The sequence below is a fragment of the Pseudoalteromonas sp. J2K-J031 genome (assembly GCF_058197095.2).
In genome coordinates this window covers 230,686-288,356 of record NZ_CM200280.1, presented here as the reverse complement: position 1 = coordinate 288,356, position 57,671 = coordinate 230,686, and the positions used below count along the sequence as shown (strand labels likewise).

The following is a 57,671-nucleotide window of genomic DNA, read 5'->3' as shown; positions in this document are numbered from 1 at the left end:
TTGGCAAAAGAAAATATCGTAGAGGCCTTTATGGCGGAGTCGACTTATAACTATCAGGCTGTATTAGGTTACCCAAGTTACACGGCGTTTTTTATCTCTTTAAAAGAAAAACCCCGCCTAGATAAAGCCTATTTTTTAGATAAAACGTTAGGGCTTATAGAATATCCGACTAGCCGCTCGGGACATATTTTACCAAAAGCGCAATTAAAAAAACTCGACCTCAATACCGACAGCTTAACGATCCGTTATGCTAATTCTCACAGTGACTTACGAGACCTTTTAGCCCGTGGTGAAGTAGATATTATTGCATCCTATTGGAAAGAAGATGATGTACAGCGCTTTTCACACAACTATATTACCTCAATTAGTGATGGGATCAGTGGCAGTAAATGGTATTTAAAAATGAATCTAGAAAATACCGATTTATACTGTGCGGTTCAAGCAAGCTTGGTCAGTTTAGCCCAAGAGCAAATGTCGACTTATTTTCATCAAGCTGAAAAATACCAGCATTGTGGCGAAAATGGCCTAATTATGGAACTCAAAGATGAACAATAAAATTAAATTTGGCTGTGCGCTTGTATTATTCTTGTTACCTTTGCAATTGTGCTTTTCACTCACGACTTATTTTCAGCATCAAACATTAACCGAGCAATCGGTAGCGAGTGTAAAAACACGCATTGCATTAGATTTACCTCGCTTATCACTGCCTAATGAAAAGCTTAATATAGTGGGTAACCCATTTGCGGTTACCACATACTTAGAACAAATAAATCAACAGCTCGTTAATCAATACTTACCTGTTCAAATTCTGTCATTACAAGCAATAGCGATTAAACAAGTAAATCAAGGTGACGACATTGAGAGTAAGCACTATCGATTATTGACCCCCGACAACCAAGTTGAAATTCAATTAATTGAACAACCCTTGCCAATCTATGCGTTATTTTCAGTATGGCCGTGGTTGTTTAGCTTTATTTTGCTCTATTTGAGTAAAAGTCACATTGTGGCATGGCGTAATCCTGAACAATTAATGCCTCAGGCTACCGTAGAGCAAGAGCCGCTTAAGCTATTAATTAATCTACAGAATAAAACCGTCATTAATAGCATCTCGCAACATGAGGTTGCGCTTGCGAACAAGCCGTTATGTTTTTACATCGCGTTAATGGAATTTTGCCAAAATAATAAAGAGATAACGCTTAACCAAAATAAAGATGTGCCTGAAGAGCTAGTTGAAATCGCAAATAAGTATTTTTACCGCTTAATCGATCTGGGGCACATTGTGCGTAAACGCCCTAATTTTACCAATAGCCTTGAAAAAACCCTCAGTGAAATACGTGCAGCTCTTGATGAAGTGTTTGCTGAGCATCCTGAACAAAAGGAAATTTACTATCCGCCAAAAGCACATGGTGAAGGCTCTCGTTCAAAATTGCATCATTATGGGTTGAATAAAATAGATAAAATCCACTTTGAAGTGATTGGAAAGTAAAGCTGTTTATTAAAAAGAGGTGTTGGCGCTAAAGCTTTATGATTAGCGCCAAAGAAAAGGTTACTGAATAACCTTTATTTCAGACTTTGAATTAAAATCAGCAGCATTGATGTTGTTATGTTTTAAGAAAAACTCTTTTAACACTTCAGCATCGGTTGCATCTGTTGCTACAAAACCTGGGTGGTTTTTAAGTACTGGGTAACCATCACCGCCTGCGGCGTTATAGCTATTGATACTAAAACGATAGGTTTTAGTGGTGTCTAATGGCTTACCTTGAATTTTTATACTGTGCGCAACACCCTTTTCGAGGGTGAGCTCAACACCATAAAACTGGCAGTATGCGCCAGAATCAGGCGGGAAACTGGCAATAGTAGAAAGATAACCAACCAGCTCGTCGCCTTTCATATCGACGTAGCTTATACGGTTTTTAAAAGGGTGCACCGATAAAATATCTTTATAACTTACATCGCCGCCTTCAATAGAGCTGCGGATGCCACCGCCACTGATAATACCAAAATCGCCTTTTACACGTTCCATTTGAGCTGCCGCAATTAAACGACCTAAATTAGTTTGTTCAAAACGCGCAAATTGACGGTCGCCTTCTAAACGCCCAGTCAAGGTAGCGATAGAAACCGATAACTTTTCATCACCTTTGGCTTGAAATGGCTGTAAAAAAGCAAGCATTGCAGGGTCTTGTGAAATTTCAGTTTGGGCTAATCGGCTGGTTTTTTTACCTGAAGCATCAATCTCAACACGTTGCATATTAACAGGGATAAGCTCATAGCTCACTAGACGTAGCTGCTGGTTTTTATACTCAAACTCTGCTTTTCCAACATATTTACCCCATTCATGGGCTTGCACAATCCACGTGCCATTTTGTTGATCGGGTTGGCAGGCATCACCTGGTTTAAAGTCTGTGTTGGCTACATTGGTCGCTCGCATACAAATAGGTTCTTGCGAGTGCCCGCCAACAATAATATCAAGTAATCCAGGCGCTAAACCACGCGCCAAAGTAACATCACCGGGTGCGTTAATACCGTGGTTAGCATCAATATAATGACCCATATGAGTTACCGCTATGGTGATATCTGGTTTTTCCGTTGCGTCTAGTTCAGTAATTAGGGTATTTGTTACGCTGACAGGCTCGGCAAATGTAAGATGACCAATGTATTCGGGATTGCCAATTTTTGCCGTGTCTGTGGTTGTAAGGCCAATAACGGCTATTTTTAAGCCATTTTTATTAAATATCTTATAAGGTTGATAGGCCGTTTTGCCGGTCTTGGTATCAATGATATTGGCTGATAAAAATGGAAAGTTCGCCCAGCTTTGCTGCTTTTCTAAAATATGTAGTGGGTTATCAAATTCATGATTACCCAGCGCCATCGCATCGTAACCCAGTAACGACATCCCTTTAAAGTCAGGTTCGGCATATTGCATATCGGATTCTGGCACGCCGGTATTAATATCACCGCCAGATAACAATAATACGGTGCTATTTTTTGCTTCTGCTTGCGCCCTTAAACGATCAATTAATGTTTTACGGGCTGCCATGCCGTATTCGCCATGTTCATTTTGCCAAAAACGACCATGATTGTCGTTTGTATGTAAGAGTGTGAAGTGTTGCACCTCAGGTGTAATCGTTTGGTTAGAAGGCGTAATTAAGGCGCAAGCGCTAAGAGTGGTGATCCCCAGCAGAGTTAAAATGAAGCGTGAACGATGCATGACAAAGCCTTTGAATGTAATTATTAACTGATAGAGCAATTGCTTATCAATCAAAACAAGTCGTTAAACGATCATACTGCACAAAGTGGGTAAAATAGATGACAAAGCACAAAATTAGCTTTACTCAAAGAAAGTAAATTTACTTAACCTTACTCTTATCGATTTAATACGGCCTGACGTCTGCGATTGAGCTCGTGTTGTGCTAAACAAGCGTGTTGATGTTTGTTCATTACCATCCAATTTAAAAAGGAGGCCGGCAGTTGTCGGTAAGATTGCCCTTTATGTAAACCAAAATCGCAAATTGCACTTGAAGTTGTTGAATGTTGCATGGAAAACCTTATTTTTATTTTTGTTAAAAAATAGTAATAAAATTTAGCGTGTAATTAAAGCCGTATTTATTGAAAGATTTACTGAGATGTAAAACTCACGTTACATAGCTCAGTGAACAAAAAAGATTGTAACTGAGTGTAATCTTGCTAGTCACATGAATTTCAAGTCGTTATGCTGCACTTATTAGAGATAAAAACAACAAAGGAATTAATCATGCGTCATCGCACTTCTCATTTACTCGCTATGTCATTTTTAGCAACGGGACTTTTATCAACAACGGCACAGGCAACTATAGTTGAACTACACACCAATCAAGGTAACATCAAAATCAACTTGTTTGACCAAACGACCCCAGCCACCGTGGCCAACTTTTTAAATTATGTAAATAAAGATGCATATAATGAAACGGTTTTTCACCGTGCTGTTAAAGGCTTTGTCTTACAAGGTGGTGGTTTTTTTTATGACAATACACTGCCTTTAAAAGCGGTTGTAAGTGATGCGGCGGTGATTAACGAACCAAAGCATTCAAATTTGAAAGGCACCATTGCGATGGCAAAAGTGGGTGGAAACCCAAACAGTGCGACGAACCAATGGTTTATCAATTTAACCAATAATGCAGCTAATCTTGATGTGCAAAATGGTGGTTTTACCGTATTTGGCCAAGTGGTCGCGGGCGATATGGCCATTGTTGAAGGCATTATGAACTTAACAAACTGTAAAGAATTCCCTTTAGTTAATTACACGGCAACACAATGCACAGAAAACGCAACAATTGCTGGTGAAAACTTTGTTAAAGTGATGAGTATTTCAATTTTAGATACCGATCCTGCAAGTGCTACCAATGCGGGTATTGTGCCGGTAGAAAATACTTTAATAAAAGCGGTAAAGCCTAAAACGTCGGAATCAAGTTCAGGGAGTTTATCAGCGCTGTTACTGGGTCTCATTGGCTTGGTTGGCGTACGCAGATTTAAATAAAGCAAATGAAAACAGAGCGCTCAGCGCTCTGTTTTTTGTTAATGCATATTATAAAACAAAGAGTTGAACAAGCATTCCAAGCCACCAGATTAATAAAATCCCCGCCCCGAAAACAAAGCTTTTATAACGTTTCAATACATCATTATTGCTTAGATGTATGGCGCTATGAATAACTCGGCTCAATACAAATAGCCCCGCGCAAGCAACTGAAAACCAACCCGTTAAATTCAACTGCAAACATAATAATACCGCCACATAAAATAAAACCGGTAATTCAAATTGGGTTAAAAAATTACGCCCAGCAGCAATAACATGCTCAGGTGCGTTGTCCAGTGCCATCGTTTTAAACGCCGCCATGGGAATTTGTTTGCTTTTTGCCGCAGCAAAGCGGCGTTTACCCATAATAACCATCACCACTAAAGTGAGAATGACTTGTACAAACACTGCTAAAAATAACCATTTATCCATTATATTGCTCTTTTTTGTTGGTAAAGTGCGGCTATCTTAGCGTAATTGTGCATATTTGAGTATTAGTTAGGCTAACTTTCACAAACTGTTACAAAGCACTGTAAATAGCGGTAGGCAAAGAAGAAATACTTTTTTATTATTTGGCTATTCAAACTGCATAATAACAAGTGATAGGAACAACGATGAAAAAAATTTTGGCACTCAGTGCAATTGCGCTGGCAGTATTAGCGGGCTGTAATAGTACTCCCGCACCTTCTTCGGTTTCATTTGTCCCAGATAATTTAGTTGTGAGCCCCAACGATCAACGAGCTTATAAAACCTTAAAACTAAGCAATGACATCGAAGTGGTTTTAGTTTCCGATCCTTTAGTTGAAAAATCAGCAGCAGCACTGAGTGTCGGTGTGGGTTTATTGCACGACCCGATGACACAGCAAGGCATGGCGCATTACCTAGAACACATGTTGTTTTTAGGCACCGAGCGTTACCCTGATACAAAAGAATATTCAGAGTTTATGACTAAAAATGGTGGTGCTCATAATGCGTACACTTGGTTAGACATTACTAACTACATGTTTAAAGTAAATAACGATGCTTATGATAACGCATTAGACCGTTTTGCAGACTTTTTTAAAGCCCCCAAGCTGTACCCTGAATACACAGATAAAGAAAAAAACGCCGTTAACGCAGAATGGTCAATGCGCCGCGAAATGGACTTTTTTGGCCAGTTTAAACTTAGCCGTAACTTAATGGGTGACCACCCAGCCAATCGTTTTTTAATTGGTAACTTAGAAACCTTAGGTGATAAAGAAAACAGCAATCTACATAAAGAAACGGTTGATTTTTATAATAAATATTATTCATCAAACATTATGAAAGTCGCCATGATCTCAAACTTACCCTTGAGTGAAATGGAGCGCTTAGCCAATGTGCATTTTTCGACGATTAAAAATAAAGACATCGAAAAACCAACCGTTACGCAATCACTTGATTTAGCAAAAGTGGCCGCTAAAAAAATCTATTACAAACCAAATGAAGATGTAAAACAGCTTAAACTTGATTTCACCATTAAAAATAACCTCAGTGATTATGCTGTAAAACCAAATCGCTTTATTTCGTATTTATTGAGCTCAGAAATGCCTGGCACACCCGCACAAGTATTGCGTGATAAAGGTTGGGTATCACAACTGACGTCAAGTGCCTCACCAGACATGTATGGTAATTACGGGAGTTTATCAATTGATGCAGAGCTGACTGATTTAGGCATGCAGCATCGCGACGAAATTGTTGCCCTTGTGATGCAATACATTGATTTAATCAAAAAAGAAGGCGTTAACGATAAGTACTTTAATGAAATCCGCACCTCATTAAACAATCAATTTCAATTTTTAGAAAAAGGCGACGAGTTTGGTTATGTCTCAAACCTAGCCGACAGCATGCAAAAATACCCGCTTAATAATGTGATTAATGCTGGGTTCTATTATGCGCAATTTGATAAACAGGCGATTAACGCGGTACTTGATCAACTGACCCCAGCGTCTTTAAAAGTGTGGTATATCAGCCAACAAGAACAAACCGATAGCAAGCTGCATTTTTATGATGGCGAATATCGCTTAGCTGATTTTAGTAAAGAAGAGCTTGCAGCATGGCAGCAAACACCGACTACAGCGTTAAACTTACCAGCGGTGAATCGTTTACTTCCTGAAAATTTTACAATCAAAACAAAAGGTAAAGTATCTGCATTACCACAATTAGTCGTTGACCAAACCGATTTGAAAATTTGGCAAGTGGCCAGCACTAATTTTGCCCATCAGCCTAAAGGGTTACTCAAAGTGTATCTCAACAGTGATTTGTCTGAGCGCGATGCCAAAGCACAAGTGCTATACAGCGTGTGGGCCGATTTATATAACTTACAACAAAGTGCCTTAAGTACAGAGGCAAGTATTGCAGGTATGAATTTAGGTGTTGCAGCAGCGAATGGCTTAACCTTCACCCTCAATGGTTTTACTGATAAACAAGCCTTGTTATTAGAGCAAGGTCTAAAAGCGCTTCAAGTTGCGGTGGATGAGCAAGGGTTTGCTCAAGCAATCGATCGCTTTAGCCGTGATATAGCTAATGAAGGTAAACAATTCCCTTACTATCAAGCCTTTGGTGAGTTCAGTAAGGTTATTTCAAATGGCAGTTATTCAGATGATGCCTTGTTAGAAGCGGCAAAATCATTAACGGCTGCTGATTTAACAACCTTTATGGCGCAAACACTTGAGCAAAACCAAATCCGCGGTTTTGTTTTTGGTAATTATGATCAAAACGACATAACGCATATTGCTGCGCAGCTAAAAGCAATTTTGCCAACTAATCATAAAACCACAGCATACAGCCGCGATAAAAGTTGGTTGCCAAAACCAGGTGAAGTGTATGTCGTAAAAAAAGACATTGATGTTGCCGATGTGGCGATTGTCGATGTCTTGGTACACCCAGAGCCGGGTTATAAGCAAAAAGCCCGCGCCAGTATTTTACAAAACCATTTCCGTACCGTGGCCTTTGATAAGCTGCGTACCGAAGAGCAACTTGCGTATGCAGTGGGTGGCTTTGCTAATCCAATTGATGACTATGCCAGCATTGGTTTATTCATTCAAACGCCGGTAAAAGGGCCACAAGAAATGCAAGCGCGTTTTGATTTATTCAAAAAAGAATACGTTAGCGAGCTCGATAAAGTAACGGAAGAAACATTCCAACAGTTAAAAAATTCGACCTTAGTGGGCTTAAAAGAGCAGCCTAAAAACCTAAGTGATGAATTGTCGCCATTATTGGGTGATTGGTATCGCGAAAACTTTGCCTTTGATAGCCGTGCAAAATTGATTGCTGAAGTAGAAAAAGTGACGCTTGCAGATATCAAAGCATTTTATGCGCAAACCATGGGTAACAAAGAGGCAGCGCGCATTAATGTGCAACTACGCGGCACTAAGTTTAAAAACACTGAATTTGCAAAGCTTGCAGGTGAAGTAGAATTAACCAACCTAGCCCAAGCAAAACAAAAAATGCAATACCAATAATCGGTTAGCATTGTTTTAGCCTAATACGGGCAGCCAATGTGCTGCCCGTTTTTATTTAAATTTCAGTTATGTTAAATAGCAGGTTTTTGACAGGTCACTCTTAACTTTCCTCCTGTTTTAATCGGTTAGATGTATTGATCATTTATCTTGAATTGCACAATTGATGTTTAGTATGCTGATGTGCCATCGCGATGATTTTGTTTAGGTATGTTATGTCGGCCTATTTAATGACCACCCTACGTTTAAAGATGCGTTTGATCCAACTTGATGACGATGCCTTTATATTGCGCTTAGTGAATCAAACGTCGTTTATTACTAACATTGGCGATAAAGGGGTGCGTGATTTATTTTCTGCTCGAGAGCATATTCATAGTAGTTACCTAAACCAGTATGTAAAACTTGGCTTTGGTCTATGGGTTGTGGAGCTTAAAGCAACCAATACGCCGATTGGTGTGTGCGGGTTAGTAAAACGCGATGCGTTATCAAGCCCAGATTTAGGGTATGCATTGTTAGATGAAGCTGCAGGGTACGGGTATGCCAGTGAAGCAGGACAAGCGGTGATGGACTATGCAAAAACTCAGTTAGGGATTGAAAAAATTGTCGCGATTACTGCTCCAGATAATACAGCCTCGCAACGGGTACTCACCAAACTTGGTTTTGAGTTTAAAAAACAGGTCTATTTACCTGGTTATCATGGCGCTAGCTGTTATTTTGAATAATAAACGCTCAGCAGTGCTGAGCATTGAGTTACAGCTTTAAAAATTTGTTCATTTATTGTGTAATCGTTACTTTTTCAACGATGATCGGTTCAAATGGTACATCTTCATGGCCTGCAACACGTGTGGTTCGCACCTTTTCAATTTGTTTGATGATGTCCATGCCCGCAATAACTTCACCAAAAACACAGTAACCCCAACCTGCATTGGTGGTTTTAGTGTGATCTAAAAAGTCGTTATCCGCTACATTAATAAAAAATTGTGCTGTTGCTGAATGGGGTGCGTCTGTACGAGCCATGGCAATCGTGCCAAGTTTATTTTTGAGGCCTTTATTGGCTTCATTGACGATAGCATCGTTTGTTGGCTTTTCTTTCATTTTGGCCGTAAAGCCACCACCTTGGATCATAAACCCTTTGATCACACGGTGAAAAATCGTGCCTTCATAAAAGCCATTTTGGCAATAGTCTAAAAAGTTTTTGGCAGTAACAGGGGTGGTTTCAAAATCGAGTTTGAATTCGATATCACCTAAGTTTGTGGTAAAAATAATCATTGGTTTACTCTGTTCAAGATTGACTGGCGCCAAGTATACAGCGACTACATTAGACAACCAGTTTTATTTTAAAAACTGGGTTTTTGCTTGGCGTTGTCGTATGGTCGCTTCAAGTTGTTGCTTATTCTGCGTGGCATTGATTAATAGCCCTTCGTGTTGTAATAACCATAATTTTCGTTCAATCCCACCGGCATAACCGGTTAATTGACCATTGGCACCAATAATACGATGGCACGGTACAATGATGGTAAGGGGATTGCGACCATTGGCACCACCGACGGCGCGCACCGCTTTGGGGTTGTTGAGTTTGCGTGCCAGTTCACCATAACTGCAACTTTCACCAAAGCCAATTTGGCTTAGTTGTTGCCATACACTACGTTGAAACACAGTGCCAATAGGCGCAAGCGGTAAATCAAACACGGTACGCTTTAGCGAAAAGTAGTCACTTAATTGGCTTTTACAGGCTTGTGTTAGGTCATTGGCGCTGAGAGTTTGGCGCTCTGGGCCGCAAAAAATAACATGTTGTAGGCCTTCTTGGTTAGTAACAATTTCCATTAAGCCTAAAGGGCTTTCAAAGTAATCACCCGCAAGTGTGGTTGTCATTATAAGCGGCTCCAAAGTTGAAAGGTTAAATAGCTTTGCCACGGTGATGCAGCGTTTGGCGTGATGTGGCTATCTGATTGAATAAGCGCTTTTTTTACCCCTAAATCACCGCCTAAAAAAATATCAGGATCGCTTAGCCCGCGCATTTTGGCATAATCTGTGGTCCAGGGGCCAATGCCTTTGAGGGCCAGCCAAAACTCGCCATCATCTGGCGTTGGGTGCGTTAAATAGTGCGTAGCTAAATTGCGCAATGTTTGTTTACGTGAGCTGGGTATTTTTAAAAAAGCGAGTTCACTGCTTGCAATGGCCGAAGGGCTTGGAAACAAGCGTTTATCCCCTTGAGACTCGCCCAGAGTTTGTACTAATTGTTGTACTAAGTTTTTTGCCGCAGCCACAGAGATTTGTTGGCCAAGCACCGCGCGAATACCCGCTTCAAACATCGACCAAATGCCGGGCAGTCGAATGCCTGACTCAATGGCAATTTGGCCTTGCAGCGCAGTCGTTAAATCGGCTTCAATTGCGACTAAATCCGCATCTAAGTCGAACAATCGGCGAATATTATCAACTACGGCACTTAAATATGTCAGATCATCAATTTCAATCTCAACAGCAAACAGGTGTTTTTGAGGAATATGGGTGAGGGTAAAGTGACCTTTGGCACCTTGCCACTCAAAGGTGCGACCGTAACTGTGTTCGTCAGCCCATTCAAGCCCTGTAATTAAACGGGCTCGATAAAAATTGAGCATTTTAGCGACATCAAAAGGTGGGCGGTACGCCAAGTTAAGTTGCAATCCACTTTTATTATTTGATTGTTTCGTTCTCATTTCGCTCGGTGTTAATTTTAGTTCGTTGATAAAACAATCGTTAAAGCGCCGAATACTATTAAAACCACTGGCAAGCGCAATATGAGTGATACTGAGCTGCGTTTGATGCAGTAATTGTTTGGCGAATAAACACTGTTGATATAGCGCATATTTTTTTGGTGATAAACCAAAATGCTGCTCAAACAACAGCCGTAAATACCGATCGCTAATGCCCAAGCGCTCAGCAAGTTGTACGATTGACCCTTGTTGTAATGCCCCTTGGTTGATTAATTTTATAGCGCGATCAAGCGTGGTATTGACGCCTCGCCACGCACTTGAACCCGGTGCACTATCGGGTCTGCAGCGTAAACAAGGCCGAAAACCCGCTTGTGCGGCTTGCACCGCACTTTGAAAATAGCGCACATTGTCTTCTTTTGGCGGTGCAACAGGGCAAATGGGCCGACAATAAATTTTTGTGGTGGTGACGGCGATAAAAAATTGCCCATCAAAACGCGGATCACGAGCAAAACGGGCTTTTTGGCAGATGTGGGTATCGAGTGCACAAACAGACATAACACAATTCAAGATGACAATATGGCATCACTATAACCGAGTTGGCGCTAAACACTAGCCATAAACGGCAGTGAAGCTTGTTTGTAATAGCATGCTTGTGACTATAGCGCGGGCGTTAATTAACCTCATAAAAAATGCAGTTGAAGCAAACCAAAGTGCCAATCGGCAAGACTTAGATATTGAGATTATCTGTCAGTTACATGATAAAAACCTACAGTTCAGCATTTATGATCACGGTCCGGGTATTGATAATCCAGATAATTTATTTGTGCCATTTTACAGCACCAAACCACACGGTTTAGGCATTGACGGATGCTGAGTCGGCAAATTATTACCAATCACTTTGGTCGCTTAAGCCTAAAAAACGGCCCAAATGGTGGGGCAGTGGCAACCGTAACGCTGCCAAGCCAGTAAGAGTCGGGGTGTTTGGCTAAGCTTTATGGAACACTAAAAATATATTGAATTTAGTTGATAACAGCTTGCCAAGTTCACAGGTTTATAGGACTAACCACAACACTTTTTGTATTTTTTACCACTGCCGCATGAGCAAGGATCGTTACGCTCAGGGGTTTTAGCGAAGACTTGTGGAGCTGGTTTGTTTAATGCGACATCAAGCGCTTGAATGTCTTCAGCAGCATCACTGTTAATGTGAAACTCAGCAACTAACTGATGTTCAAATAAAATTTTCTCAAGTTCCAACTGACGTGCAGTCGATTGAACATGTAATTGTAATGGATCGCTTAGGCTGCCTAATTTTACATTCGGCTTTGGCTTATAGGTGCCGAGGTTGTGTTTACCCATCACAATTGGGCGACCACGGTAGAAACATTTAGACATTGCTGATCCTAATCAGGGCACAGGTCATTCGCTGCGCTTAAAAATGAGCACGCATGCTAACAGCTAAAGCACTTTTTGGCTAAAAACAATCACACTTATTTGCATTGTCGCTGCAAGATTCAATCATTAGGTAGGATTTATTATCTAGCGTACAGGCTATTTATTACATACAGGGAGTTTAATCGATATTTTTAACCCACCTAATGGACTTGCCGTTGCGCGAATTTGCCCTTGGTGTGCGTGGATTAAATTTTTGCAAATGGCTAATCCTAAGCCGGAACCGCCTAATTGACGCGAGCGAGATTTTTCTACGCGGTATAAGCGTTCAAATATTTGTTCAAATTGGTCGCTTGGTACACCAGGTGCAGTGTCGTTGATTGAAACAATAATAAAGTGGTTTTTTGCGTAAACCGACAGTGTAATGGTGCCGGGTTTATCGGTATACAGGCAGCTGTTGGCTATGAGGTTGGTCAGTACTTGTTTGATACGGTCGCAATCCCATAACACAGTTTGCTGTTGTAAATTGATTTCACATTGCCAATTAAAGTTATGATCTTTGACGTAATTGGCAAATTCATGTTGCCAGCTTTCAAATAAAGCAGCTGCAACATGGCTTTGTTGGTTTAAAACCAAATGGCCACTATCGGATTGCGCTAATTCATAAATATCTGAAATTAAGCGATTAATATCAATCACCTTTTGATTCATTTGCGAATAGCTCGATTGCACGTCACTAATTAAGTTATGTTGCAAAGCATTCACTTGTAATTTCATCGACGTAAGCGGCGTTCGCAGCTCATGGGAAATATCTGCTAGGAGCTGATCTTTTTGTTTTAGAAGCTGTTCATTCAGCTCATTGCGTAGTAATGCCATTTTACGGCGTTGCCAAATATTGAAAATAATGGCACTAAATAACAGCAAGCTTAAACAGAACAGCGTAACTAACCATTTTTTAGTGGTTTGTTCGGTTGCAATAATTTGCTGTTGTGCTTTTTCATTTTGCTGTAACTGACTGACCTTGAGCTGTTCTTGTAATAAATTAACGTCCTTTTTGCTTTTTTCTTGTTCTTTAATACGCTCGCTTGAAATATCTTCTTGGTATTGTTGGTAAGCAAGTTTTAGATGGGAATAAGCGGCTGAAAAATCTTGTTTTAGCGCCAGTACATCCGCGAACTTTTCGTGAGCAGGGCGAACTAAGGAACTGTTATTTAATGATTGAGTCATGGCTAAATATTGCTCTGCATGACTAAGTGCTTGGTTAAGCTCATTAATTTCAAGGTAATAATCGATAAAATGACTGTGAACCCGACTTTGCGCAAAGGTATCATTGGTCAGTCTTGTGGCATTTTGGGCATGATTTAGATGAGTTAGTCGTGCGTTGGGATTATCTAACTCTTTATATAAATCAGCGAGTTGTAAATGAGTTTGCGTGGTTGCAGCTGGAGCATCGGCTTTTAAAAATAGCTCAATGGCTTTTTCATTATATTCGATGGCTACGCTCAGCTGTGTTTTTTTATGGGCCAATTTAGCAAGTTGGCTGTAATCAAACGCGCTATCTTTACTGTTGTTACGGGCTAAATCGATTTTTAATGCTTTTTGGTAAAACTGTTCAGCTTGAGTCAAATCATTGGTTTTCATGTATAAATTACCAAGATTATAAAAATTAGCTGAAACGGTCATTAAATCCTTACTGTTTGATAGAGCCTGCATGGCATTGAGTTGATAGATGAGCGCTTGCTCATAATCGAGTTCTGTTTCAGCAAGTACACCGAGTGCATTATAAATCCGTGCCATCCCCGAGGGACGATTACTCTGGCTATAAAGTTCAAGCGCAATTTGATAGTTTTGTTTCGCTAAACTGTATTTGTTGAGGTTGCGTTGATAGATACCCGTCATACAATAGAAGTTTGCTTGTTCATTAGTATTAAAGAGCGCCAAGTTAAGGTTTACAAGCGGGTGCACATGCTCAAGCATAATACGTTCAGCTTCGGCATAATGGTTTCTATTTTGTGCAATTAAGCTTTCTTCAAACCAAGCCATTATGGTTATTTTTGGCCATTGACTTTGTTTTAGAGGCGCTAAAATAGCAAGCGCTTCGTCATAGCGTCCCCGGTGCCAATGCAAGGTGGCCACACTGATAGTGACATCAGCCTGTTGCTCGCCGCTCGTATTGTTTTGCATTTTAGTAAGCTGTGCTAAGGCATCTGTGGCGGCGAAATTAAAATTGTTGAGGTCAATGGATTGCGCGTGAGCATGGGTCAAATAACACAGTAATAAAAAAACAGCGATATAACGACGAAAATAATGCAAAAGAAACACCTTTTAATTAGGAGTATTGCCAAAAAGAGCCATATTGATGCGGTAACCTGCGCCATAAACAGATTCAATAGGGGCAACTGCGTTGAGAGACACCTTGAACTTTTTTCGGATGTTTTTGATATGACTGTCGATAGTGCGATCGTTAATATCGTGTAGTTCGGGGTAGGCTAGTTCGATAATTTTGTCCCGTGAAAAAATGCGCTCGTGATTAATAAAAAGTAACTCAAATAAGCTAAATTCCGAATGGGACAGTGATACTACCCCAAGCGGGGTTTTTATTTCAAGCGCATCTGCATTAAGGGTTAAGGTATTATATTGTACTTGGCCAATACTGCGTTTTAATATTGCTTTAGCACGTAATACCACTTCCATGGCATCAAAGGGTTTACAGATATAATCATCAATGCCGAGTTGTAATCCTTGCAGTTTTTTTTGCTGTTCAACAATGGCGGTGAGCATCACAATTGGCACATCGGAAAATAAGCGAATTGCTTGGCAACACGCCATACCATCTTTATTTGGTAACATTAAATCAAGTAAAATAAGGTCGGGTTGATAGCGTTTTACTGCATTTACCACCAAATCTCCGTCGTCAATGTGCAAGGTATCAAACTGATTCGCTCGGAAAAAAAGCTCAATTCCTTGCGCTATGCTGAGATCATCATCAACAATTAAAATTTTCTGCATAGTGATTTCCCTAAAATTTGAACGCGGTATTTTAGCTATTTATAGAATAGATGGAATCATTTTTTCTCGCTTTAAGTTGCTGTCGGATCAAAATACCATTATTTGATGTCGCCAGTGCAATTTCGATTTTATGTTTAATTGAGTTATCAAGGCTTTGATCAAATAACATCATTTCTAATAAGTTGAATAAGCTTTCTAATTGCTCCAACTCATTGTTTTTATAAAGCTCATTACAAAGGATTGGGAATCCTAAAGCATCTAAAGTGGAAATGATTTTTTGATTAATAGCTAATCCTACTGATCCCATCGCGGTTTTCTCCTAAAAAACAATAGCGTAATTAGATGCCATAATTGTGCATCAAATATGGATCAGGATTAAAAATGAGTTATTAATTGCGGTGGGCTGATATGCAAGGGAGAGTCTGTTTTTTGCAGCAATATGATTGCAGTTTTTAAAATCGCAATTTGAGCTATGGGCAAACAAAATTATCTTGTTAACCTGAGCTTTGGTTAAGTGATTTACTAACGTATTTATATTGAATTGGTCAATGTTTTTTCAAGTCTGTAGCCGCTGGAGATAAATTTATTATCCAGAGCTCAGGTTTGTTATTATCGGTTTCCCTGTATGTGTTTTAAGACAATATAAATGAAAGACTTAACGCAAGGATCTATTCCTAAATTACTCATTAATATGGCTGTGCCTATGATGATTGGAATGCTGATCCAAACTTTGTATTTTTTAGTTGATTTGTATTTTGTGGGTCAACTTGGTGATACCGCTTTAGCTGGCCTCAGCCTTGCGGGCAATGCGATGTTTTTAATTTTTGCATTAACTCAAATTCTTAATGTCGGTACCACGGCACTGATTTCTCATGCTGTTGGGCGCAAAGATGAAGCGGATGCAAATGCCGTGTTTAACCAAAGTATGTTACTTGCTTGCCTAATGGCGCTAGTTGTAGTGATTATTGGCTATTTTGGTGCGCCAAGCTATTTAGCCAGTATTTCATCGGATGCGGCAACCATAGCTGCAGGGCGCGATTATTTATATTGGTTTTTGCCCGGTATGGCGCTGCAATTTCCATTGGTGGCGGTGAGTGCTGGTTTGCGTGGCACAGGAATTGTAAAACCCACCATGCTGGTACAAACCCTGTCGATTATTGTTAATATTATTTTATCGCCAATTTTAATTGCTGGTTGGGGCACGTCTGTTGCGATGGGGGTTGCAGGAGCAGGGTTAGCAAGTTCGATTTCGGTATTTGCTGCGGTATTATTGCTTTGTGTTTATTTTGTTAAAGCTGAAAAATATATTTCGCTTAACCCAAGTTTATGGCGCTTTGATACCCAGATTATAAAGCGTTTGCTTGGTATTGGATTGCCAGCAGGGGGGGAATTCTTTTTAATGTTTGCCTATATGGCACTGATCTATTGGTTAATTCAACATTTTGGCCCTGATGCTCAAGCAGGTTTTGGTCTAGGCTCTCGTATTATGCAGTCATTGTTTTTGCCAGCGATGGCGATAGCCTTTGCAGCACCTGCTGTGGCGGGGCAAAACTTTGGCGCAAAGCGGTTCGATCGGGTACGTGAAACCTTCTTTTGGTCGGCGTTATTGACATGTAGTTTAATGGCGGTATTAACGCTGGTGAGTTTTTTAATTCCCTCAGTGCTGGTCGGTGGTTTTTCTGGTGATCCTGAAGTTGTGTTAATTGCAGCTACCTTTTTACAAATAATTTGTATTAATTTTATTCCATCTGGTGTGGTGTTTACCTGCTCTGGGCTTTTTCAGTCTTTGGGAAATACCCTACCAGGCCTGTATAGCACAGCGACACGGGTTCTGATTTTTACTGTGGTAGCCGTTTGGTTAAGCCATCAGCCTGACTTTACCCTTACGCAAGTGTGGTATTTGTCTGTAATAAGTGTGTTTATTCAATCGGTTGTCAGTTTCTTGTTGCTCAAACGAGAGTTTAAACTGCGTTTACCTCGCGGTGATGTTGATGAACCTGTGGCGGTGAAGCTTGAAGTGAGCCAATAAAGTAGAGCATGTTTACCTTAGATACACATTCGTTGTGTAAATCAATTATTACAGTAAAGACGTGGTGTTTGCCGCGTTTTACTTCCCTTTTAACTGCTTTACGTTTACGTTAACTGACTTTGTAGTTTCTACCATCATAAGGCGTGTTGTGTGAGTAAAAATAAAACCTTTGGCAGTATGTTAATTATTGCAGGAACCACGATTGGTGCCGGAATGCTGGCGTTACCTATCGCCTCTGCGGGATTAGGGTTCTCGACCTCAATAGTGGTGATTTTAGCGACTTGGTTATTAATGACTTATACCGCTTTACTGATGCTTGAAGTTCACCAACATGCGGATGTTGATGCAACACTTAATACATTAGCTAAAAAATTGTTGGGCAGAAGAGGGCAGGTGATCGCTAATTTTTCAATGATTTTTCTATTTTATGCCTTATGTGCGGCTTACATTACCGGTGGTGGTTCGCAGTTACAAATTAACCTTAATAATTGGTTTGATTGGCAATTAGCCCCCCAAGTCGGCGCCATTATTTTTGCAGTATTATTTGGGTTTATTATTACCCTAGGTACTGGCACGGTCGATAAAGTAAATCGTGTTTTATTTATCACAAAAATAGTGGTGTTAGGGGTAATGTTTTACATGTTAACGCCCTATGTACAAATGCAGCATTTACTTGAAATGCCATTACAGCAAGGCCTTATTTTATCGGCTATTCCTGTGGTTTTCACCTCGTTTGGTTTTCATGGTTCGATCCCTTCTATTGTTAAATACGTCGGCAAAGATATTAAAGTGCTACGAAAAGTGATGATTGTGGGGGCATCGTTGCCGTTAGTGATTTATCTGTTTTGGCAAGTGATAAGTCAAGGCATGATGAGCCAGCAAAGTTTACTGCAAAGTGAAGGGTTACCTGGTTTTATCGCATCGATTGCCACCTTGTTAAATAATCCTGCAATTAGTAAAGCCGTTACCATTTTTGCAGATTTAGCGCTCGCCACCTCTTTTTTAGGCGTGAGTTTAGGTTTGTTTGATTTTTTCAGCGATACCTTAAAAAAGTCCAATACTAAACAAGACCGTTTAATCACCGCGATTGTAACCTTTACGCCTCCCCTTGGTTTTGCACTTTTTTATCCGCAAGGGTTTATTATGGCGCTGGGCTATGCGGCCATCGCACTAGTGGTATTGGCGATATTTTTACCTGTAGCGATGGTATGGCAGCAACGACGTAAGCAAGATAGTTTACCAGCAGGCTATCAAGTGGCGGGTGGCCGATTTGCCTTGGTTTTTGTTGCGCTATTAGGTGTGCTGATCATCAGTGCGCAGGGCTTACAAATGTTTGGGGTTATTCCTGCTGTCGGTTAGTAATCCGTTCAAATATGATATTTTGGCTTAAAAAGCAAAAAGGCGATGAGGGATCATCGCCTTTTTTACGCAAATGAGTTAACTGCTTTTATTTAGTGTTTGTTTGGTTGCATTAACTCAATTAATGCAGCGCTGCTTTGTTGATTCACTTGTTGCCAAGCGGTTTCAAGTGCATTGACTAAAGCAGGGTATCCATCTTGAGTTAAATCCACTGAGAACGTAAAGTAGCGGCTCACTTTAACCGATTGCGCTAGGCCTGCTTGATATTCAACTATTCGCCATAACCCACTTATTTCAGCATTATTGTTGAGTCCACCATTAAATTCAGTAATTTCCCACTGTAGTTCGTAGTAACTTTGTGTATGACTAAAAGGCAGTGCTGCGCGTTTTTTACTCACAAACATGGAGGGCAGTGCGAGGGTGAGGTATTGCTCTGCACTATTGAGTAGCATGCTGTCAATCGGTTGATCCCATAGATGGTGGCTAGCATTGCGCATTTGAGTTGTATCACTTTTCATGGCAATGCCTCTATTATTAATGGCACCGTACAATACTGGTTCAGCTAATACTAATGCGACGGTATTTGCGTTGGTAGCAATGATTTTATTGGGATTTTCGGTAGCAAAATGATAATAGCTAATAGTTGCAGGAGCTGATGAGCAACCGGCTAATACGATGAAAACCCAAAATGAAATGAGTGGTTTAATCATTTTGTTTGCTCCTAGGTTGTAAATCTTCGATTGGTTGTTTATCAAAAATAAGCATGTTCGGTTGTTCATTCAGAGATTGACCGATAGGTTGTAGCTGTTCGGCCAATTTTTTCATCTCTTCTACAGTACGATTAATATCATGATAAACAGGCGAACCTTGCTGATAATCGGCCATGGTTTTGGCAAATTGCTTCATGGTTTGATCAAATTGCCCCATTGATGAGGTGATTTTATCTAAGCTTTGTGTGAGCTCTGCTGGAATTTCTCGTGTATTACTTTGATTTATAAAACTACGTAAATCCCCCGCTAATTTTTCATACTCTTCGACAGCTGTGTTGAGCTGCGTTAAAGTATTTTCGATATCGAGTTTATTTATTTTAGCCATTACTTCAGATAATTGATTTGTTAACACTGAAAAGCCACTGGATATACTTGGGAAAACACGATGATTAGCTAATGTTTTTGGCATATAAGGTTCAGGATCAGGGTAAAAATCAAGGTCAACATATACTGCGCCTGTGATTAAGTTGCCTGGTTTAAGTGATGCTCTTAGGCCATTGCTAATCCACTTTTGGCTATTTTCTTGCCAAAACTCTTTTGCAATCTTAGCTTCATGATAGATGCGGCGGTATTCGATTTTTATCATCACGGGTACAGCCGTTGAATCAGACATAAAATGAGCGGGTTTACCATCAATGACTAAAATCGCGGGTGCCTCAACAACAGTACCTACTCGTGTTCCTCTATATTCAACTGGCGCACCTACACGCAATCCACGGATAGATTGCTCAAATTCAATCACGTAATAATCGTGTTCGTAATAACGCTGCTCGAGCGCGGTTTTATAATCATCACTGAGTGAGAAGGTATGGCCATTTTGCACTATCTCGCCTGGGTTTTCACGCTCAGGGACCATAAATGAAATCCCGCCTTTGAGTATTTTACTCAGCGAGCCTGTTTTGATACTCAGGCCATCTGCATTAAGATCGACTTCGATACCAGAGTGAACCCAAAATACACTGTTGAGCGTGATAAGGTTTTGATAAGGAGCTTGAATAAATAGACCATAACGCATGGTTTGTTCTTGCCAATCAAACGTTGCCGTTTCGACCTGACCGACTTTAAAGCCTTTGTAAAATACACCTGTTCCAACATCAATCACTTCGGCATCGCGGCTTAATAATTTAACGCGGCCCCCTTCGATATCGTTAGCGATAAGCGGCGGATCGGTGAGTAATTGAAATTGATGTATTTTATTTTTATCTTCACCCGGTAAAAACTCAATGTAAACGCCTGATAACAGCGTCGTCATGCCTGTAATGCCAGTTTCATCAATCCGTGGTTTGACTACCCATAATTTGGCGTCTTGGGTTAATAAATGGGTGTAGTGATTGTCGATTTCTGCTCGCGCGATAACGCTTTTTTGATCGTCCGAAAGACGGGTATGGCTTATCACCCCAATTTTAACACTGCGCACTTTAATTTCGGTTTTACCATTAATGATCCCTTCAGCCGAAGGCATTTTGATATAGATGATTTCACCTTGCTCCATTTGATACTTATAAAGCATCCAGCAAGCTACAAATAGGCTAATAACAGGCAAAAACCATACTAATGAAAGGGATTTTTTTTGTTTTATTTCAGCGGGTGACGACATTACTTTCCTTAGGTTTTTTATCCCAGATTAAACGAGGGTCAAAGGCATGAGCAGCAAGCATCGAGGCAATGACCATTGCAGCAAAAAAGAGCGCCCCTTTTCCGGGTAATACAGACATAATATTTCCCAGTTGGACTAAGGCGACTAGTATAATAACAACAAAAACATCTAGCATAGACCACTTACCAATAAACTCTGTAACTTTATAAAGTTGTGTGGCTTGTTGTTGATTAAAGTTACGTGTTGAACTGACATTGATACAGAGGGTAGCTAGCACAAGAATTTTTGCAATTGGGACTACCACACTGGCAACAAAAATAATCAGTGCTATTGGATAAGAACCCATTTTCCACAAGATCAAAATCCCCCCCATGATAGTAGATGGTTCATCTTGCGATAATACGACGGTGTGCATAATAGGGTATAAATTCGCGGGAATATATAAAATTAATGCGGTTATTAAAAATGCCCAGACGCGTTGAGTTGATTGAGGGTTGCGTAAATGTAATGGGCTGTGGCATCTAGGGCAGTAGTCATCTTGACTTAAGCAATCACAGACGTGGCATGCTTTTAATTCACTTTCTATTGCTCGAGTACTGATCTGCTGAATATCAGAAGAAGGAGTACTATCAATTTGCAGCCATAATTGCGAGTAATTGATGCGGTATAGGCAGCCAATATACAGTAAAACAAACAAGCAAAAAGACCAAAAACTTAAACCAAATGCAATATCGGCCATCGACATAATTTTGACCATGCTAATTAAAACACCGATTAAAAATATCTCAGACATGACCCAAGGTGTCAGTGACAGTGTAAATTTTAATAATCCACGAGCTAAGTGGTTAGGCAGAGCTGATAGTGCACCCAATTGCATAACAATGTGTGATACTAATAAAATAAACGGGAGTAATATGATACATAAATCGAGTAATGCTCCCAAAATAGGTGTTTGATAATTAAATAGAATTTTAGCAGCATCAAGTAGTGTAATTGTTTGGGTCATGCCTTGATTACTAAAAGAAATAAAAGGATAAAAAAGTGAACTCAGCAGCATGATTAATGCACTGAGCGCCATTGAAATAACCGTTGCTTGATTATGAAAGTTGCCCCTTGAAAGCTGGTGACCACAATTTGGGCAAAGTGCCCGTTGATTGCTATTCAAAGCGGGTAAATTAACGAGGAAATCACATTGGGGACATGCAACTAAGTCTGGCATTAACTATCTTCGTTTATTTTAAAACAATAATTTTGCGTTAGTTTTCTGATTTTATCAATCGAAGTTCAGTCGATCACCGCAATATTTGACTAATCTTTTGCCATAAACGTTGAGAAGTCGATTTCACATCATGATCACTCTTTTTTGCATAAGGAGCTGTTAACAAAACCGTCATATTTTTTAATTGTATGATGTTATTTTCGCGTCTGCAGGTTTGCTGTATTACATATTCATCTGAAGGGCCGTGGCCTTTTAATTCAATTTCGATATGACCTAGGGCTAAGTCAGCAATGGTAATTTTTTTTTCACCACTGTATTCACATGCTCTGTGATTAACAGCCCCAGCACTCATGCTTACCAAATCGCCCAATTGCACTTCTTCACTTAAACAAAATGGAAAAGTAAAGCAGTGGTTATGAGTCACATTAAATGATTTACGTTGGTAATCGAGAGTTAACAAAAATGGGTCATCGGTTTGATAATCAAATGTTTTGCCTTGAATAGGCGCTAAACTAGCTAAAGTTTGTTTCGACAAACCATCAACGTGGATCACGATAACTCCTTATGTTATGAATCAATTAAGGTAAGATGATTATTGTGATTTATACATGTTACAGATGTATGACAATGTGGTCGAAATTGTTTTTATTTTACACATTTTTAATTTCTTTATTTTATCTATAAAGACCAATCTGTTAGGTTAAAGAACTTAATTACTGCCCTATGTGTGCCTCACTTATGTTTTTTTTGTATCGAGTTTATCAGTTTACTTTAAAAGCGTTCGTCGCTTTATACCCTTTCCCTAAACCCGACTTATATATCGGTGAACAAGGTCTTAGTGATTTTGTGTGTGCGTTATCTGCTGCTAAACATAAAAAAATACTCGTAGTCACTGATAAAGTACTTAAACAATTATGTATTATTGAGCCTATAACGGATGCACTTAATGGCAATAAACACCAATATATTGTATTTGCGGATGTTGAACCGAATCCAACGATTGACAACGTTGAGAGTGGGGTAGAGTGCTATTTAGACTACCAATGTGATGCCATAATTGCCATTGGTGGAGGGTCTGTGATTGATTGTGCGAAGTTAATTGGTGCACGTGTTGTCAGACCACATAAATCGTTAAAGCAACTCAAGGGGCTATTTAAAATAGTAAAAAAGCTGCCGCCACTTTACGCTGTGCCAACGACAGCGGGCACGGGTTCTGAAACAACCGTCGCGGCGGTAGTATCAGATCCTACGAGCCATAAAAAATATGCTGTGAGTGATTTAGTGCTAATGCCCAAAGCGGCTTTATTGTACCCTGCTTTAACTGTGAATTTACCTACTCCTTTAACTGTAACCACCGCCATGGATGCGCTCACTCATGCGATAGAGGCATTTATTGGGATTAACGGACTTGCCTTTAGTGACCAAAAAGCCTTACTTAGTGCCAAGTTAATTTTAACTTATCTTCCAAAGTGTATTGCCGACCCAACTAATTTACATTATCGAGAACAGCTACAGTTGGCTTCATTTTATGCTGGTGAAGCATTTACCAGAACATCAGTAGGCTATGTTCATGCCATTGCCCATAATCTTGGGGCTAAATATGGCATTGCTCATGGACTTGCCAACGCCATTGCTTTACCTCATGTGCTTAATTGGTATGGAGCCATTATCGAAAACAAAATGGCTGTTATGTATGATTTTTGCCAATTAGACTTAGGTGCTAAGTCTAACGAAGAGAAATCTCGGGCATTTATAACATTAATTGAACACCTCAATGCCTCATTTGATATACCTACATATTATGCGCAATTACAATCGTCCGATTTTCCTGGATTGGTAAAAGCTATTTTAGCCGAGGCCCATCCTGATTACCCTGTACCTCGATTTATGAATAGTCAAGAGTGTGAGCAGTTGTTAATACAATTGGCTACGTGATTATTTAATATCCGCTATTGATAAAGAAGATGATCAGAATTGTAGTTATTTACTTGTGTGGGTAAAAGAGCCATCCCAAGGCTGGGTTGGCGGTGTGGTTGTGTAAAGCATGCAGCGCTCTATATAAGTTTTAAATAATAAACAGGGGGTTTTATCATTTAAAACTTTAAACTCCAATAGCGCAGCAGCAAATTCACTATGCCAATAAAGCTCTAATGCTGCTTCATAAGTGACAAGTTCAGCTAAAGTTGTTTCATTGAGCTGCTCTAATAATCCTAACGGTTCAAAAATGGTTACTGGTAACTCTTTTCCTTTTACTTTTACTTTATCAACTGTACGGTAGATAAACTCAGGTGCCAATATTTTAGTATTTTCACTGACAATAATATCGACACCGTACATTTTAGTGATCCCCTCAAGACGCGACCCTAAATTAACCGTGTCACCCATCACAGTGTAAGCAATGCGAAACTCGCTACCCATGTTACCGACACTCATGTTGCCGCTTGCAATCCCAATTCCTACTTTTATTGCTGGCCAATTTTTGGCTTGGAATACTTCGGTGAGTTTTTCCATTTGAATAATAATATTTAACGCTGCTTTAATTGCATGATTAGCATGGTGCTGATCATTAATCGGTGCCCCCCAAAATGCCATTACTGCATCGCCCATATATTTATCGATAGTGCCTTGCTGTTGGTGAATACACTCAGTGATAGGGGTTAAGAATTCATTCATCAGTACAGTTAGCTCTGTAGGCGTCATTTTTTCTGACATAGTGGTAAAATTTCGTACATCGGTAAAGAGGACACTCATAATGCGGTTTTCGCCTGCCAATGACATTTCAGCTTGGTTCGAATCGAAGTCAGTAACTAGTTCATGGGGAATGTATTGGCTAAACACCTTTGATAAGCGGCGCTTTTTCTTTTGTTCTACAAAAAAGTTGTAATTGAGGTGCAAAAAACCACTGATGAAAATAAAAAATAACGGTGTGGCTAAGGTAAAAATCATATTTTGCCAATGCCAAAAATACAAATTAAGTGCGCAATAAAATGCAGTCAGACCAATGATAAACAGGGCTGCGCCTATTGATTGCAAAAAAGGAAAAATAAAACTCATCAGCATCGCTAAAATAAATAAACTAAATAACTCAATGCCTAAACGGTATCCTGGTGCATGCTTAAATCGTTGCTCTAAAATTGCAGACACTATGTTGGCATGAACTTCTACTCCAATGTAACTTTTGCCAACAGGGGTTGATCTCAAATCAAGAAGCCCCGATGCACTCGTACCTAGCAATGCTATTTTTCCACTGAGGGTTTCTATCGGGAGTGTTTGGTTTAACACTTCGGTTGCTGAAATATAGTTAAAACTACCTTGTCGGCCTCTAAAGGGCACGTAAACAGAGCCACTTAGGTCGACTGGAATTTTATAATTGCCCAGTTTTATAAATTCTAGTGAACGCAACGCACTTTGTTCATTTCCTGAAAGTTGAAATTCGATAGCGGGTTGGTTGAGGCTTATTCGTGCAAGTTCGAATGCAAGTGAAGGGTATATTTGATTGTTGTAATATTGAATGAGTGGCACTTTTCGCAGCGTTTCATCATCCCGAATATAGTCAAAAAATCCGCCAAAACCAGAGGCTTGTTGCAAAATGGGTAAATTGGCTGCATATCCTGTACCGTAGTGCAAATCGTTTTTAATTTCGTTGAGTATATCAAGGGAGGCAAGGGGTGTAGGTAATTCCCCATTGGTTTGTTGGTCATAAATACTGTGTTTAAACACAATACCCATGACCGCATCACGGGCAATAAGCGATTCGGCAAACCGTTGGTCGTGGTCGAACTCTTGCCGTAATAGTTGATATTGGGCTGCATCGAACAGCCCTTTATTGAATAAAAGTTGTAAAGTATTGAGTGAGTTATTCGCTTGAGCTTCAGCAAATACAGCATCAAATCCAATGCTTCTGATTTGGTAATCATCAAATAAGCGATTAACTAACAGTGCTAATTTATCCCTTGGCCACGGCCATTGTCCTTCATCAGCAAGACTTTTTTCATCAATATCAATAATGATGATTTTATCATCGATACTTTGTTGCATGGTCATGAGTAAACGTAGGTCGTAGAGGTAGTTTTCAACTTTAGTGATGATAGACCAATTGACATGCCCACTTGTATGAATTGCAAGCATAAAAAATACCCCACTAGATATAAGTAATCGAAAGAGGTATTTTTTTACTGTTTCAAATTGCACTTATTGACCAGCTTGCGAAACAGAATAAACATTAGCTTGATGTTTTGGATCGCGCCTAAACATTGGCCAAGCAGATGTTGCTAATGTTTGATTTGTCACTGCAATTGAATAGAGCTTTCCATCGGTAGAGGTGATGTAGATATTTCCATTGTAAAAGACAGGGGATGATTTAATGGCTGCGCCTGTTTTGAATTTCCATAGTAAAGTGCCATCGGTACTTTTTAATGCATATAAATAACCATCGGAGGAACCAAATATGACAGTTTGATTATTGCTACTGTCAACTAATAACATTGCGGAACCAAAAATTTGGTTTAAAGTGGTATAACTCCAGATCACAGAACCTGAACTGCCAATGGCATAAAATTTATTATTATTCGAACCAACATACACTTCTTTGTTGGTGCCTAATATAGCTGGGCTGATCGCACTTCCTGAAATTGTAGTGAACGGTTGATAGTTAAAATTTAAGCCATCTGCATAACTTACTGATTGAATTCCTGAATCATTTGTTCCAATAAAAAGATTGGAGTTAGCATCTAACATCACAGATGTACTGCTGGCCTCAGGAAGGATTAAAGATGCACTTGAACCAGAACTACCATTTGTTTCTGAAAATTCATACACATATTTATCGGCGCCCACCACATAAATATTACTGTTTGACCCGGTCGCAGCGGCGCTAAAAGCATCGGTATGGGTATATGACCAAGTGGTTGTATCCGATGCGTTAACAGCATAAAGCACATTACTAGCTGAAAATAAAATATCATCGGTAGTGAGTAATGTGGCTTCATTTAAAATGGCACTGGCAGTAACATGCTCCCACTGTTTAGTTCCTGTACTATTGAGTTTATAGAATTTCTGATCTTGAGAGCCGATATAGATATTATCAGAGGCATCAATCAGGGGTGATGCAGAGACTTTATTACCTGTGGTAAATTCCCAATTTTTGCTGCCTGAACTTGAGATTGAATAAATTCTGTTATCGTCACTGCCAAAAATAATATTGCCTGAACTATCCACCGCAGGGGAAGAGATAACAGCGGCATCGCTCGCAAAACTCCAATTTAAATTTGGCGAGTAAACAATAACATCCACCGAATCTTCAGCGAAAGCAGAGTCATCATCTGTTGCTTTTAATTTGAAGGTGAGTGTTTCACCAGAGCCGCCATTTTGTGGGGTTGTAAAAGTTAAATTAGCTGTTGTCGCATTCACCAATGAAACTGTGGTGCCTGCGGCTTGAGTCCACTCATAGCTACTAATGGTGCCGTCATTATCAGATACAGTACTGGTAATTGTAAGTGTTTCTTGCCCAATTGCTGTTAAGTCACTTCCTGCATTCACAGATGGAGCAACATTGGGTAACTGCAGGGTGATTGAGACGGTATCAGACCCTGTTAAACCGCTGTTGTCAGTCGCTTTAAGCTGAAATACTAAGGTCTCTTGTACTTCAAGGCTTGGTGCAGAAAAGGTTGCGATATTACTATTAGCATTGTTGAGCGAAACAGAGATATTGCCAGAAAGTTGCGTCCACAGGTAGCTTACAACCGAGCCATCGTCAGAAGCACTCCCAGAAAGCGTCACCACTCGACCTGTATGTAATGTTTGATCAGCCCCTGCGTTAACGGTCGGAGCGGTGTTTGGCACAAATACCAGTACTGACGTTGTGGCACTGTTACTTGCGTTATCATCATCTGTGACTGTTAAGCGAAATATAAGTGTGGTATCCGAACTAATATTTGGAGCAATAAAGCTAATTGTGGATGTTGTTTTACCAGAAACCGATACTGTAGGGCCGCTAGTTTGTTCCCACGCAAAGCTTTTAATTGTGCCATCAGGGTCAGTTACTGAAGCAGAGATAGAAACCGATTGATTTCGTTGAACGCTTTGTGAGCTATTTAAGGTAATTACGGGAGCAATATTGGGCGGTTGCACGGTGACTTGCACTGTGTCTGTGGCCGCTTCGCCATCATCATCGGTCACGGTCAGCATAAAGGTCAGTGGCGTGTCGCCCGAGACTGTTGGGGCCGTAAAGGTGGTGCTGGCTGCATTGGGTGATGAAAGGGTGACCAACTGGCCCGCAGTTTGTGACCATGCATAGCTTACAATGGTGCCATCGGGATCGGAGGCTGTACCACTGAGCGTCACTAATAACGCAGAATGAAGGGTTTGGTCGGTACCGGCATTCACGTTGGCTGCTTTATTGGGCGGTTGCACGGTGATTTGTACTGTGTCTGTGGCCGCTTCGCCATCATCATCGGTCACGGTCAGCATAAAGGTCAGTGGCGTGTCGCCCGAGACTGTCGGGGCCGTAAAGGTGGTGCTGGCTGCATTGGGCGCTGAAAGGGTGACCAACTGACCCGCAGTTTGTGACCATGCATAGCTTACAATGGTGCCATCGGGATCGGAGGCTGTACCACTGAGCGTGACTAATAACGCAGAATGAAGGGTTTGGTCGGTGCCGGCATTCACGTTGGCTGCTTTATTGGGCGGTTGCACGGTGATTTGCACTGTGTCTGTGGCCGCTTCGCCATCATCATCGGTCACGGTCAGCATAAAGGTCAGTGGCGTGTCGCCCGAGACTGTTGGGGCCGTAAAGGTGGTGCTGGCTGCATTGGGCGCTGAAAGGGTGACCAACTGACCCGCAGTTTGTGACCATGCATAGCTTACAATGGTGCCATCGGGATCGGAGGCTGTGCCACTGAGCGTGACTAATAACGCAGAATGAAGGGTTTGGTCGGTGCCGGCATTCACGTTGGCTGCTTTATTGGGCGGTTGCACGGTGATTTGCACTGTGTCTGTGGCCGCCTCGCCATCATCATCGGTCACGGTCAGCATAAAGGTCAGTGGCGTGTCGCCCGAGACTGTCGGGGCCGTAAAGGTGGTGCTGGCTGCATTGGGCGCTGAAAGGGTGACCAACTGGCCCGCAGTTTGTGACCATGCATAGCTTACAATGGTGCCATCGGGATCGGAGGCTGTGCCACTGAGCGTCACTAATAACGCAGAATGAAGGGTTTGGTCGGTGCCGGCATTCACGTTGGCTGCTTTATTGGGCGGTTGCACGGTGATTTGCACTGTGTCTGTGGCCGCTTCGCCATCATCATCGGTTACGGTCAGCATAAAGGTCAATGGCGTGTCGCCCGAGACTGTCGGGGCCGTAAAGGTGGTGCTGGCTGCATTGGGCGCTGAAAGGGTCACCTGTGGGCCCGCAGTTTGTGACCATGCATAGCTTACAATGGTGCCATCGGGATCGGAGGCTGTGCCACTGAGCGTCACTAATAACGCAGAATGAAGGGTTTGGTCGGTACCGGCATTCACGTTGGCTGCTTTATTGGGCGGTTGCACGGTGATTTGCACTGTGTCTGTGGCCGCCTCGCCATCATCATCGGTCACGGTCAGCATAAAGGTTAATGGCGTGTCGCCCGAGACTGTTGGGGCCGTAAAGGTGGTGCTGGCTGCATTGGGTGATGAAAGGGTGACCAACTGGCCCGCAGTTTGTGACCATGCATAGCTTACAATGGTGCCATCGGGATCGGAGGCTGTACCACTGAGCGTCACTAATAACGCAGAATGAAGGGTTTGGTCGGTGCCGGCATTCACGTTGGCTGCTTTATTGGGCGGTTGCACGGTGATTTGCACTGTGTCTGTGGCCGCCTCGCCATCATCATCGGTCACGGTCAGCATAAAGGTTAATGGCGTGTCGCCCGAGACTGTTGGGGCCGTAAAGGTGGTGCTGGCTGCATTGGGCGCTGAAAGGGTGACCAACTGGCCCGCAGTTTGTGACCATGCATAGCTTACAATGGTGCCATCGGGATCGGAGGCTGTACCACTGAGCGTGACTAATAACGCAGAATGAAGGGTTTGGTCGGTACCGGCATTCACGTTGGCTGCTTTATTGGGCGGTTGCACGGTGATTTGCACTGTGTCTGTGGCCGCCTCGCCATCATCATCGGTTACGGTCAGCATAAAGGTCAGTGGCGTGTCGCCCGAGACTGTTGGGGCCGTAAAGGTGGTGCTGGCTGCATTGGGGGATGAAAGGGTGACCAACTGGCCCGCAGTTTGTGACCATGCATAGCTTACAATGGTGCCATCGGGATCGGAGGCTGTGCCACTGAGCGTGACTAATAACGCAGAATGAAGGGTTTGGTCGGTACCGGCATTCACGTTGGCTGCTTTATTGGGCGGTTGCACGGTGATTTGCACTGTGTCTGTGGCCGCCTCGCCATCATCATCGGTTACGGTCAGCATAAAGGTCAGTGGCGTGTCGCCCGAGACTGTTGGGGCCGTAAAGGTGGTGCTGGCTGCATTGGGCGCTGAAAGGGTGACCAACTGGCCCGCAGTTTGTGACCATGCATAGCTTACAATGGTGCCATCGGGATCGGAGGCTGTACCACTGAGCGTGACTAATAACGCAGAATGAAGGGTTTGATCTGTGCCCGCATCAACTGAGGGTTTTAAATTGGGTGGCTCAACAGTAATTAGGAGTGAATCTGATGAACTTGCACCCGAATCATCAATAACAGTAAGTGAAAAGAGTAGTGGCTGGTTTTGTGTCACAGTTGGAGCAATAAACGATGTGTTTGGTGTATTGGAGCTTGATAATATCACTGAGGTGCCACTTAATTGAGCCCATTGATAACTCGTTATTATGCCATCACTATCAGAGGCAACCCCTGATAGTGATACTAAGGAATTGGAAACAACGATTTGGTCATCCCCAGCAAACACAGTTGGAGGAACAAGTGGTTTGACGATTATGGCCACTTGAGCTGTGCTTGTAGCATCTTCGTTGTCTGTTACTGACAGTGAAAAAAGCAAATCGCTAATGACGGTTACTTTAGGGGCTGTGATTGTAGTCACTAAGCTAGCAGCATTACTTATTTGAGCTGTTGGCCCGCTTATTTGTTGCCAAGTTATAGTTGTAATTGTGCCATCGATATCATTCGCCATGCCGCTTAAAGTGGCTGATGATTCAGAGAAAATCACTTGAGGATCACCAGCAGATACGCTAGGTACACTATTAACTGGCAGGACTGTTATTGTGGTACTCGCCGTTGTTATTTCGCCATCATCATCAGTGGCTTGAACTTGCATCGAAATGCTTGTTTTGATTGCAACAATAGGAGCAGTAAAGTTAATTGAAGGCGTTGTTGCGCCATTGATAGTGACCTCAGGCCCACTTGTTTGAGTCCAAGCAATGTCGGCGATACTGCCATCTGTATCTGAAATCGATGCATCAACAGTGATATTTTGCTGCTCGTTTACCTCGAAGTTCTGTGTTAATAGAATTTGCGGAGCTCGGTTTCGAGCAATAATGCTGATAGTTATTGATTTAGTTGTAACAGCACCAAGATTATCAGTAGCACTGATGGCTAAGGTTGCTGTGTTATTAGCTAATACATCAGGAGCCGTTATAAGTAAATTAACCGTGTTTTGTGCACTTAAATTTAAAGTCGGACCACTGGTTTGCTGCCAAAAAACATCTGCGATTGATCCATCTGGATCTGATATTTGAGCTGACAAGGTGGTACTTTGTGTACCAATCATTTCAATAGCATTTGAAACCGAAATAACAGGCGATAAATTAGTAACATGTTTTTCTTTGAGTACGGCTTCATCTACTGTGAAGGGCGGTGTTGAAGCAAAGTTATCCATGTTATTGTTTTTGAATCGATTAATTTGTTCATTAAAATTAATATCTTGGGGTAAAGCTTGTTGCTCGCCATATTTGTTTATATAGACAAGAGGATTTCCTTGAAATTGGCCATCAATCACGCCATCGGATAAATCATCAATAATAGCCAAAATGGTATTAAAATTAGGTTCAGCAAATCCGAGCTCTAACGCTACACGATTAACTAAATTAGCTAAACCTCCTAATACTAATGCGTATTGAAGTTGTTCTGCAGAGGATGATACCGCAGGAGATAGGGTATCGGCAGGCACAGTATTAATCACATCAAACCCAAATGCTTTAGCCGCATTTTGTTGGTTCAACGATAACGTTTGAAAAAAATTATTGCTTGTACTTTCTGCTTTGGTTTTTTTTATAATCGCTGTCGAAGCAATCGTTAATGCCACGGCAGTTTGATTTGGGAAAATAATCGAACTTAAGCCTTGGTCTTGTGTAAAGTTGATCCGACGTTTGAGCGCAATATCAGGTTCTTGATCAGCTTCATCAATGTAGCTGCCACCAAACGATTGAATCAGTCGAGGATTTTCACTAATGGGTATTTCAGCAACAAATTGGCCTAGTGCATTAGTTTGAGTCGTGAAAACAGGAGTTAAATCACTAATACTACCTCCCTCATCTAAAAGAAATACTTTGATGGTGGCATTGATTAAAGCACCTTTAGAGGCTGCGCCTACCAATGTTTGAATTTGCGTTTGAGCGGTTTCTACTTGTATTGCTGATTGCTCTTTATCATTACCACAGCCAGTGAGTTGTAATAACCAACAAATAAAACACAGTTTCAAGATAAGAATAAGGCGCATTTTAAATTACCTGTTTTGGTATTTTGGGTGTGAAAAAACCACCGTGCCAGAGACAATGTCGTCGCCGACAATATTACTTAAACTATAGACTAACCCCGCAGCACTGGGCAGAAAAAACTCATTTTGTTTACTACTGAAAAAGCCAGTAAAATTGCCTGTTCCACCGCTTTTAGCATCAATATTTATGTTGTCGTAAATGCCGGAAAAAGAATTCAATCCATTTGCGATTGAGCCAGTACCTGACGCTCGCCACACTAATCCGCTTATCCCAATTAAGAGCTTACTTTCAACTTGTTGATTGGTGAAATCAGCGCTGAAGGTGGCATCGCCTAATATGCCTCTTTCCCCATGATTGTTGGTCGGATCGGTGTTACCCATTAAGCTGTAACTCACTACCCCTGATTTAGGTAATGCAATGCTAGGGTCATAATCAGAGTTATGAAGCCAGTGGATACTCTGTTGATTGAGATTTAATGGATTATTGTCAATCAGGGCTGTGCCATTACTCCAGCGACCCCAACGAAACCCTGACTCCAGATCAAAGCCAATATTTTTATGTGTTGCAGTCCCGATAGCAATTTGTTGAATAGCACCATCAATAAGCGCGCTGAAACTAATCAAATTATTATCGGTATTGAGCCTATTTTTATTCGTATCTTTAACTTGTTGAGTAATAGATGATGCGGAGTTTACATTCGCGATGCTAAAAACAGTTTGGCTTGAAGGTGGAATTATCGGTGGCTTGCCATCAGTAATTACTATGTCGGTCCCATCATTACCTTGAATTACTTTAGGGATACTTATTTGCGGTGGTGTGATGTTAATACCGGTCTCTTTTAATGCTATCTCAATTGTTACTTTAGGGTTCGTTTCAGGTTGTAGGGTGGTCACTTGATCTATTTGGCTGTTAAGCGAATTATTGACTATGGTCTCGATAGTTTCGCTATCGATTATTTCTGAATTATCTTCATCTTGTTCAGTTGATTTTTTTGTTGCGGTTGTTTCACCAAACAATGAGCTTGGAGGGCCGAAAAGTTTTACTGGAAATGTGCTGATATTTTTAACAAACCCAGATTCTGCTGGGTTCAAAAGCATTTCCCCAGCATTATTTTTAAGTACAATTGCTCCTTTACTCACTCCGGCATAAAGACCATTGTTTATTTTTTCATTTGAATCAATCGCTAAACTAACACAATCATCATTACACAATAAAACAGTGTAATCCGTGCCTCTGATCCCGATGGTGGCAACCGCCGTTTTTACTTCATAGCCAGATTTATCCTGTCCGGAAGTAATTGCTCCTGTGATGGTTCTAAAGCCTCCTTTTAGTAAATTCATACTACTTTTGGCCTGTGTGGTGGATACTTGACTAGTATCATTGGCGCTGTAAGTGTATTGCTCAATGAATAATTCTGAATTTGCACGAATCGAAATGCGGGCACCATCAGTCATAATCAGTTGTGCACGAGACTTTTCACCTGTAATAACGGTATCACCAACGTTGACCTCATCTCCTTTTTTTGCGGGTATTCGGTCTTGATTTTGGATCAGTACTTCACCTATCGCAAAAATAACTTTACCTGCTTGAGCGTAGCTAAAAGAATGAAAAGTCAAGAATAATAACAATAAGGACCACTTTAAAATATGAATAGCCATGTCCATGCTCCTTTAATTAAATGTTTTACGTAAATGAAGACCAACTTCAGCACGGTCGAACTGGTAAATGGAAATATTAGACTGGTGTTTAGTGAAGATAAAACGGCCAGATAATTGCCAGTTTTTGGCGAGGAAATCACTATAAGTCAGGCTTGTAATTAAGTTATACCGGTTGTCTTTTCGTTGTTCGCCAAAAAAAAGCTGCTCTTTTGAATAAGTTGATTTATAAGCCCCTAATTGCATATTAAAAGTAATATGGTCAGTTAAGGGGGCAAATGAGAATATTTTTCCACTAATTTTATTATTTGAATATGGGCTTTGAATGTCACTCGCATCATCTTTTGCGACACCCAATGAAGTACCAAACAGCCAATTATTCTTAAGTTGCGTCGTTGAAGTGATCCAAGCTGCATAAGTGGTTGCGTCTTGAATACTGAGTTGGTTGTTAAAACGTTGTTTTGTAGCACTAACATCAATGTTAAAAAAAGCACGCTCATTCTGGTTAAAGTCTAAACCTAGGTGTGCTTCTAGGGCATTTTGGTTAAATTGGTTTTCAATCTGATTGTGATTTTCTCGAACTAAACCATAGGCACTGAAGGTAGGCAGCGCATAATTGTATTTTAAATCCATGCTAAACATGTTCATGTCAACGTAATGTGCACTTGGATTATTTCTGTTTCCTAGGGTGATGCTTGAAGTTAACTTTTGTTTAATATCAATAGGGTGGATGTATTTTATTGACCCTAAAAACGTACTAAAGACAGACTCAGTTTCTATATTTTTTGAATCTAGTTGAAATCCATAAAATAAGTCTGAATCGGTAGAGGCATTTGCATTAGTGTCAAAGCCTGCACCCGCTTCAAAAAATCCGTTCCAACTTGGTCGATAGTTATTAGCAAGGATCTCAATATTATTTAAGTATTGTTTAATTACGGGGAGTGCATTTTTAGGAGGCTTTTGACTCAGCAGCAGGGTAAAGTGAAACTTTGCTCGTTCTACATCTCCGGTAGCAAAATACGCTTGAGCAAGTGCCATTCTTGCGCCAGAAAAAAGAGCGTCAACGTCAACGGCGCGTTGTAAAATTTGCACGGCTAAATTGGGTTGTTGAGTTTCTAACGCGGCCAAGCCTAATAAATAATCGTATTCCGCTTTGCCTGCATAATCAAATTCATATCGAATGAGATAATCAAATAAATCCCGATAATTTTTAGTGGTAATTAAAGTGTTAGCATCCGTTAGGACCTGATTGTAATTAGGTGTAGTTGTATCTGCGATGGCTAAATGAGAAGACAAAAAGGTAAGGCTATAGATTAAATAATGATAAGGAAGAAACAAGATAGAATTCTTATTATTGGACATGCTCAGGCCTTTAAAGAGTAAACTTCTTTGTAAATGGAGTTTATTAATTAAATGCTAGCTGAATATTTCAAAAAAGAGAGTTTTTGATGAAAACAGTGTGCATGATTTTTGTAAGTAGAAACGAGAACCTACAAATTTAATTTTGCGATTTGATGAATACTGAGGGTTACATTTGATTGTGATTGGTAGAAGTAAATTTAATTCTCAACACGCTCTATTTTATGGGGGATTACCGATATTTACAGTCTATTTTACACAAGGCCATTATCTTAATAATTAAGCGATACATAAATTCAATGGTTTTTAGGGTGTTTGACTAAGAATTAGTTAATGAAAGTGCACGGATAGATATGTGCAGTAAGGGAGATTGCTCGTTACCAGTGGGTAAAGTAACGAGCAAAAATAGATGGAATTAGAGGATCTTTTTCGGTGGCAGCGCAACGTTTGCAAAGATCAACCCAGCAATCAGCGACATTAATATTAAGAATGTTTGCTGGCCAATATGATCGGCCGCTACAAAATTTTGTCCTGAGATAATTGAGTTAAGACCTATATAGATTTTGCTACCAGGTACTAATACAATTAAGCCTTGCATTGCCACTATTACAGCAGGGGCATTAGCCAATCGGGTAAATAAATTACTATATACACCAACTGCAAAAGCGCCAACAAACACGCCTAAAGCATAATCAAAATACGTAGCACCCCATAAACTAGAGCCATACGCAATAAAACCAGCTGCTAATGACCAAGCAATGTGTTTTGCTTTGGTTCTGAAAATGACGATTAAGCTTGAACATAGAATTGCAATGGCTAACCAAGCTGTCCATTTAGGAATGGGTTCTGGCTGAATAAAGTCTATTTCACCAAATGCAGTTACCCCAAATGCAACTCCTAAAAAGGCGCCAAAATATAGTTTAAACAGCAGCATTAAGGCATCCATCACGCGTGCTGTACCAGAAACTAAATGCCTTGCTGCAAGTTCAGCTAAGCCTAAAGTTAACGCAAGCCCTGGTATGAATACAATGATGGAGGATAAAACCACCAAGCGTACATTGATACTCGGATCAAAATAATAGGCAATACTACACGCAGAAAAGGCTGAGACTATTGCAACCAAGGGCTCAAGCATATGGGAGACTCGCCGCGAGCGCTCTGACCAGACAACAAACAGATACACCAGTAAACCCAGTAAGGCCGACCAAAGAACATCATTCCAACTTGTACCCATCAACATGGCAAACGCACCTGATGACATACCAAATGCTAAACCAATTGTGAGGCGACTATGTGGATGAGGCATATTGTAAATCTCATCCAATAAACCATCAGCCTCATTTAATGTGAGTAATCCTTTAGAAAGTTGGTCGACTAACTCATCGGTTCGAGCTAACGACCCTAAATCGAGGTCGCCAGGATTAACCCTTGCCGCATGAGTGTATTCATCTTCATGGCCTTCAGTCCATATAACAAAGGTAAGGGCGGTTGGAATAATGATAAACGATGCTTTTAAACCTAAAAAGGTTGTGACATCCATTAAATGTGCTTCAAGGCGATAGGCTGGGGTACCGTATTTGTGAAGCATTTTTCCAAGTTTGACGATAAACTTTCTTTTTTCTGTAAATGTGGCTGTTTTCAACTTTTATTCCAGCTAATTTATTTTGTGGTACTGCTCAATTTATATGTAATTTAAAGCAACAAGGCAATTAATGAGGGGTTGGCCTCACTCTTTAGCCTGCGGATTGTAGAGCGAAATAATCAAGTGTCTATTTATTTCTACAATCTGTGGGATTTATTTTTTATTTTTTTCAGCAATCCACTGCGACATGTATTTTGTGCTCGCTAAGGTATGATGTTTAAGCATTTCACCTAAAAAATTACTTTGGCGATGTGAGAGTAAGCTCTGGTGAATGCTGTTAATTTTATCGATTAAACCTTGTGCTAACTCAACCGCGTTATAGCGTTCCTGTAATAATCGCTGGCTCTTTTGTTGGGCACTATGCCATAGGCTCTCATCTTGATAGAGATCCACCGCACTTTGTACAAAGTCGGTTAATTCATCTGCAATTAGCCCAGGCCATGGTTGTGAATCATCATGCATGCCTTCAGCACCAATGGATGTTGTAATGCTTGGTGTACCTGTGATCATAGCATCAAGTAACTTACCTTTAATGCCAGCCCCAAAACGAAGTGGAGCTAAACATAAGCGGGCATTTTCTATCACAGTATATGCATCATCAGCCCAGCCTTTAATTAAAAATCCTGTTTTAGGATTATGTAAGGCGGTTGCTTTAGGCGGCGGATAAGAACCATAAATATGCAGTTGCGCATCAGGCAGTTGTTTTCGGATCAGAGGCCAAATTTGTTGTAAATACAGCACGGCATCCCAATTTGGAGCGTGGCGAAAATTACCTATGGTCATAAAATGTTGTCTTTGAGAAAAAGGTTTTAGTACTGTTTTGCGGTCGGACTCCTGCACCATAAAAGGCAAATGATGTAATAAATGAGGGGCTATTTTAAACGTTTCAGCTAACAGTGCTATTTCATAACTTGAGATAATTAACGATAAATCACATCGTAAAATTGCGGCAATTTCTCGTTTGGCTAAATCAGATTGCAGATCAGTGACAGTACAATCGCGATTTTGTTTATGTGCTTGTAGGCGAGCATCGCGTAAACACTGTAAATCTTCAGTATCGAGTAATTTCAATGCGTTGGGGCAATATTTATCGACACGCCAGCCAAATTGTTCTTCCATCATAAAGCGGTCAAACATCACTAAATCAGGCTGTAATTGCGTAATATAATCGTTAAAACTGTCACAGTTGAGGGTAATACTTTGGCTGGTGATCCCATAATCAGCTAAGTTGACCATGTGCTCAGTCGGTTGCGCAGGTGTTGCAAATTCAACTTGCCACCCTTGTGCTTTAAATAGACGCAGTAGTGACATCATGTGATAGCCAGCTGCTGAAGAGTTTGGTTCAGGCCAAACGTAACCAATAACAAGAACGTGTTTCATGCATTTCTTAATTTTAAATAAAGTGAAATAAAGCGAGTTTAATTATGCACCTAAGCAGACGCCCTAATTTTAAAGCTAACATCAACCAGAGTGCGAACCGGTGGCTGGGTGCCATGTAACATTTCTTTTAGCACTTGGCAGGTTCGTTTACCTATGTCATCGGCATCAATACGAACAGTTGTGAGTGCCGGGCTCATTAGGCTTGAGTCAGCGAGATCATCAAAGCCGATAATTTTTATATCTTTACCTGGTATAAGGTTTAAGGATTTTAAACTTTCAATTGCACCATAGGCGATAACATCGCTAAAGCAAATAACACCTTCAATATTGGGGCTATTTTCTAGTAGTGCTAACATGGCTTCTCGGCCGCCTTGGCGATTTGTTTTTGTTTGTACCACAGGACAAGAGGCAATATCAATTTGCCCGCTAGTCAGGGCAAGATGAAAGCCACTTAAACGTTCATGAAAATCTGATATATCATCAGTACCGCCTAAAAAAGCCAGTTTAGTTAACCCCTGTTTTAGCAAATGCTTTGTCGCCATATGTGTGCCTTTTTGATTATCTGGCAATACCGTAGGCGCATTGCAAAATGGGACTTCACGCATAATGTTGATAACAGGTAAGCCCGACTGTATTAATCCATCAATCCAGCTAATTTCAGTGCCAGGTGCAGGGCACATAATGATGGCCGCGACATTGTATTCGCGCAGAGAACTGACAATATTTTGTTGGCGGGTATAATTCTCATCACTGTTAATTAACATCGGCAACATACCGAGCTGATATAAATGACGCTCTAAGCCTACCGCAAGTTGTGCTGAGTAAGGGTTTGTTAAGTCATTGATAAGGACTGCTACAATTTTTGAGCGTTTACTGCGAAGCGACGCAGCATCTCGGTTATAAACGTAACCAAGGCGTGTGATGGCCTCGAGTACTTTCTGTTTGGTTTTTTCAGATGTTTTATCACTATCAGTGAGCACCAACGACACCGTTGATTTAGACACCCCAGCTTCGCGGGCAACATCAAAAATAGTAATTTTTTGTTTTGTGGTCAATTCAGTCATTCTTTAGGGGGAAGTGGTGACTTAAAAAGTCATAGTAACGGATATAGTTAGTTGAATTCAAATAACTTATCCCAGCGCTCATCAAGTATTTTTTTAGCTTGATTTACTTCAACCGCAAAATAAAGCACATCAATTTTAGTTATTAACCCATATTTCAATAGCTTAGTTAATGAATCATTTATTTCAAAATCAACTTTTAACCCGTATTGGGCACTTAACCATGACTCAATATGCTGATCTAATTGTTGGGCCGTTAATCCTTGTGGATGATTGAGCAAGAATACATAACCTAATAAGGTTTCTTTAAATTCTTCTTCTTGCGCGTTATCAAGCAAATGATGAAAAACACCGGCATTGTTATCTAGGTTTTTGAAGTACAAATTATCCGCAAGGGTTTTCATAAATTTGATTTTACGATTTTTAAATTTGGTCCACTCTTTAAAAATAAAGCTGCCAAAAACGGCCATCCCTAACCCCAAAGCTATTAATTGTTGTTGGTTTATTACAACTTCTTGTTCGCTTAGGCCAAACCAATATGAAAATAGGGTAAACAATAAAATTAAAGAAGCGCCTAATTTAGTAATAAGCACTGCGCTGCCGCCGACCACCGCTGAACTTGCAATAATAAACTTATCAATTTTTCTCATTCGTACTTCAGAATTAGGAAAAAGCATTTCTAAATCAGCTTTTGGTACATTTTGAAATAATTTAATAATGGTTGAGCCAGGAATAAAGTTTACAGGGGTCTTTTTAGCCTCTTTAAAGTATTGGGCATCCTTAAATTGAATATAAATAGCGATGCGTTCATAATTGGTAAATGAAATAGGATATTTTTTAAAGCCGAACCATTTTTGTAATTGCTCTGTGCGCGTTTGTTCACCACGGCGATAAAAAATAACGTGCTCAAAATCACTAAAGTCGACCTCAAGTCGGACTTTAAATAAGCTTTCTTCAGCTAACGCTTGTTGTAAATCTTGCTCGGTAATTTTTTCGTAGTTTGCTTTTTCTAAAACGTCTAAAAAACTCGCATGAAATTGGGCTTGTGCTTCAGTTCGTTGATTTTTATTGAGACTTTCAATTATTAATGTATCCCGATTAGGATCGAAATGGGCGTAGTTATTTTTAAGTCGGCAAAGTAAAGAGTGGTGCTCTTGATGCAAATAAAGGTCAAGTAATGAACACAGTTGTGCAAAGGAGTCCTGTTGATCTTTTGGTATTAAAGACGCACAGGCTTGGATGACATCGTGTTTACGAAGTGGAATAAAATTCTCACGTTTACACGCTGATTTATTTAATTGCATCATAATTAAAGGCTAAACGTTATTGAGCCTGACTGTCAGGTTCGAGTTTGTCGACTTGTTTGGCGTCGTGTAGGCGGCAATAAAAAAGCCTACTTTTGAGCGACTCAATTGCGATTTGTTTAATAATCAGGTTTAAACTAATAAATATAGCAATCGCAATTTGCAATGGGCCATGGCTAATACCGGCTTGCACATCGTAAATACCCATGCCAAATAAGATAAACAAAAGGATCAGTAAAATCTCGATGAGCTGATTTGAATAAAAGTTAAGTTTACCTTCGCGTTTATGATCTTTTTTTATTGTTACAGAGCAAAAAAATGGAATGACTTTTATTTTAAATACCGCATTTCGTTCAACAAAATGTTCGTTTAATAACTCAAGGTGTGTGCGTAATTGATCTATCATAAAGGCCTCTATTTTTTGGCGCATGAGTGTAACTCATGGTGCCAGCAAAGGCCAGATAAGGGCTATTTTACTTTAAGTTACTATATAAATGAGAATATTTAGTACGGTGTAAATTAAATAAAAATTTTCTTAATTTATCTCGACCGTCATCAAATTGCTGAAAACGAGCACTGATAATATTATTTTGTGTGCGAACTGGTTCAATACTTAATTTTATTGAGCCTAAATCGGGTAAGTTAATTTGTAACGACTTTTGGGATAAATGACGCTCACATACATCGTTATTTTTTGGTTTTAATGTCAGACCGCTACTAGAAAGCGATAACACCTCATATCTTTGTTGGCTACTTTCGTCATACAAAGTGACATTTTCAGGTGCTTCAATCCGCCAGCTTCGCTCAAGTCCATTGACATCAATGACTTCTGGAGTGCCCAGTTTTGTTTTAAATTCACCAAAATCGTCAATTTCAAGTGATAATGGAAACCATAATTGGTAATGACCAACTTCAGCTAACAAGGTTAGTTTTGCGTTTTCAAGTACTGAGGATAAATTCGATGGAACGTGTGTTTGTACCGTAAGTTTATGATTATCAAATTCAGCATGATGATCATCTTGACGAAAAACACCTTTAAAAAAATTGAGTTCTTCTGCGGTAAATTCCATTGATAACACTTTATTATTACTGTTTGATTTAGAATGATTATAAAGAAACGGAAAAAATAGTCTATTATTTATGCTATTTTGATTTGATTTTTTGTTTAATTGATCTACGCCCCCTTATTTTCATTGTTCAAAAAGAGGCGTTTAGTTTTGTTTTTTATGACCTTTTACCCTGAAGGCATCGCTAAAATTGTTTTTATATCAAGGGTTTCTTTGTAGGGGATAAGTTCTACTTGTTTCGTGTTTCGAGCCAGCACCGCCATTCTGTCAGCGAGTTCATTGCCTTCAATATTCGCGTGGCCTTTGACATACGAAATAGAAATAGCGTGTTTTAAATCGTTGTAGTTGTTAAAACACTCTTTTATTAACGCTAAATTTTTAATTTCTTCCCCTCTACCTCTGGTCCAGCTTTTTTTTTGCCAGCCAGCGGCCCATTTAGTAATACAGTCAATTGAGTATTTAGAATCAGATAAAATATTGACTGATAGCTCACGATCAATAAACGTTTTGGCAATGCGCATCGCCATTAATAATCCGAGTAATTCGGCTGTATTATTCGTTCCATTTGCATCGTAAAGGCCGTACCATAAATCAGTTAATTTTTTTTGCTGATAAATAGCAATGCCGGTACCTGCTTTTCCTGGGTTTGGAGAACAAGCCCCATCACAATAAATGGCAATAGGTTGGTCGCTTGTTGAATGCGCACTTTCAACGGCTGCAGATTGCGTCGTTTTTGTTGGTGGGTTTTTATTTCGTTGTTTGAGTGCTTGGATATAAGGGGCCGAAAATGCTTTTTTAGCGGCTATTTCAGTTTCAAAGCCCATATATTGCGCTGATTTTTGACCGTCGATTTGTGCTTTAGCTTCAGCCCAAGAGCTGTAAATACCGGGTTTTACACCTTGCCAAACAACATAGAATTTTTTAGCCATACTATTATTTATTCTCGATTAGCTCAGCGACGATAGTTTGTAGCAAAAAGGTTTCTCGTTCAATTGAGATGCCCTTTTTATCACTCGTAGCTAAGGTGTTTAAATTATGTTTAATCGCAGTGTGTATATTGACCCAAACCGGTTTCATACCATTATTTATTTCGTGCTGCTCAAATTGTGGCGACATCAGCTCATCTGCTATTTTACAAACAAAGCAATAAGAGTTCATTTGAACTAATTGATAAGGAGGTTTGTACCACGGACGACGTTCAAAATATGCACCAAACTCACTCATAATTTCGATTTTTTGAGCGCCCGTTTCTTCATGAAGCTCTCTTTTGAGTGCTTCAATTAGAGTTTCATTTGAATTAACGCCACCCCCAGGTAAAGAATAATCATCATAACGATGTGTGTACATTAATAAAATGGAGTCACCCTTTAATACAATCGCTCTTGCAGCATCGCGAAGCAAGGTTATACCGTCAGTATCGATGATATCAGGATGCTCAGTTTGTTTTAATAATCGCATTTTAAGCTCATGGTTTCGTATTTTAATGAGTATTCGACTTTTGAACTAAAGCAGATAAAAGCGTTAGATAAGCAAGCAAAGCTTCATTTTGAGACTGGCCCGCGGCTGCTTTTTGGTAGTGCACAATAAGTTTTTTTAAATATAAGAGTGGAATGTGATCAGTTGTTTGCCACATATTGGTTGACCCAGTTGCACTTAGGGGAATTCCCCCGTTTTTACTCACATGGATTAGTTCATAAAAACGTTTGTTTTCATTGATTATATGCTCGCCCAGCACATTGAGTTTCAACGCAATAAGTTGTTTTCGTAACTGATATGTATGATGAACAGGGCAGAGGATAAACTCAACATCGCTTGTTGGATTGCCTGCGATGATTTTTGCGACTAGTTTGGCCGTTAGCTCCCCTCCGACACCCGCAATAATAACTAAATGTTTTTTATCCAGAAAATCATTGAGTGGTGAAAGTGCGACATCCAAGCAATGAACGGCCCATTTCGGGCTACTCTCTGTTTGTGGATAAAATTGCGCTAACTGCTGTGTGAGTGTGGCTAAAATAGTAGGGACTATATCGACAAAATGTACTTGCGCTGATACGTTTCGGTTCAATAAATGTGCTCCAAGCAGCCCATGATCGCAGCAACAATCCCAAATATGGTCATAGTCGTCAGAAACATGCCCAGAGATAAGGTCTAGTCTTTTACTTAGTTTCAATGGCAAGATCCAAATCAAAAAACAAGGCAGGACATTTTAAGCATCAAAAACTAAAATACAATGCAAATTGCACTTTTTGCTGCTGGATTTTATGTGAATATGGAACAAATTCATTAGGTTTTAACTAGGAAGTGAATTAATGCCATCGTTTTTTGACTATACTAGCTAAATCTTGGTTTAGAGCAATTTAGTTATGATGCCAAAATTATACATTTTTTTAATATTACTGACTTTTTCGCACACGGGTTTGGCTAAACTAAACATTGTTACCGAGATCTTACCAAATTATCAATATTACAATGCTAATAATGAACTTATCGGTATCTCTACTGAGCAGGTGAAAAAAGCATTAAGCTTAGCAAATCTTGATTATACTCTGACGGTTTACCCTTGGTCTGTAGCATACAATGCAGCACTGCGAGACCCGCAAACTTGTGTTTTTTCAATCGCAAGAATTGAGCCTAGGGAAGATAAATTTCAATGGATTGCAAAACTAAATCACGCCAAAGTTTCTTTTTATAGTTTAAGAACAAGTAACATTAGCATTAAAAATGTAGAAGATGCGAAAAAATATAAAATAGCGGTATTACGCGATAATTTTAGTCATCACTACCTAAAATCAAAGGGTTTTAGTGAAGATGAAAATTTAATTGTGATTGATCATTTTGAAAAAATTTATCATTTACTTGAAACTCGAAAAGACTTTTTAGAGCTCATCGTACTCAATGATGATCAGTTTAATTACAGTGTAAAACAAAATAAAATGTTAACTAAATTAAAGCCAATTTATCAACTCGATAGCGTGGGGCAAGATTTATATTTTGCCTGTCATAAATTGATGTCACCTGCGATGAGTGAAGCGCTTAAACATGCATTTAAGCGCTTAGAATGAACTTCAGTATCTACTTAGTCGGTTGAGTCATCAGCCATTGCGATAACAACCTAACGCCGTAACCTGTTGCACCCGCTGGATTTTCGTTTTTAGCTTTACTGCTAAGTGCGTTACCTGCGATATCTAAATGAGCCCAGCGAACATCGCCTGCAAAGTGTTGTAAAAAGCTAGCTGCTGTTGTGGCACCAGGACCATAAGAGCCGATGTTTTTCAAATCAGCAATATCTGTTTTTAATGCGTCTTTATAACCAAGCGGTAATCGCCATAGTTGTTCATTAACTTGTTGGCCAGCCAATGTTAATTCAGAGATAAGTGTTTCATCATCAGAGAAAAGTCCTGCATACTCGTCTCCCAATGCGCGCACTTTAGAGCCTGTTAGAGTTGCAACATCAACCATGATTTTAGGTTGATAGAATTCACGTGCGTACCACATGGCATCGCTTAATACGAGGCGACCTTCAGCATCGGTATTAACAACTTCAACAGTTAAACCTTGAGCTGTTGTAACCACATCTCCTGGAGCGAGTGCATCTTCAGAAACCATGTTGGCGGCCATACCCATAACAGCAACAATGTTGTGTTTGCTTTTGTTAAGCGCCAATGCTTTAACTGTTGCCAGTACTGTTGCAGCGCCAGCCATATCTGATTTCATACGGGCGATTGATTCACCTGTTTTTAAGCTGTAACCGCCAGAATCAAACGTGATCCCTTTACCAATTAATGCAATTGGTTGTTCGTCACTGCCTTTATAATGGGCAACGATGAGGCGAGATCCTTCTTTACTGCCGCGCCCAACCGCTTCAAGCGCACCCATATTCAGTTTTTTAATTTCTTTAGGTGTTAAGATTTTGATTTCCACACCGTATTTTTTTAATTCTTGTGCCGCTTTAGCAAACGTAGCTGGGGTCATTTCGGTTGCAGTTTCATTCGTTAAATCACGCGCAAGAAAAACCGCTTTTTCGATATTAGCCAAAGTTGTGTAATGGCTTTCAACTGATGTTGCGGTAGGTACATCAAACTGATAGCTTTTTTCAGTTCGTTTTTCACTGTGATAGCGTTCAAAACGGTAGGCTCTTAAATTGATCCCATGTGCGATATCGGCACTTGGATGCACCAATGAGGTTTGCTGTGTTAAGTCGTCTAAAGCAATGTCAATCGAGTTAATTGATTTGTGCTCTAGGTGAGCGGAAAGATTTCCCCCAAGACTCGTCAATTTTGCGCTGCTAAGGCTCGCTTCATCGCCAAGACCAATTACTACTACTCGTTGGTAGTTGAGTTGGTTTGGTGCAATTATTTCAATTTTATCGCCAAATTCGCTCTTAAAATTGTTAATTTCTAGTGCTTTGGTCAGTTGGCCTGATGTGAGTTGATCATAACGAGAAAAATCATTATTAATCCGATTTGATGATGAAAAAACAACGAGTGTATCTGCAGTTGAAGCTAAGTTATCAACAAAATTTATTTTTTCCGCGTGTAAGTTAAATGCGGCAGCAGCTAATGCTAGGGAAACTAAAGTGGGTTTGAGTGTCATAAACGATGGTCATCATAAATACTAGGTACAATCATTAGTACGTTAAATTGCGCTAAAAAGTAAATAAGATAAGATGAAAAGACAAAATAATGCGGCTGATGAAGTTGGTTTAATCAACGTTTACTTTAAATTTAAGTTACGTATTTAAAAACCATCACTACCATACCGCATATTGTATTAAAGGGATGCGAGTTTTATTTTATTAAGCCAAATGGGTCATCTAGACTAAAGGAAGGCTCGGTAAACCAAACTGGGCCCTTTGATGACATATAAAAATGGTCTTCGAGTCTTACACCAAATTTATTAGGAAGTACTAACATCGGCTCATTACTAAAGACCATGCCAACCTCCAGCTTGGTTTGATTATCTTTTACTAGGTAGGGCCATTCATGAATATCTAAACCGCAACCATGACCTGTACGGTGAGGAAGTCCGGGTAAATTATAATCGGGACCAAAACCTTTTTGAGTGAGTGAGGCTCTGGCTGCGTCATCAACAACACCACAGGCTGCGCCAACTTGTGCAGCGTTAAATGCGGCTATTTGGGCGTCTTTTTCTGCTTGCCAGGCGATACGCTGTTCTTCGGTGGCTTCACCAAATGCATATGTTCTGGTGATATCTGAATTATATCCCTCAACTAAACAGCCGGTGTCGATAAGCACCCAATCATTCTCTTTTAATAGTTGTGGCTCTTTTACGCCATGCGGAAATGATGTTGCAACACCAAACAGGACAATACAAAAAGAAGAACCACCTCGGGCTCCTACTTTTTTATGTGCTTGTTGAATAAATTGACTGACCTCAACAGTTGAAATTCCAGGCTTTAAAATTGCCGCAGCGGCCTGATGCACTTTTAAAGTCATATTTTTGGCTTGTTGTAATAATGCAATTTCATGAGCTGATTTATTCTGACGACAACCTGCGGTGATGATACTCGCATTGACATAGCTATATTGTGGTGCAGCAATTCGTAGTCCATCAAAAATGAAAAATGCAGCCGATTCATCGATAGCAATTTTACCTTTGTTTAAACTCAACGTATCTAGAATATTAGCAAACACCTGATAAGGGCTTTCATGCTCGTGCCAACCATAAAATTGACCTTGAACTAACATGTGATCGCGTAATGAGCCTTCTTCAAAATGGGGGGCGATAAAAAGAAGTTCACCTTCAGCGGGTAAAATAGCACCGACCATTCGCTCACTTTTATACCACTTTAATCCCGTAAAATAGTATAAGTTGGTACCAGCGTCTAAATACATTGCGGCTATGCCCTGATCTTTCATAATCTGCTGGGCTTTTTTTATTCTTGCTTTGTATTCATCTTCGGATATGGGAACTATCTTTGTTGTCATATCAGATAATTTTGCTAATTCTATTTCGGGTGTTGAGCCACCGACACCAATTGTCATAATTCACTCCAAATTGTATGCAATATCCCAAATGTATCATGCAGAAGATTAAAAAAGAAGCGAGCAAAGACGGTAGGGTGAGAAAAGTAGAAATTAACAGTGCTTTTATGACGACTAAATTATACAATTGAGACTGTATAACATAATTCATTTATTGCTTTAAACATTGCGCAATAGTAACTATGTTTTTAATTTTTTAGGCATAGGTGCTCAATTTAACTAATGACAGATATTACCACTCATAAATCGTCACGTCGTCGTTTACTCATAGCACTGTCCATCACCTGCACTTTTATGGTAATTCAAGTAATTGCCGCTTATTTCTCTAATTCTCTAGCTGTTTTAGCTGATGCTGGGCATTTATTTATTCATAACAGCTCTTTGTTTATAGCCATCATTGCATCAACATTAGCGATAAAACTTGCCACCACCTATAACGATGGCTATCGCAAAGCCGAATTGGGTGGTGGGCTAATCAATGGCTCATTATATTTACTGATCAGTACGTTTATTTTATTTAAAGGTGGCGAGCGCTTTTTTGAACATCACCATGGTGAAGAATTGGCGATTAATACGTTTGTCATGAGTAGTGTCGCTGCGATAGGTTTTTTATTTCATGCTGCGGCTGCTTTTGTTCTTTATAAAGGCCGCAAAGACAGTATTAATGTTTATGCTGTTTTTTTGCACACGTTTTTTGATTTATTATCAACAGTATCAACGTTTATCGCGAGTCTTGTGATCCATTATACTGGCTGGGTCGTGGTCGATCTTATTTCAAGTATGTTGATAGCGGTGTTTGTTTTATCAACCGGGATCCGATTAGTTTATCAATGTATTCGGGGATTATTTTTTGATAAACCTCGTTTACCTTCTTTAAAGTCGATAGAAAAAGCGTTATTGGCTATTGAACACATCGAAAATATTCATAACTTGACAATAAAAGCAGACGATGGAAAGTGGGTTGTCGGTGCGCACATTGTGTTAAAGCATAGTTGTACCTTAGAAAAGCATGATGAAGTGTGTCGATATGAAGTTGAACAAATTTTAGATAAGCGATTTAACATTAAGCAAAGTGTGCTTCAGGTTGAGGCTGGTTGTTGTAGTCATGCTGAGCATGCCGTAGTCTAATTATCTAAATCTATTCTTGCATTAATCAGGGATGGCTTTTAAGCCATCCCGAATCACTTTAGCGTAAGGTACTTTCATCAAGTTTATTCGCGCTGAAACTACCAAACTCAATATCACTTTGAACGCATTGATATACTTCCACAACGGCCTTTTTAGACTGTTGAGGAAAAGAGACTTGAGTTTTAAGAGCAATTTTTTCTGCCGCAATAGTACTGTTTACTTTTGTTCGCACATCAACAATTGCTTCTGTTTTACCCACTAAAAGCACATGACATTTGTAATCAAAGAGCACATTTTTTGCATAAAGATTACTAGAGCACAGCAAACAAAAAATAAGTAACTTTTTCATGCTAATCTCCTACTGTGTATTTTCTTGACGATAAATATACGTGCGATGTGTTTTAAGGCCAAAGAAGCCTGCACCAGGTTGCACTAAATCAATTTTCCCATCTCCATCAATATCAGTAGGAACTAAGTTAGATAAGATAGATTTTGCTTGGACAACTCCACTTGAGTCTTCACCTGCCCCAACACCGATTAACAAAAATTGACTTTTACCATCGTCATTCTCTCCAAAGAATAATTGTGGTGTATCAGGTACCCTATTGCCGACGTCAATCGTTAAATTTTGATATACCTTAGTGCCGTAATGTAAATGGAAGGCATACAACGAGCCGCCCCCACCGTCTAAAATACATTGTGCTAAATCATTTTTTTCAGAGGGTAAGAAACTCGTGTAATAGGCAACTCCGCCCACTACAGTTGATTTTGATAATGATTTCTCTCCAGTACCCAAGAGATATTTCCAGCCGTTAAAAGATGACAACTCCATTTCTAAGGTTCTAAATCCATCAGGATTGGAAAGTGCAGATGCAAACGGGTCATTGGTGATATCCATTAATTTATCTATGGTCACAACCTTTGGAATATCCTCACTTTTAATAAATGACTTCGTGATTGTATTCTCATCTCTAATCATAAATAAGGCATCGTTAGTTGTTTTATATGTTGGATGCGAGCGATTGCCGCTGCCTATCAGAATCGCTTCGTAAGGTTGCGATTTTCGTAAAAACGAAGTGGTTGTTTCACCATTTTCAGTCACAGTATTTTTGGTCACTTTGCTGAAAAAAGTTCTGGCAACTTCGGGTTGATAAAAGAAGCGACGGTCGTTTGGTGCTGTCGCACTACTTAAACTTGCAAGCTTGAATACAGTCCAAGGCTCGTCTGCATCTTGAGGATCATCACTGGGTAAATCAATCCGCCATACATCGCCACCAGAATCGACGGTATACATCCTATCTATATAGCCATCATAATCGGAGTCTAAAATAGAGATATCGCTAGGAATGCTATGAAGACCGGGGAAAAATGTGTTTGTACCACCGGTTGCAGAGGGCGTTAAACTCCAAACTAAGGTTTTTGTTTTTGCATCAACAACAAAAATCCCGCGGCCGTTACTGTCATTGGTGATTGAGTCATTGTCTTTGTTTGTATCGTAGCCTGCGCCAAAAATGAGTAATGGTGAGTTGCTAAAGCCTTTTACATCGATAAAGCTCACTTTAGGTCGTGACCATGTTTGGCCTAATTCATTTAAACCTGTATCTGATGGTGTGAGCGGACTAGTCCATAGCAAGCTTGGAGAGTCAGGATTTGAGATATCGATAGCATAATAACTTGAACCGCCACGTCTCATCCCAATAAAAGCCCAAACTTGATCGCCACTTTCAACGATACCATTATCATTTTTGTCATCAAAATAAATAACGGGTGATCCATCCATACCATATACTTTTGTGGCAGCGGTGTTTTCACGAAGAGTAGTAAGTTGGCTATAGAGCTCATAAGGTATAAAAGACCAATCTTCAGTTACTGAGTCACCACTGTCTTTGAACATATGAACAAATCCACCATTCGTGCCGACTAAAATACGCACCGTTCCGTCTCCATAATTAATCGCGAGAGGCTTAGAATGTAGTGGATCTCCCATAATATCGTTGCGTTTTTCGGATGTTATTTGATTTCCATTATCATCATCAACATCATAACCAAGTGCCCATTTGAATAAGTTATCTAATTGACCTTCAGTTGTTTTCATATAGGCCGCTAATGCAGCTTCGCTCCCTGCGTAGCTGACAGCATTGGCTTTGTTGAATAAAGGCATGGGTGCACCTGATCCAACATCGGTGTAGACTTTTCTATTTAAAGTTTGCGTTAAAATTAAATTCGTACCACCAGCGGTTACTAAATTACCATCATCAGCTTGATCGCTTGGTAACCAGAAACTTCTTGCATTGTCTTTGATATTGCCATCGTTGTTAATTGCATTTTGGCCATCTTGGTCCACTACAGAGGTCCCTGAGACTTTTAATTTTTTAAGGTTTCCTAACCAACGAGCCCCTTCTTGCGGTAAAAACATTGCATAGTAAACAGAATCTAAGCTGCGAGTGCGGTCAAAATTATTACTGGCGACAGAAGGAGAGGTAAACGTTGTGTTTACTTCCAGTATTTTACTGAGCGCTTTACTAAATGCTTGGGATAGTTCGATTGAAGAGGTCGCTCCAAAATATTTACCGCCCCCTTTATTTGCTGCTTCTAGGAGTAACTCTTCTGCATCTTCTGCACCTTCACCAAAACCAATGGTATATAAACTCACATTTTGATCACCGCTGACTTTGGTATTTACGTCATTATTGTTCATCCAATGGGCTAAGTTGGGCAGATAGCTACTATCTGTTCTTGTGCCGACTTTAAAAGAAAAGGGCGTTGAGCTGGTTGTTTGGTTCTTTGGATCTGTTTTTGTAGTAATTAATGATGCTATGAAGCTATCCGCGTCTCTGTCTAAAGTAGGCACACCGTCAGTTATTAATATAATGTAAGCATTACTGCCACAACCTTCTTTAAAGGGGGACACATAACTTGCGCCTGACATAGTAGAAGAGTCAAAGGGAGGGGGTATTTCCGGTATAGGAGAAGCTTCGGCACTCACTTTTGTTACAGTTGGTATCTTCGAAAGCATATTTTACTGATCGTCCCGAGAAAAATCGAAACGCTTCAGATAATGTTTCACACAAAGGTGTATTGGTTTCCGCTTCGATTGAGCTGATTTTTGAAATAATGCTCGTATTTGCCTGACCAAAATTGGCAATGATCCGTCCGCCATCACGATTGCCTTCATACGGGTAATCAAGATTAAATATCATTAAACCAAAGTCAACAATAGGAGTGGCATTTAATACGGTTGTAATCGCTTCTTGTGCCACTGCTAGGCGAGCTAGTTCAACAGTTTTTTTGTTTTCGGCGTGGTACCAACGTAAATAATTTGGATGATACAGAGTTACAACTTGCCCACCACTGAACACATTCATAGCAGACTGTAATTGTTCTTCGGTTAAAGTCGCTGAGCCGGAATAGAAATCGTTTTTGCTTTTTGTAGCGCCATTTTTTGGCACGCCTTGTAAAATTGAATCCGGAGAGCTAAATGTTTTACCTCCAATTTTGAGCGACATTTGAGTATTTTTACCGTCTTTTGCAATCACATCATCTAAACAATCAAGGGCTGCAATGGTACTTGCACCTGAGTTTTCTTTTAATTCAACCCAAGAACCGGTATTACCTTTGTATTGGTGCTCTCGAATAAAACCGGTGTAAAAACCGTATGTTGCAAGTGATTTACGTGCTGCATCACAACCATTTACGGGAGAGTTGAATCGTTTTGTATCGCTGTTTTTATCCGTTCGAGGTAGCTCATCATCTACGCCACTACCAATTGTAAAATATACAAAGTCTTCATTAAGAGAGTTATCAAAAGATGATACAACAGGGTAAATAGTGTCAGATTTATAACCTTCGGCAGTGGTTATCTTTTGGTTCATACTCGCAGAGTTATCAAAAATGATTAGTACTTGTGGTTTAGTATCAAATTGAACTTTTTTGTCTCCGACATAAAGCTCTATATCTTCGCTTAAGGCTAAGCATGAAACTAAAACGGCAGTAACTAATACAAAATGCTTAATCTTTTTCATAAAGACCTCTGAAAATGATACTCAATAAAGTTCAAGTACTAATCAAGTGTAGGAAATATTACGATTTAAGCAAAAGTAATCTTCTGAGGTTTGATTCAAAGAAATTTAATATCAAGCTGTTGTTTTTTTATTTTTATTTTATTTTTATGGCCTTTTTTTGTGTGTTTTATTTAAAGGAACTGGCGATTAAAACAAAAAATACTCCAATCTTTCTGAAACGATTTTATTTTATTGGCAATAAGACTTTAATACGATGAATTAAAGCCACATAGCAGAAAGTGATGGTGAGAAGGTTTTATAAAAAGGATAAAACTTAAGTTTTTCTTAAGACTCGCTCGCTAAGATAAAGGCATATAAATTACAGCTGGCTTTATAAAATGCTTTTCATACCTCAATTCAAGTGTAGCTTAAGAACTTTGCTCCTTCTGGTTAGTTTTTACTTTACTTTTGTTTATAATTACCCATTTTTAAAACGCATGCACGCAGCTATCACGGTACTTCCTGATTACAATTATGTATTTTTAAGCTTAATTCCTGTATTTGTTTTTTTGCTGCTATTAATCTTTTTTACACTCATTTCAAGTCGATGGTTTGTTAAACCTATTTTAATATTACTGTTCATTTTATCATCGTTGGTTTTCTATGCAGGTCAAAATTATGATGTCGTATTTGATTACGGCATGATGCAAAATATTTTTGAAACAGATATCAGCGAGGCACATACTTATTTAAATCAAAGCGCTGCATTGTGTTTTTTGATAGCCGGTTTGTTGCCTGCTTTTTTACTCTATCGGGTGGAAATTCAGTACGAGGGGTTTACAGCTGATCTGAAAGAAAGAGCCATGTTATTGTTTATTGCTTTTGTTGGGGTATCTATTATTGCAGTATCTTTTTATTCTAATTTCGCTTCGGTTGGTCGTAATAATAAAGAGTTAAAAAAATTCCTTATCCCGAGTCAATTTTTAGACAGTAGTATTAAATATGTTAAGAGAACTTATCTAGAGACCCCACTCGAATTTAAAGTTCTCGACACTAAACCGACACTGATTAATGAAAATAAGAAACAAATTTTTGTATTGGTCGTAGGTGAAACAGCGCGTGCTGAAAATTTTTCAAGCAATGGTTATGAGCGAACAACCAATCGCTATACAAAGCCACTAAGCATGACAGCCTATAAGCATGTTTCTTCTTGTGGTACTGCTACTGCGGTTTCTGTACCATGCATGTTTTCGGTCTTAAATCGCGAGAGTTTTGACAATAAAACAGCATTCAATCAGCAAAATATGCTCGATATAGTTCAGCAAGCTGGGGTTGATGTAATTTGGATTGATAATAATTCGGGTTGCAAAGGGGTGTGCGTAAGGGTGACGCATGAGCAGATTGATCATACACAGCATAATAACATGTGTGATGGTGAGTTTTGTTTAGATGAAATGTTAATTCCTGCACTTAATCAAAAACTCAAGGATGTAAAAAGTAATAAAGTATTAATAGTGATGCATATGATGGGATCGCATGGTCCGACTTATTTTCGCCGCTACCCACAAGCACAGCGCTTGTTTACACCTGATTGCCCACGTAGTGATATTCAAAGCTGTACTCAAGAGGAGTTAATTAATACCTACGATAATACAATCGCATACACTGATTTTGTTTTAGCACAGAGTATTGCTGAGCTTAAAAAGTTACCTGATGAGGTATCGACAGAATTACTTTATATATCTGATCATGGTGAGTCATTAGGTGAAATGGGTGCTTATCTTCATGGCTTTCCCTATAGTTTGGCTCCTTCGCAACAAACACATGTACCATTACTGACTTGGTTTAGAGACGATGATAGGGACGTTCGGTGTGAAAGAAATCTTGCTGATACCGCCCAATTGAGTCACGATAATTTATTTCATACAGTGTTAGGTATTATCGGTGTTGATACTACCGCTTATGATACAAAGCTTGATATGCTTTATATGTGTAAAAACAAGTCATAAGAAATTTTGAGTACTTCATCAAAATGAGTGTTTTTTAAATCCGTAAAGGACGTGAAGGGAGCTGATTGATATTTCAATAAAAAAAGCCGGTCTACCTAGAAGTAGGTGCACTCAATATTTTTTGACTTATTACGGGCTATTTCTTGACTCAGATCAATATGCTTGAAGGTGATATCAGTTATTTTTTAAAAGCTTGCCTGCGAATAGAAATACATTTACCTTCGCTAAGACAGCCCCTCTACTTCAAGCGTGTATAAGCTAAGATCTCTCACCTATCTTTCAGCTAGTTGATTTCAATTATTTATTTTGGAGCAATTTTGAATATATTTCCAAATAGTCCACTGAGCCGAAAATTATTGTATGCAATATTATTATTTAGTAGCTTATTTGCATTAATTAGCGCTTCTTTATTGGTATACGATGACTACAAACAAAATATAAAACAACTCAATAGCGCATTTACCATGGTGCAGAAAAGTTATTTACCAGCGCTTGGCAATAGTGTGTGGGATTTTGATGATGAAATTATCGAGCATCAACTTAATGGCATTATTACCTTACCGAATATTCAATATGTGCGATTACAGTCGACTTTAGGGTCAACCTGGTATGCCGGAGCGACCACGCTTGGGTATCAAGAAAAAAAGCAGTTTCAGCTATTTCACGACAAAGAGCACATTGCCACCTTAACGGTTATTGCAAATTTAGAGTCGGTTTATAACGATTTAGTTAAAAAATCGATATTGATCGTCGCGACACAATTAATACAAACTATTTTAATTGGCTTAGTTATTTATTGGTTAGTTAATCATTTAATAACACGCCATTTAGTAAAAATAACCCACTTTTCTGAGCAGCAGCATTTTACTGGGCAAGCTGGCGTACTTTGTTTGGATAAAAAAAGTGGAGAAAACGATGAAATTGATCGTTTAACTGTTGCACTCAATGCACTGCAACAACGTTTTTGTTTAGATCTCTCGACAATTGCCAAGCAAAAAGTGACTCTAGATAATAGTATTGCGCAATTAAAAAATGCAGAGCAACTTGCTCAGCTTGGCTGGTGGCGTTTAAATCCAGCAGATGATTCGCTTGTATGGTCAAAAGAGTGGCATAAAATCCTTCAACTCTCGTCAAAGGTAACACCCAGCCACTTAATGTTTATGGACATGATTGCTGATCAAGATAAATATATTGTCACAAAAGCATTTGACGCACTTTTTAAGTTACAAAAACCATTCAATTTTGAGCATCGAGTCGTCTTACATAATGGCGAAGAGGTGTGGCTTCATCATGTTGCCCAGGCTATTGATCAAGATGGATTATGTTCATTCACAGGTACAATTCAAGATATTACGGTGCGAAAACGCAATACCCAAGAGCTTGAATTGGTATTATGCGTTTTTGAAAATATGAATGAAGCGGTGTTGATCACCGATGGACAACAAAAAATCGTTAAGGTCAACCGCGCATTTACCGACATTACTGGATATGAATTTTCTGATCTACAAGGCCGTACGCCTAGTATTCTCAACTCTGGCCGGCAGAATGCTGCTTTTTACGATCAAATGTGGTCAGCGATTGATAAGCAAGGCCAATGGCATGGGGAAATGTGGAATCGGCGCAAAAATGGTGAAGTATTTCCTGAGTGGTTAAAAATAGGCACTATTAATGATGAAAATGGAAAGGTGTTATATTACTACTCTATCTTTTCCGATATCAGTGAAAAAAAACGCACCGAAGAGTTAATGCGTTTTCAGACAAATTATGATCATCTAACAGGCTTACCCAATCGTACATTAGTCTTTGAGCGCTTAAGTAACTCAGTTAAATTGGCAAAGCGTGCAAATCAAGAAATGGCTGTGTTATATGTTGATTTAGACATGTTTAAACTGATTAATGATACAAAGGGCCATGTAGTTGGAGACGAGTTGATAAAACAAGTTGCCATGCGCCTTAAAAATGTTATTCGTTCAAGTGATATTTTGGCGCGTGTGGGTGGTGATGAGTTTGTTGTTATTGCTAACGCTATCACACCTGAATACAGTGCAGAGCTGGTTGCACAAAAATTGCAAAATGTCCTCAATGAGCCTTTTATCATTGCTAATGAGCGTATACATACCTCAAGTAGTTTAGGAATTGCTTTGTTTCCGTTTGATGGGACTGAAACGGGTACGTTACTTCTAAAATCTGAACAAGCAATGTATCAAGCAAAAGAGCTAGGGCGTCAGAAATCTCATTTTTATACCGATGCCATGCAACAAGCGGCTAAACGTCGTCAGT

Annotated in this window: 45 protein-coding genes (2 of these 45 only partly in view); 13 read left to right on the top strand and 32 right to left on the bottom strand. The window is 39.8% G+C overall.

Annotated features, from left to right (window positions below):
* Nucleotides 1-555, top strand: partial view of a type 2 periplasmic-binding domain-containing protein gene (locus AC3KZC_RS18520; RefSeq protein WP_490577662.1) — the 3' portion only. It extends 291 nt beyond the left edge of the window; the window shows 555 of its 846 coding nt (coding positions 292-846); its start codon lies off the left edge, out of view; its stop codon occupies nucleotides 553-555.
* Nucleotides 545-1,486 carry a hypothetical protein gene (locus AC3KZC_RS18515; protein ID WP_490577663.1) on the top strand — a complete coding sequence of 314 codons (942 nt, stop codon included), beginning with the start codon at nucleotides 545-547 and terminating at the stop codon, nucleotides 1,484-1,486. The genes AC3KZC_RS18520 and AC3KZC_RS18515 overlap by 11 nt, the downstream gene beginning before the upstream one ends.
* A gap of 60 nt (nucleotides 1,487-1,546) precedes the next feature.
* Here the strand turns inward: AC3KZC_RS18515 and ushA are convergent, their stop codons facing one another.
* Nucleotides 1,547-3,208, bottom strand: coding sequence for a bifunctional UDP-sugar hydrolase/5'-nucleotidase UshA (gene ushA / locus AC3KZC_RS18510; RefSeq protein WP_490577664.1), 1,662 nt, complete (start codon nucleotides 3,206-3,208; stop codon nucleotides 1,547-1,549).
* 155 nt (nucleotides 3,209-3,363) lie between these two features.
* The gene (locus AC3KZC_RS18505; protein WP_490577665.1) at nucleotides 3,364-3,537 is read right to left on the bottom strand and encodes a hypothetical protein; all 174 of its coding nucleotides are present in this window, start codon (nucleotides 3,535-3,537) and stop codon (nucleotides 3,364-3,366) included.
* A 214-nt stretch (nucleotides 3,538-3,751) separates the two neighbouring features.
* Here AC3KZC_RS18505 and AC3KZC_RS18500 point away from each other — a divergent pair, with 214 nt between their 5' ends.
* Entirely contained in the window at nucleotides 3,752-4,513 is a 762-nt protein-coding gene (locus AC3KZC_RS18500) for a peptidylprolyl isomerase (protein WP_490577666.1), read from the top strand.
* 48 nt (nucleotides 4,514-4,561) lie between these two features.
* Here the strand turns inward: AC3KZC_RS18500 and AC3KZC_RS18495 are convergent, their stop codons facing one another.
* Nucleotides 4,562-4,981, bottom strand: a complete 420-nt coding sequence (locus tag AC3KZC_RS18495; protein ID WP_490577667.1) for an MAPEG family protein — start codon at nucleotides 4,979-4,981, stop codon at nucleotides 4,562-4,564.
* 182 nt (nucleotides 4,982-5,163) lie between these two features.
* Here AC3KZC_RS18495 and AC3KZC_RS18490 point away from each other — a divergent pair, with 182 nt between their 5' ends.
* Nucleotides 5,164-8,031, top strand: a complete 2,868-nt coding sequence (locus tag AC3KZC_RS18490; RefSeq protein WP_490577668.1) for an insulinase family protein — start codon at nucleotides 5,164-5,166, stop codon at nucleotides 8,029-8,031.
* A gap of 212 nt (nucleotides 8,032-8,243) precedes the next feature.
* Entirely contained in the window at nucleotides 8,244-8,750 is a 507-nt protein-coding gene (locus tag AC3KZC_RS18485) for a GNAT family N-acetyltransferase (protein WP_490577669.1), read from the top strand.
* Nucleotides 8,751-8,802: 52 nt separating this feature from the next.
* Here AC3KZC_RS18485 and AC3KZC_RS18480 read toward each other — a convergent pair whose 3' ends face one another.
* The 3 genes from AC3KZC_RS18480 to AC3KZC_RS18470 all read right to left on the bottom strand — a co-directional run bounded on the left by AC3KZC_RS18480 (nucleotide 8,803) and on the right by AC3KZC_RS18470 (nucleotide 11,276).
* The gene (locus AC3KZC_RS18480; protein WP_490577670.1) at nucleotides 8,803-9,297 is read right to left on the bottom strand and encodes a peptidylprolyl isomerase; all 495 of its coding nucleotides are present in this window, start codon (nucleotides 9,295-9,297) and stop codon (nucleotides 8,803-8,805) included.
* Nucleotides 9,298-9,360: 63 nt separating this feature from the next.
* Nucleotides 9,361-9,900 carry a methylated-DNA--[protein]-cysteine S-methyltransferase gene (locus AC3KZC_RS18475; protein WP_490577671.1) on the bottom strand — a complete coding sequence of 180 codons (540 nt, stop codon included), beginning with the start codon at nucleotides 9,898-9,900 and terminating at the stop codon, nucleotides 9,361-9,363.
* Nucleotides 9,900-11,276 carry an AlkA N-terminal domain-containing protein gene (locus AC3KZC_RS18470; RefSeq protein WP_490577672.1) on the bottom strand — a complete coding sequence of 459 codons (1,377 nt, stop codon included), beginning with the start codon at nucleotides 11,274-11,276 and terminating at the stop codon, nucleotides 9,900-9,902. The genes AC3KZC_RS18475 and AC3KZC_RS18470 overlap by 1 nt, the downstream gene beginning before the upstream one ends.
* Before the next feature lie 91 nt (nucleotides 11,277-11,367).
* On the opposite strand from AC3KZC_RS18470, the gene AC3KZC_RS18465 reads away from it, so the two are divergent.
* Complete coding sequence (locus AC3KZC_RS18465) at nucleotides 11,368-11,595, top strand: ATP-binding protein (RefSeq protein WP_490577673.1); 228 nt, start codon at nucleotides 11,368-11,370, stop codon at nucleotides 11,593-11,595.
* A 185-nt stretch (nucleotides 11,596-11,780) separates the two neighbouring features.
* On the opposite strand, the gene AC3KZC_RS18460 is transcribed toward AC3KZC_RS18465, so the two are convergent.
* The 4 genes from AC3KZC_RS18460 to AC3KZC_RS18445 form a co-directional block, all read right to left on the bottom strand.
* Nucleotides 11,781-12,113 carry a PBPRA1643 family SWIM/SEC-C metal-binding motif protein gene (locus tag AC3KZC_RS18460; protein ID WP_490577674.1) on the bottom strand — a complete coding sequence of 111 codons (333 nt, stop codon included), beginning with the start codon at nucleotides 12,111-12,113 and terminating at the stop codon, nucleotides 11,781-11,783.
* Between the two features lie 156 nt (nucleotides 12,114-12,269).
* Complete coding sequence (locus AC3KZC_RS18455; RefSeq protein ID WP_490577675.1) at nucleotides 12,270-14,423, bottom strand: ATP-binding protein; 2,154 nt, start codon at nucleotides 14,421-14,423, stop codon at nucleotides 12,270-12,272.
* Nucleotides 14,424-14,435: 12 nt separating this feature from the next.
* Nucleotides 14,436-15,119 (bottom strand): response regulator, encoded by a 684-nt coding sequence (locus AC3KZC_RS18450; protein ID WP_490577676.1) that lies wholly within the window; start codon nucleotides 15,117-15,119, stop codon nucleotides 14,436-14,438.
* 31 nt (nucleotides 15,120-15,150) lie between these two features.
* Nucleotides 15,151-15,426 carry a hypothetical protein gene (locus AC3KZC_RS18445; RefSeq protein ID WP_490577677.1) on the bottom strand — a complete coding sequence of 92 codons (276 nt, stop codon included), beginning with the start codon at nucleotides 15,424-15,426 and terminating at the stop codon, nucleotides 15,151-15,153.
* A 339-nt stretch (nucleotides 15,427-15,765) separates the two neighbouring features.
* On the opposite strand from AC3KZC_RS18445, the gene AC3KZC_RS18440 reads away from it, so the two are divergent.
* Both AC3KZC_RS18440 and AC3KZC_RS18435 read left to right on the top strand, forming a co-directional pair.
* Complete coding sequence (locus AC3KZC_RS18440) at nucleotides 15,766-17,148, top strand: MATE family efflux transporter (RefSeq protein WP_490577678.1); 1,383 nt, start codon at nucleotides 15,766-15,768, stop codon at nucleotides 17,146-17,148.
* 150 nt (nucleotides 17,149-17,298) lie between these two features.
* Entirely contained in the window at nucleotides 17,299-18,507 is a 1,209-nt protein-coding gene (locus tag AC3KZC_RS18435) for an aromatic amino acid transport family protein (RefSeq protein ID WP_490577679.1), read from the top strand.
* A 92-nt stretch (nucleotides 18,508-18,599) separates the two neighbouring features.
* Here AC3KZC_RS18435 and AC3KZC_RS18430 read toward each other — a convergent pair whose 3' ends face one another.
* From AC3KZC_RS18430 to AC3KZC_RS18415, 4 genes are all read right to left on the bottom strand, one after another.
* The gene (locus AC3KZC_RS18430; protein ID WP_490577680.1) at nucleotides 18,600-19,217 is read right to left on the bottom strand and encodes a PqiC family protein; all 618 of its coding nucleotides are present in this window, start codon (nucleotides 19,215-19,217) and stop codon (nucleotides 18,600-18,602) included.
* The gene (gene pqiB / locus AC3KZC_RS18425; RefSeq protein ID WP_490577681.1) at nucleotides 19,210-20,874 is read right to left on the bottom strand and encodes an intermembrane transport protein PqiB; all 1,665 of its coding nucleotides are present in this window, start codon (nucleotides 20,872-20,874) and stop codon (nucleotides 19,210-19,212) included. Before pqiB ends, AC3KZC_RS18430 begins: the two co-directional genes overlap by 8 nt.
* A complete protein-coding gene (locus AC3KZC_RS18420) occupies nucleotides 20,858-22,093 on the bottom strand; it encodes a PqiA/YebS family transporter subunit (protein WP_490577682.1) in 1,236 nt (411 codons plus the stop codon). The genes pqiB and AC3KZC_RS18420 overlap by 17 nt, the downstream gene beginning before the upstream one ends.
* A 73-nt stretch (nucleotides 22,094-22,166) precedes the next feature.
* Nucleotides 22,167-22,646 carry a hypothetical protein gene (locus AC3KZC_RS18415; RefSeq protein WP_490577683.1) on the bottom strand — a complete coding sequence of 160 codons (480 nt, stop codon included), beginning with the start codon at nucleotides 22,644-22,646 and terminating at the stop codon, nucleotides 22,167-22,169.
* A 185-nt stretch (nucleotides 22,647-22,831) separates the two neighbouring features.
* On the opposite strand from AC3KZC_RS18415, the gene AC3KZC_RS18410 reads away from it, so the two are divergent.
* Nucleotides 22,832-24,028, top strand: a complete 1,197-nt coding sequence (locus AC3KZC_RS18410; RefSeq protein ID WP_490577684.1) for an iron-containing alcohol dehydrogenase — start codon at nucleotides 22,832-22,834, stop codon at nucleotides 24,026-24,028.
* A gap of 45 nt (nucleotides 24,029-24,073) precedes the next feature.
* Here AC3KZC_RS18410 and AC3KZC_RS18405 read toward each other — a convergent pair whose 3' ends face one another.
* From AC3KZC_RS18405 to AC3KZC_RS18345, 13 genes are all read right to left on the bottom strand, one after another.
* Nucleotides 24,074-26,221, bottom strand: coding sequence for a CHASE2 domain-containing protein (locus AC3KZC_RS18405; protein WP_490577685.1), 2,148 nt, complete (start codon nucleotides 26,219-26,221; stop codon nucleotides 24,074-24,076).
* A 63-nt stretch (nucleotides 26,222-26,284) separates the two neighbouring features.
* Nucleotides 26,285-32,782, bottom strand: coding sequence for a PKD domain-containing protein (locus AC3KZC_RS18400; RefSeq protein ID WP_518525934.1), 6,498 nt, complete (start codon nucleotides 32,780-32,782; stop codon nucleotides 26,285-26,287).
* 6 nt (nucleotides 32,783-32,788) lie between these two features.
* The gene (locus AC3KZC_RS18395; protein ID WP_490579069.1) at nucleotides 32,789-34,438 is read right to left on the bottom strand and encodes a FecR family protein; all 1,650 of its coding nucleotides are present in this window, start codon (nucleotides 34,436-34,438) and stop codon (nucleotides 32,789-32,791) included.
* A 12-nt stretch (nucleotides 34,439-34,450) separates the two neighbouring features.
* Nucleotides 34,451-35,797 (bottom strand): tetratricopeptide repeat protein, encoded by a 1,347-nt coding sequence (locus AC3KZC_RS18390; protein WP_490579068.1) that lies wholly within the window; start codon nucleotides 35,795-35,797, stop codon nucleotides 34,451-34,453.
* Nucleotides 35,798-36,209: 412 nt separating this feature from the next.
* Nucleotides 36,210-37,436: a threonine/serine exporter family protein gene (locus AC3KZC_RS18385; RefSeq protein WP_490579067.1), complete on the bottom strand. Its 1,227-nt coding sequence runs from the start codon at nucleotides 37,434-37,436 to the stop codon at nucleotides 36,210-36,212.
* 153 nt (nucleotides 37,437-37,589) lie between these two features.
* The gene (locus tag AC3KZC_RS18380) at nucleotides 37,590-38,816 is read right to left on the bottom strand and encodes a glycosyltransferase (RefSeq protein WP_490579066.1); all 1,227 of its coding nucleotides are present in this window, start codon (nucleotides 38,814-38,816) and stop codon (nucleotides 37,590-37,592) included.
* Nucleotides 38,817-38,866: 50 nt separating this feature from the next.
* Nucleotides 38,867-39,880 (bottom strand): LacI family DNA-binding transcriptional regulator, encoded by a 1,014-nt coding sequence (locus AC3KZC_RS18375; protein WP_490579065.1) that lies wholly within the window; start codon nucleotides 39,878-39,880, stop codon nucleotides 38,867-38,869.
* A gap of 47 nt (nucleotides 39,881-39,927) precedes the next feature.
* Nucleotides 39,928-41,184, bottom strand: a complete 1,257-nt coding sequence (locus AC3KZC_RS18370; protein WP_490579064.1) for a TMEM143 family protein — start codon at nucleotides 41,182-41,184, stop codon at nucleotides 39,928-39,930.
* Nucleotides 41,185-41,200: 16 nt separating this feature from the next.
* Entirely contained in the window at nucleotides 41,201-41,587 is a 387-nt protein-coding gene (locus AC3KZC_RS18365) for a hypothetical protein (RefSeq protein WP_490579063.1), read from the bottom strand.
* Nucleotides 41,588-41,654: 67 nt separating this feature from the next.
* The gene (locus AC3KZC_RS18360) at nucleotides 41,655-42,251 is read right to left on the bottom strand and encodes a hypothetical protein (protein ID WP_490579062.1); all 597 of its coding nucleotides are present in this window, start codon (nucleotides 42,249-42,251) and stop codon (nucleotides 41,655-41,657) included.
* A gap of 164 nt (nucleotides 42,252-42,415) precedes the next feature.
* Complete coding sequence (locus tag AC3KZC_RS18355) at nucleotides 42,416-43,177, bottom strand: ribonuclease H family protein (protein ID WP_490579061.1); 762 nt, start codon at nucleotides 43,175-43,177, stop codon at nucleotides 42,416-42,418.
* A gap of 4 nt (nucleotides 43,178-43,181) precedes the next feature.
* Nucleotides 43,182-43,706 carry an NUDIX hydrolase gene (locus tag AC3KZC_RS18350; protein WP_490579060.1) on the bottom strand — a complete coding sequence of 175 codons (525 nt, stop codon included), beginning with the start codon at nucleotides 43,704-43,706 and terminating at the stop codon, nucleotides 43,182-43,184.
* Nucleotides 43,707-43,728: 22 nt separating this feature from the next.
* The gene (locus tag AC3KZC_RS18345; protein ID WP_490579059.1) at nucleotides 43,729-44,418 is read right to left on the bottom strand and encodes a tRNA (adenine(22)-N(1))-methyltransferase; all 690 of its coding nucleotides are present in this window, start codon (nucleotides 44,416-44,418) and stop codon (nucleotides 43,729-43,731) included.
* A gap of 193 nt (nucleotides 44,419-44,611) precedes the next feature.
* Here AC3KZC_RS18345 and AC3KZC_RS18340 point away from each other — a divergent pair, with 193 nt between their 5' ends.
* Nucleotides 44,612-45,310, top strand: a complete 699-nt coding sequence (locus AC3KZC_RS18340; protein WP_490579058.1) for a substrate-binding periplasmic protein — start codon at nucleotides 44,612-44,614, stop codon at nucleotides 45,308-45,310.
* A 10-nt stretch (nucleotides 45,311-45,320) separates the two neighbouring features.
* On the opposite strand, the gene AC3KZC_RS18335 is transcribed toward AC3KZC_RS18340, so the two are convergent.
* The gene (locus AC3KZC_RS18335) at nucleotides 45,321-46,841 is read right to left on the bottom strand and encodes a leucyl aminopeptidase (protein WP_490579057.1); all 1,521 of its coding nucleotides are present in this window, start codon (nucleotides 46,839-46,841) and stop codon (nucleotides 45,321-45,323) included.
* 194 nt (nucleotides 46,842-47,035) lie between these two features.
* Complete coding sequence (locus AC3KZC_RS18330) at nucleotides 47,036-48,253, bottom strand: M24 family metallopeptidase (protein ID WP_490579056.1); 1,218 nt, start codon at nucleotides 48,251-48,253, stop codon at nucleotides 47,036-47,038.
* A gap of 222 nt (nucleotides 48,254-48,475) precedes the next feature.
* On the opposite strand from AC3KZC_RS18330, the gene AC3KZC_RS18325 reads away from it, so the two are divergent.
* A complete protein-coding gene (locus AC3KZC_RS18325; RefSeq protein ID WP_490579055.1) occupies nucleotides 48,476-49,381 on the top strand; it encodes a cation diffusion facilitator family transporter in 906 nt (301 codons plus the stop codon).
* A gap of 58 nt (nucleotides 49,382-49,439) precedes the next feature.
* Here AC3KZC_RS18325 and AC3KZC_RS18320 read toward each other — a convergent pair whose 3' ends face one another.
* From AC3KZC_RS18320 to AC3KZC_RS18310, 3 genes are read right to left on the bottom strand one after another with little or no spacing between them, the layout of a single operon-like run.
* A complete protein-coding gene (locus AC3KZC_RS18320; RefSeq protein ID WP_490579054.1) occupies nucleotides 49,440-49,730 on the bottom strand; it encodes a hypothetical protein in 291 nt (96 codons plus the stop codon).
* 9 nt (nucleotides 49,731-49,739) lie between these two features.
* Entirely contained in the window at nucleotides 49,740-52,292 is a 2,553-nt protein-coding gene (locus AC3KZC_RS18315) for a pilus assembly protein (protein WP_490579053.1), read from the bottom strand.
* 28 nt (nucleotides 52,293-52,320) lie between these two features.
* Complete coding sequence (locus AC3KZC_RS18310) at nucleotides 52,321-53,403, bottom strand: hypothetical protein (protein ID WP_490579052.1); 1,083 nt, start codon at nucleotides 53,401-53,403, stop codon at nucleotides 52,321-52,323.
* A 377-nt stretch (nucleotides 53,404-53,780) separates the two neighbouring features.
* Between AC3KZC_RS18310 and AC3KZC_RS18305 the strand changes: the two genes are divergently transcribed.
* Both AC3KZC_RS18305 and AC3KZC_RS18300 read left to right on the top strand, forming a co-directional pair.
* A complete protein-coding gene (locus tag AC3KZC_RS18305; RefSeq protein ID WP_490579051.1) occupies nucleotides 53,781-55,391 on the top strand; it encodes a phosphoethanolamine transferase in 1,611 nt (536 codons plus the stop codon).
* A 317-nt stretch (nucleotides 55,392-55,708) separates the two neighbouring features.
* Nucleotides 55,709-57,671, top strand: the 5' portion of a protein-coding gene (locus tag AC3KZC_RS18300) for an EAL domain-containing protein (protein ID WP_490579050.1). It continues 764 nt past the right edge of the window; 1,963 of the gene's 2,727 nt are visible here — the first part of the coding sequence; the start codon lies at nucleotides 55,709-55,711; the stop codon falls past the right edge of the window.

Excerpts from the sequence above, each read along its gene's own strand:
- AC3KZC_RS18515 (WP_490577663.1), top strand. The coding sequence starts at position 545 with ATGAACAATAAAATTAAATTTGGCTGTGCGCTTGTATTATTCTTGTTA.
- ushA (WP_490577664.1), bottom strand. The coding sequence starts at position 3,208 with ATGCATCGTTCACGCTTCATTTTAACTCTGCTGGGGATCACCACTCTT.
- AC3KZC_RS18505 (WP_490577665.1), bottom strand. The coding sequence starts at position 3,537 with ATGCAACATTCAACAACTTCAAGTGCAATTTGCGATTTTGGTTTACAT.
- AC3KZC_RS18500 (WP_490577666.1), top strand. The coding sequence starts at position 3,752 with ATGCGTCATCGCACTTCTCATTTACTCGCTATGTCATTTTTAGCAACG.
- AC3KZC_RS18495 (WP_490577667.1), bottom strand. The coding sequence starts at position 4,981 with ATGGATAAATGGTTATTTTTAGCAGTGTTTGTACAAGTCATTCTCACT.
- AC3KZC_RS18490 (WP_490577668.1), top strand. The coding sequence starts at position 5,164 with ATGAAAAAAATTTTGGCACTCAGTGCAATTGCGCTGGCAGTATTAGCG.
- AC3KZC_RS18485 (WP_490577669.1), top strand. The coding sequence starts at position 8,244 with ATGTCGGCCTATTTAATGACCACCCTACGTTTAAAGATGCGTTTGATC.
- AC3KZC_RS18480 (WP_490577670.1), bottom strand. The coding sequence starts at position 9,297 with ATGATTATTTTTACCACAAACTTAGGTGATATCGAATTCAAACTCGAT.
- AC3KZC_RS18475 (WP_490577671.1), bottom strand. The coding sequence starts at position 9,900 with ATGACAACCACACTTGCGGGTGATTACTTTGAAAGCCCTTTAGGCTTA.
- AC3KZC_RS18470 (WP_490577672.1), bottom strand. The coding sequence starts at position 11,276 with ATGTCTGTTTGTGCACTCGATACCCACATCTGCCAAAAAGCCCGTTTT.
- AC3KZC_RS18465 (WP_490577673.1), top strand. The coding sequence starts at position 11,368 with ATGCTTGTGACTATAGCGCGGGCGTTAATTAACCTCATAAAAAATGCA.
- AC3KZC_RS18460 (WP_490577674.1), bottom strand. The coding sequence starts at position 12,113 with ATGTCTAAATGTTTCTACCGTGGTCGCCCAATTGTGATGGGTAAACAC.
- AC3KZC_RS18450 (WP_490577676.1), bottom strand. The coding sequence starts at position 15,119 with ATGCAGAAAATTTTAATTGTTGATGATGATCTCAGCATAGCGCAAGGA.
- AC3KZC_RS18445 (WP_490577677.1), bottom strand. The coding sequence starts at position 15,426 with ATGGGATCAGTAGGATTAGCTATTAATCAAAAAATCATTTCCACTTTA.
- AC3KZC_RS18440 (WP_490577678.1), top strand. The coding sequence starts at position 15,766 with ATGAAAGACTTAACGCAAGGATCTATTCCTAAATTACTCATTAATATG.
- AC3KZC_RS18430 (WP_490577680.1), bottom strand. The coding sequence starts at position 19,217 with ATGATTAAACCACTCATTTCATTTTGGGTTTTCATCGTATTAGCCGGT.
- pqiB (WP_490577681.1), bottom strand. The coding sequence starts at position 20,874 with ATGTCGTCACCCGCTGAAATAAAACAAAAAAAATCCCTTTCATTAGTA.
- AC3KZC_RS18420 (WP_490577682.1), bottom strand. The coding sequence starts at position 22,093 with ATGCCAGACTTAGTTGCATGTCCCCAATGTGATTTCCTCGTTAATTTA.
- AC3KZC_RS18410 (WP_490577684.1), top strand. The coding sequence starts at position 22,832 with ATGTTTTTTTTGTATCGAGTTTATCAGTTTACTTTAAAAGCGTTCGTC.
- AC3KZC_RS18405 (WP_490577685.1), bottom strand. The coding sequence starts at position 26,221 with ATGCTTGCAATTCATACAAGTGGGCATGTCAATTGGTCTATCATCACT.
- AC3KZC_RS18400 (WP_518525934.1), bottom strand. The coding sequence starts at position 32,782 with ATGCGCCTTATTCTTATCTTGAAACTGTGTTTTATTTGTTGGTTATTA.
- AC3KZC_RS18395 (WP_490579069.1), bottom strand. The coding sequence starts at position 34,438 with ATGGCTATTCATATTTTAAAGTGGTCCTTATTGTTATTATTCTTGACT.
- AC3KZC_RS18390 (WP_490579068.1), bottom strand. The coding sequence starts at position 35,797 with ATGTCCAATAATAAGAATTCTATCTTGTTTCTTCCTTATCATTATTTA.
- AC3KZC_RS18380 (WP_490579066.1), bottom strand. The coding sequence starts at position 38,816 with ATGAAACACGTTCTTGTTATTGGTTACGTTTGGCCTGAACCAAACTCT.
- AC3KZC_RS18375 (WP_490579065.1), bottom strand. The coding sequence starts at position 39,880 with ATGACTGAATTGACCACAAAACAAAAAATTACTATTTTTGATGTTGCC.
- AC3KZC_RS18370 (WP_490579064.1), bottom strand. The coding sequence starts at position 41,184 with ATGATGCAATTAAATAAATCAGCGTGTAAACGTGAGAATTTTATTCCA.
- AC3KZC_RS18365 (WP_490579063.1), bottom strand. The coding sequence starts at position 41,587 with ATGATAGATCAATTACGCACACACCTTGAGTTATTAAACGAACATTTT.
- AC3KZC_RS18360 (WP_490579062.1), bottom strand. The coding sequence starts at position 42,251 with ATGGAATTTACCGCAGAAGAACTCAATTTTTTTAAAGGTGTTTTTCGT.
- AC3KZC_RS18355 (WP_490579061.1), bottom strand. The coding sequence starts at position 43,177 with ATGGCTAAAAAATTCTATGTTGTTTGGCAAGGTGTAAAACCCGGTATT.
- AC3KZC_RS18350 (WP_490579060.1), bottom strand. The coding sequence starts at position 43,706 with ATGCGATTATTAAAACAAACTGAGCATCCTGATATCATCGATACTGAC.
- AC3KZC_RS18340 (WP_490579058.1), top strand. The coding sequence starts at position 44,612 with ATGATGCCAAAATTATACATTTTTTTAATATTACTGACTTTTTCGCAC.
- AC3KZC_RS18335 (WP_490579057.1), bottom strand. The coding sequence starts at position 46,841 with ATGACACTCAAACCCACTTTAGTTTCCCTAGCATTAGCTGCTGCCGCA.
- AC3KZC_RS18330 (WP_490579056.1), bottom strand. The coding sequence starts at position 48,253 with ATGACAATTGGTGTCGGTGGCTCAACACCCGAAATAGAATTAGCAAAA.
- AC3KZC_RS18325 (WP_490579055.1), top strand. The coding sequence starts at position 48,476 with ATGACAGATATTACCACTCATAAATCGTCACGTCGTCGTTTACTCATA.
- AC3KZC_RS18320 (WP_490579054.1), bottom strand. The coding sequence starts at position 49,730 with ATGAAAAAGTTACTTATTTTTTGTTTGCTGTGCTCTAGTAATCTTTAT.
- AC3KZC_RS18310 (WP_490579052.1), bottom strand. The coding sequence starts at position 53,403 with ATGAAAAAGATTAAGCATTTTGTATTAGTTACTGCCGTTTTAGTTTCA.
- AC3KZC_RS18305 (WP_490579051.1), top strand. The coding sequence starts at position 53,781 with ATGCTTTTCATACCTCAATTCAAGTGTAGCTTAAGAACTTTGCTCCTT.